We start from the raw sequence: 46,951 nt of genomic DNA, 5'->3' as shown, positions 1-46,951 counted from the left end.
GCTCTCTCATTTGATTTAAATATTACTAAAATTAAAATAATAGATAACAATCAACTTAATTCATTAAATTTTCAACGATAGCCAAGTTGAAATAAAAAAATGATTTAAAAATTGATTGTTGAACCTTAGGGACTAGGGGGATAGCACGGTAATTCTATACTCATTAGAGTATACAGCCCGTGAAGTAAGAATCCTCAACTTCCATAAGTTGAGGTAGTTCAATCAAACCGCTGAGAAAATTCGATGGTAAAGTAGGTGCAAAATGCATCTATATTTTTCCTATTTTTTTTAATTATTGTACAGATATTCTTTAATATTTATACCGCAGGAAGGACATTCCTCTTCGCCGATTTTAAGTCTATTTTTACATTTAGGGCAGAAGTTAAGCTGAACCTTGTATTCTTTGGTCTGATCAATAACAATGTTGACTTCAATTTTCTGGGTAATGTTGGTTTTCAGGACATTCATGTCCCAGTTGTTGTCCATTAGAAGTTTCTTATAATAGAATGCCTCAGTCATTGAATCGTAGTTTCCAATGATTTCATCACCCTTTTGAATATAAAATTTCTTGATTTTATGGTTGAATAGAATTTCACCTTCCCTTTCGGTTTTGTTAACTTTGGTCCCCTTGATTCTGCCTTTTGGTCTTTTTTCGGGAAATGGTGGCAATTCCATGGTTTCGTACTTGTTTTCAAGGTCACATTCAACAAGCAAATCATAATCGAAATTACAAAAAAACAGTGCATCCCTTTCATATAGTGCATCGGATAATTTTGAAAACTCTCCATAGTCTTTATTGTTATATTTAACTCTGTATACATTGCCGGTTTTAACGATATTCCTGTAAAAGTATCTTATTTCCTGAGAGTTAATATAAATCACCCTGATGGCTTTAAAAATTAAGTAACAGTTGACTCATGAGGTTAAAAGTTTCTATTTGAACCTATGGGTTTTACATTTATATTATTGATTTTTGAATTAAATAAAGTTAATCCAAAAATACTTTAACAACAAAAATTAGAGTTTACTTTAATGTTTACTATATCAAATGGGATTATTTTAAAAGGCCAAAATTTGACTCCGGTTCGTGAAAATATCGTTGTGGATGACGGCAAAATCATTGAGATTTCAAAGGATGCGAAAGAAGGAAAAATAATCGACATTGAAGGCGCTTATGTTTGTCCCTCTTTTATCAATGGCCATATTCACATTGGAGATTCAATAATCAAGGATGAGGGGTATGGTTTGACATTAAGTGAAATGGTCAAGCCCCCTAATGGTGTAAAGCATCGTGCATTGGCCAATGCTTGTGATGAGGATTTAATTGATGCAATGAAACAGTCCATGTGGGATATGGTAAACTCAGGTACAAGTCATTTTATTGATTATCGCGAAGGTGGAATAAAGGGAGTAAAACTTTTGAGAAAATCCTCAAAGGACATTCCAATCAAACCGGTTATTCTGGGTCGTGACGATAGTTTTTATGGAGACGATCCAGATTTGGCTAAGGTTAAAACCGCAATTAGAAAACTTCTTAAGGTTGCTGACGGTATTGCTCCAAGCGGTTTTGGTGAAATAACAACGGATGTTGCTAATTTGATAGTTGAAGAGTGCAATAGACAGGGCAAGATTTCATCAATCCATGTTGCGGAATCAGAATCCAATCAAATTGAGTCTTTAAATGAGAATAAGGTGACTGAAATTGCTAGGGGGGTAAAAACCAATTTCAATCAGCTGGTTCACTGTACCAATCCCAAAAACAATGACATCGACCTAATTGCAAACTCAAATCAGAATGTTGTTGTTTGTCCAAGAGCAAATGCGACATTAAACGTTGGTGTGGCGCCCTTAAATAAAATGCTCAATTTAGGTGTTAAGCCATTGCTTGGTACTGACAATGTTATGCTTAACTCCCCAAATATGCTTAGGGAATTGGAATTTTCATTAAAACTCATGTCTGTTTATTACAAGAGTTATATCAATCCTATTGAATTGGTTAAAATGGCAACAACCAATATTTGTGGATTTGACATCAACAAAATTGTTGAAAAATCGATGATTTTAGAGGATAATTTTGCGGAATTTTTCATTTTCAAATCTTTTTCTAAAAATCCTTACCTTAATATGTGTAATCGTCTAGAAACGAAAAATATATTATATATCATAAACAAAAGAGTTAATGTATAATATCATGGATATAAATCTATATATTATGGGAGATGTTAATGATGTATAAAAGAATATTGGTCCCTACTGATGGATCAGAATTTGCAAAAAAAGCTCAAAAACATGCTTTGTTTTTAGCAAAGGTTAGTGGAGCTGAAATAATCGCTGTGAGTGTCACAGAAAACAATTTTGTTAACGGACTTCCATTGGATGATGAAGTATACCAGTTAAATCAAATTCTAAAGGAAAGATCAGAAGAGAATCTCAAGGAATTTGATGAATTGAATGTTGATGATTTAAAGATTACTCATGTGATTAGAGAAGGTTCTCCGGCTAAAGTAATATTGGAAGTTGCTGGAGAGGAAGATGTCGATTTAATCGTTATGGGTAGTTCTGGTAAATCTGGCTTCGATAGATTTATTATGGGCAGTGTAGCAGACAAGGTTGTAAATTCAGCCAAATGTGCAGTGCTCGTTGTACATTAATTTACATTATATATTAAATTTATTAAAGGTGTTTTTTATGTTAGTTAAAAGAACAATGTCTAAAAATGTTGTAAGCGTTTCCGTTCCAGGTAATCGTGAAAAAGTTTTAGACTTAATGAGAAAAGAAAACAAAGCAGTTCTTCCTGTTGTTAAAGAAGATACTGACATTTTAGTAGGACTAGTAACTCGTTCTGATTTAATTAATAATCCTGATGAAGAGCAAATTGCAATGTTAATGAGCAGAGACTTAATCACAGTTAAACCTGGTGATGATGTAGTGGATGCTGCTCGTGTAATGATGGAAAATGATGTAAGAAGAGTTCCTGTTGTAAATGATGATGGCGAATTAGTGGGAATAATCACTTCATTTGACTTGGTATCAAAAGCTTTAACTAAAATTGAAATAAATGATGCTGTTGAAGATTATATGATTACTACTGTTCCAACTACATGGGAAAAAGCTCCATTAAACGTTGCATTTGAAACCATGAATCAATTCGGATTAAAATCCGTTTTGGCTTTAGATGATGAAGCAAAATTATCAGGTATTTTAACTGAAACTGATTTTATTTCAGAAATTGAAATCATCTCTGAAAGAAGTGAACACAGTTCTACTGTTGGAACTGAAGGAGATAAATGGTCATGGGACAGTACTTCCGTATTGTACATTGAGAAAAACAGTTTAAAGTTCACTGATAAAGTTGTAGCTGATGTGGCTGTTGGAAATGTGGAAGTTGCTAATTCCAAAACCAAAGTTTCAGACTGTGCTAAGAAAATGAAAACCTTAAACATTGAGCAGATTCCTGTAATTGGTGTTGAAGGTGACTTGGTCGGTCTTGTAAGAGCTTGTGATTTAATCAAAGCATTAGTTGAATAATGGGATAAAATGGCTGTTAGTCCAGTTTTACTTGTTAAAGCAGATGAAAGTACAGTTCGTGTTCGGGCAAGATTATATGATGATTTTTCTGAACATGATATTGTATTAAACTCTGTATTGACTTATTGGTGGGCTAATAACTTACCCCCTGCTTTAAAATTTTTAGAGCTTCTTGATTCTGCAATAAAAAGAACCATCAATGAGATAATGCCTCATAAAATATTGAATCTGAAATATGATATCAAGGCTAATGAGGTATTGGAAAAGGCGTCCGAAATCGAAATAGATTTGATTTCAGTTGTGGCAGATGATGTTGGCTTTAAATTAGAAAATTCCAAGATTTGTCTAAATGGCATTAGAAAAGTTGAGGATGATTTCGAACCGAAGGAATTTTCAACCAGTTTTGAGCATATTCTTGAAACACCAGATATTGTTTTGAAAAAGTATAGGGAAATGCAATCCCAACAATAATTTCTCATTAATTTAATTAACCTTTCACTATTTTTAATTAATTTTTTTAAAAAAAGTTTTCATTTAATGAATTGTAATTTCATTTAAATGAATTCAATACTTGAATTTTAAAGATTGTTTTCGTTGCGGATATATTCTTTAATGCAATTCAACAATTCTTTTGCATCCTGTTTTTTGATGTCCTCATTTTCACGAATGAAATTGATCAATTCACTTTTTTTATCATTGCTTAAGCCTGATTTGCTTAGGGTGTCGGCATAATTTCTTTTTGGATAAAAAGTGGATTTTGCAATGTCTGATAATTCATCCTTTTCGCTTTGGGTTAGGATATTTTCCGAAACCGCATTTTCAAAAACATAATTCATGCTGATTAGAGGAACTGACAGTGCTTCTAAGCTTTCACTATCCAGCATGACTGCAACATCATCATCGGAATCTATTGCTCCGCTTGCATACTGATTATAGCAATATCCAACACCGACCATGCCCAGACTATCCAATTCAGAAGCCCTTAAAGCTCCCATGCTTGAAGCTCCAAATACTTTTATACCAGCATTTATTGCTCCCAATATTTCTTTGTGGCCTACTGCGGAGTTTTGATGAAAAACACCATCAATTATTGCGATGATGTCAGGATTTTCCTTTAAATCTATGCCCAGGTCTCCTCTTTTGATGGGTCTTTTATATATTACTTCAACATCATCATCCGAATCAAGTATTTCCTTTGCTTCATCAAAAGGTAGGGATAGTCCAGTATAAATTATAATCTTTACCATATGATCAGACTCTTAAAAATCTATATCCTGCACGGCTTTGGTCGAGTGTATATAATTCCATTTCAGGAATAACGACACGAACGACGCTTACATCAAGTTCAGGGCGTGTCAAGTCATGATATAATACATGTTTTATTTCATTTGAGGTCAGTTCATTTTTGACAATTTCCAAATCCTCATTGATTGATGTTGTTGATTTGTTTTCAATGTCTGAAAGGCTGATTTGTTCCTCTTCTTGTTTAAAGTAATACTTGTTGATTCTTTTCATCCTTTCATAACCTGCTTCACGTGCAAAGTCTGCCCTGACCGTATCCTCACGGGCACCGTTGATTTGTGTTGCTCTGCTTTGGGCAACTTCTGTCAATGCCCTTAGGATTGCAACTTCGGGGTCAAGGTGGGTTCCTATGCCCAAGGTAAGTAATCCAGCATCACGTGTAACGGTATCGTCTGCGGAAGCAGCAATGGTTGGAACATCGATGTCTGCAGTGAAATCCATCAGTTTAATGTTTATTCCATTTGATGTGAATTTTTCAATGGTTTCATTGATAGTTTCACTTTCAATTGTGTCTAAATCAATCTGTGAATAGTTTTTATGGGTCAACTCGAAAATGCTCCATGCATCACGTTCTATAACTTCAAAAATACCATGCAAGATTGCCTCTTCCAGGATATTTCCTGATGCAAGTCCATTTGTATTTGACTTGAACAGACTTTCAACGTTGTTGTCATGTGTGTATGGGTGGTAAATCGCATTTGTTGGGATATAATAGTCCTTATCTGTAATTAAATCATGCGCCATGCTCCATTCCAATCTGATGTCTGAAATATCCTTTTTTTCAAATTCCTTTGGCAGGTTCAGGGATTTCGGATCGATGTAATTCCCCTTGGCAGATATTTCATTTACGCTAGAGAGTATTATCTCATCGCGGTCCTGTCTTTCTGCAGAGTATCTTTCAAATCCTTCCATCATGGCAGAGGCCTTTGCATGGTCTTTGGAAATTCCTTTTCCACCATAAACGCTAACTCCACCATATTCTGCGGTAGGTCTGATTGCAGTATAGACTGGAAGTCCTATGCGGTCCAAATCGGTAATGTCTGCAATACGGGTTATTCCGGCAGTCTTTAATTTGTCTTCATTAATTTCAATTGTTTTTTTAGGAGCTATTACTCTGTGAGTTCCCTTAAAATATGTTAATTCTTCTGACATGTTACATTCCCAAAATCATTCTAACTATATTTTCAACACCGATTGTCATTGAAGCGGCGGTCAATATTCCTGCGATAGCGATTGTAACAATCCAAATTCCGAAATTCCATGTAAGAACTTTAGATCCATCTAAGTTTCCAATTGGCAGTAAGTTAAACACAGCTAAAAAACTGTTAACTGAATATCCTGTCGCACAAATGATGAATATCAATAGTGAATTGCTTGATGTGAATGCGGATTGATATACTGAAGTTGCTAATGCTAAAAATACTAATGCAAGAATAATGTTGACAATTGGTCCGGCAATTGAGATTTTGCCGTTTATTTCATCAGTCATGTAGTTTGCATATGTATAAACCGCACCTGGTGCAGCGAATACGAACCCGAAAAATGATGTGACAAGTGCAAATATCAGTCCTTGAGGCCATAATTTAAATTCGGCCCAGTAACCGTATTTCATTGAAACAAATTTGTGTCCAAGCTCGTGTAGGATAAATCCTGCACCCACACCTACCATAACAATCGGAAGAATTGATAAAACTGCATTTGAATCTCTTCCACCATTCACTATTGCAAAACATAGTGAAATGACGAAAAATGCAATTAGTAAATCTCTTACTTCACTGGCTGTAAATTTAAACATAATTTTAAAATATCTAATTTTATATATAAAGATTTTTCTAATTATTACTATGGACTTGCATATAACCAATATAATAAATGATTTGAAAAATGATGATTTCGATGCTTATTTGCTAACACAATTTACCAATGTGGAATATATTTCTAATTATAAACCTACCAGTTTTGCATTTTGCATAATAAAGGAAAATCCTATCATCTATGCTTCTGGTATGGATATGGAATTGGCTAGGAATAATTCCTCAATTGAAGTTAAGGAATACGAATCCTATGATGTTATGATTAATGAGCTAAAAGATGATGGCATTAAAAGTTTGGCAATTGAGCCAACACTTCCATACAGTACTTATGTTAGATTCAGGGATGATTTTACAATCGATTCAAAGACATACATTGACAAACAACGCATGATCAAAACCCCTGCCGAGATTGAAAAGATTACCCGAGCTACAGAAATTGCCCAGAAGTCATTTCTGCAATTGGATATATTGAACAATAAAAGCACTGAAAAAGAAGTTGCCTTTGATTTGGTCCGCCACATGATTGAAAATGGAGCCTCTAAAGAATCATTTGACACAATCGTAACAAGCGGTGCGGAATCTAGCCTTCCTCATACAATACCTCAGGATAAAAAATTGACACAACCAATATTGATTGATTGGGGGGCGATTTATGAAGGGTACTGCTCTGACAATACCAGAACAATGGTTTATACTGAAAAACAGCAGGAAATATGGGACATTGTTGCCGAATCACATGATAAGGCCATTAAAGCAATCAAACCTAGAATGAAATGCTGTGAAGTTGACAAAGTTGCAAGGGATATAATTGCAGATTATGGCTATGGTGACAGGTTCATTCACTCAACAGGTCACAGTTTAGGTTTGGACATTCATGAAACTCCAGGATTTTCCATGCGCGATGAGACAATAATTGAAGAGGGCATGGTTATTACAGTGGAGCCTGGAATATATCTTGAGGGTGAATTTGGTGTACGTCTGGAAGATACTGTATATATCTCCCGCAAGGCCAATGTCATTGGCGATTTGCCTTTGAATATTGACTAAATCAGGTCATCGACTGAGTATTTGGTAAAATTTTTAACATCATATTTTGAGCAAATTGCGAGTTTGTAATCTTCAATGTCAAAAAGGTTAAACTTCAATTTGTTCTTATCATTTTTTAGGGATATTTCATCCTTTATGATGATTTCAAAGCTATCAAGTTCAAGGTTAAATCCCAAACCAGTATATTTCATATAGCTTTCCTTTAAAACCCAATAATTGAAAAATTCGTTTGAGGGATTGTCGGATTTAATGATGCTATCATATTCGCTGTTGTAAAAGTAATTTTTGGCAATGTCTAAATCAATGGTTGGGTCATTGTATTCCACATCGACTCCGACTTCCGTATCGGATATTGCACATGCAACCATGCTTCCTGAATGGCTTAAATTAAAGTGAATGTTTTCATAGTTGGAGATATAGGATTTGCCGTATTTTTCTGTTTTAAAAATAGGTTTTATGATGTCTTCTTCACTAAGTAATTTTTCTAAAAGCAGATATGCTCCGCTACTTAGCTTTTTGTCTTTAATGAATCTAAAATAGTCCACCTTTTCTTTCCTATTTTGTGGAAGTAGAGGATATGCTTTGGCTAAATCCAAGTTTTCAACATTACAATAGGCTAGCTTGATCATTTTTAATTTTTAAATATGGAAGGGTTTGAATAAATTGAATTTATTCAATGTTTAATATTTTATCGAAACCGGACATTCTGAAAATTTCATTGACAATATCGTTGACATTTTTTATGGCCATTGGTATGTCATCGTTTTTTAATTTTTTCTGAGTACTGATTAATACACGCAGTCCTGCACTTGAAATATATTCTAAATCGGTTAAATCTAATACTAATGAATCAAAATTGCCCATTTCATCATTTATTTCTTTTTCTAAGGTCTGTGAGGTAATTGTATCTACACGACCTATGATAAATAAAGTTAATTCATTTTCAGCATAATTTTTTTCAATATCCATTTTTATCACATTGAGGTAGGTTCATAATTTTAAATATTATAACTTATAATTTTGTATTTTAAGCGATATATATTTTCTATTATTGTATACTGCCTGTATAATGGTTCTTATTATTTGATGTGTCTTCAAGTAATTTTTTAATTTTTTCAAAACAGTTATATGTTTTTAAAGTTATAGGTTAATTGATGAGTGATGGGAAATCTTTTATTGCAAAAATTGAAGAATCAATTTTGAAATTTACAAAACCCGATTACATGGACAATCAGGGTAAAGTAATCGAGTTTTTATCAGATAAACAACAAAACACCGAACCTGTCAAAAGTATCTTTAAAAGCATAAATTTTAATGGCATGCAGGTTTTCGCATTTGGAAACAAAAATGCCAAAAACACAATTGTATACATACATGGCGGTGCCTATGTCAATGAAATCAACTATCAGCATTATTTATATTGCAGGCAGCTGTCACGAAAATTGGATGCCTATGTCCTGGCACCGGTTTACCCGCTTGCTCCTCATCACAAAGCGGCAGAAACTTTTGAGTTAGTTACTAAATTTTATGAAAGTTTACAGCAAACTCATTCCAATATCATTTTGATGGGGGATTCCGCCGGTGGAGGATTCATACATTCGTTCTGCCAATATCTAAAAACAATTAATCTCCCTCAGCCTAATCATATAATTACATTTTCTCCCTGGGTTGATGTTTCAATGAGTAATGTGCCATATGACAGTGAAAATGATCCGATTTTAGGTGAAATTGGTTTAAAGGAAATTGGAAAATCATGGGCTGGAGAGTGGGACACTAAAGATTATAAGGTAAGTCCGATTTATGGGGATAATGAGGGACTTCCTAAAACACTAATTTTTGCAGGAACAAATGAAATCTTTTACAATGACATTAAAAACTATGTTGAAAAACTTAAAAGGGACAATGTTGATGTAAAATTCATCACCGGTAACGGACTGTTCCATATCTATCCGATGTTTCCCATACCTGAGGCAAAAGAAGCTTTTAAAGAAATAAAAAAAGAGATAATGTAGATTATCTCATATATAAAATAAATTTACCAAATTTCGGGATTCTATAGATAATCGCAGCTGCAATGTAGCTTAAAACTATTAATAAAATCCAAAGAACTATGGCCTTTGCAGGTTCTGTCAGTGGCAGTTGGACGATAACCGGAAGCAATGGCAGTCTAAACAAGTTATGTATTAAAAATACTGCAAAGGAATATTTAGATAATATTGTAACAAATGGAAATGCCCTTACATGTTTTACCCTTGAACATAACTCGAACAATGCTAATGATCCAATTAAAATGAATGGGAACTCATACCATAAGAAGAAATCATATCCGCGAGTAAATGCATAGTACTGGAACAATACACAAATTAAAAATGACACGATTGCTAAAATACCAAAACTTCTTGAGGAATATTTCTTGTAGAAACCTTTTTTAACCAAATATCCCAAAATGATATAAATTCCGTAGACTCCTCCACTAAATCCTAAACTGAACTGTATGGAAACATTTTTAATGCCTTGCATGTCAAGTAAAAGTGTTATGAACGGAACTACAAACGCCAAAATTGAAAACAGAATCAAAGCACTGTTAATTGTTTTTGTGTTGTAGTTTTTAATGGCACTTGCGGCAAACGGCATTGAAAGATACATTCCAATAATCATCGGCATATACCACATATGGCTAAAGAATAAGTTTCCCCCTTCAGTAAAATTGACCTGGCTACTTCCGGTAACAACAAGCTGCAGGCTAAGTGCATAAATTACAGTCCAGATAACAGTAACCACTATCAGGCTTTTTACATTTTTTGACCAAAACTTATTCACACGTTCATCATCATAGGATCTGTCAAGCAACAGATAACCTGTTATCATTAAAAAGAATGGAACTCCTATACGTCCAATAAATAGTGATATGAATTGGAAAATTCTAGAATATACACCAAAATGCATCATGGAATCAGATGAGATGATATAAATTCCGTCGGTTGCATGGATGTATAGTACAGTTAGAATTGCAATTGCGCGCACAAGGTCTATCCATTCAACTCTAGTTTTTCCCATTAATTTCTCCTCGCATTATTTACATTTTAAATATTTGTTTATAATTAATTATATACTTTTTTTATATTTTTCTTTAAAAAATGAATGTTTTAAATATTATTAAGGCATAAAATATTAATAACTCATAATATGGGTTTTAAAAATTAAATTTAAAGGAGACTAAAAAAATGGAATTAGGTGAAATTATAACTGATGCTTTATCATACCCTTTACAGAACATTAAAGCATTAGTCATATATGTTATTTTAGGAATAATCTTAGGTATTGCTGTTGCAGGAACTCTGGCAGGAGTAATGGTAGGGGCTGCAGCTAGAAATGCATTTGCACTTGTAGGATCAGGAATAATTGGTCTTGTTATTGCATTAGTCATATCATTTGTTATTACAGGATATCAATTGGATATAACAAAATACGGTATTGACAGAAGAAACGATGCACCTGGAATTGACTTTGTAAGACAATTTGTCAATGGTGTAAAATATTTGGTTGTAAACGTTGTTTATTTAATTGTTCCAATCGTTATCTCAGCTATTTTGTCAGTAATCTTCCAACACTGGATAGTTATGGTTGTTTCTTTCATATTAGGTATTGTATTTTCATTAGCATTAATGATGGGTCAATGCAGATTGGCTAAAACTGAAGACTTAGGATTTGCTTTAGCAATTGGTGATGCTATTGGAGATATCTCAAGAATAGGTCTTGCAAAAGTATTAGCATTCATTATTCTTATTGCAGTTATTGCATTCATATTATTCTTCATTGCAGGAATTATTGTACAATGGAATGCCACTGTTGGAGGAATCATATTCGGTATTTTAGCTGTATATCTTGTATTCTTCAATGGTAGAGCAACCGGTTTATTATACTCTGATGTATAAATAAACCTAATATTTTTTTGGAGGTTCACATGTATAAAAAATTGTTTGCAATACTTATCATTGCAACTTTTTTAATAGTATCTGTGGGCGTTATTTCAGCGGCTGAGGATTCCATTCCAGTTAAAATCGTATGGGATGGTAACAGTAATGACAGACCTAGTAGTGTTACTGTAAATCTTATTGAAGATGGTGTTGTTGTTGACTCTGCTCAATTAAGTTCAGGCAATGGGTGGAAAACTACTTTTAAGGTGGATGATGATGGACACTATCAGGTTACTGTGGAAAGCGGGTCTGATTATTTATCAAGGGTTTATGGTAATGCTAAAAGCGGATTTGTAATTAAAAGTCACGTAATTAAGAGTGATGTTTTAAGTAATGATGATGACTCTTCTTCTGATAAAAGTACTTCATCTGATAGTGATTCTTCAAAAACAGGCACTCCTGCATCTGACAAAAGTCTTTCAGATTCAGATAATTCTGTATCTGATATTGGTACTCATATAAATGGATCAAGTCCTTTAACTGCTGATGATTCCAATGGTACTAAGGATGACAATTCTATTAGTGATGATACTAATGGAACAGATGATGCAAATTCTACTGATGATTCAACTGACAATTCAACAGATGACTCAAAGTCTAGTGATGATTCTAAAGATAAGTCAACTAAAAAAGATTCAAAAACAACAACCAAAACCACTAAAACTACTGAAACTACAAAAATTGCATCTTCTACAAAAATAATCAAACAGGATAAGAAAAAACCAGAAAATACAACAAAATCTAAAATGAACCATACAGGTTTTCCAATACTTGTTTTGATTATTGCAGTATTTGCAGCGATATTCATTCCATTAAATCGTAAAAGATAATTAAGTAGATGAAATCATCTACTTTTTTTATTATTTTTTTTTTAAATCGTTTTTAATTTTATACAATTTTTTTAAATAACTTCCATTATTTCTTATTTTCATGTAAAATATAATTTACTCAAACATTTATATGTCTCTTCGATTAATATTGTAATAGCATTAAAATGTAGGTTGTTAATATGAGGTATATTAATAAGAATGATGTTTTAATCATTATTAGGAATATGGGATTATTAATGATTGGAATCGGGTTAATGTGTCTTGTTCCAATTATCATTGATTTTGTATATCTCGAAGGTAATGCAATTTATTTTCTTATGCCTGCATTGATATCCATTTATCTGGGTTTGATTGTTAGATATAGTTTGAATAAACCTGGAATTAATAAAGTGCGTGTAAAACATGCTATGTTGATATCTTCCCTGTCATGGCTCTGGGCAGCTCTTGTTTGTGGCGTAATACTTTTTCTTGCAACAGATATCGGTATTGTGGATAGCCTTTTTGAAAGCATGTCTGCCCTGACTGGAAGTGGAATTACAATATATCCTGATGTTGAATCCTTGCCTAATAGTGTATTGTTTTTCAGAGGATTTCAACAATGGATTGGTGGTTTGGGGGTGGTTGTTATGATAATATCAATTTTTTCAAAACCGGGTTCCGTATCGTCAAAATTATACCAGTCCGAAGCTCGTGAGGATAGGCTCAGGCCATCAACCCAATCAACCCTAAAGGAATCTGTAAAAATCTATTTAATATATACAGTATTTGGAATCATACTGTATGTGCTTGCAGGAATGCCTCTTTTTGATTCTATATGTCATACATTCAGTGTCATTTCAACAGGGGGTATGAGTACAAAGAATGCAAACATTGGATTTTACCATGATGATATCATCTATTTCATCACGATGATTTTAATGATTTTGGGTGCAACAAGCTTTTTGGTTCACTTTAGAATTATTAAAACCCGTGGGAGGTCTTTAATTCATGATTTGCAATTTCAGGTAATGATTTGTTTGATAGCGGTTTCAACATTGCTTATATATTTCACCTCACAAATCACTCCAATGGATAATTTATTTGTTGTGGTTTCTGCGATTACAACCACTGGATCAAGTATTCAAAGTTCAACTGTTATGGGCGGATGGCCTCCATTTGCAATATTCATTATGATGGTATTGATGCTTATTGGGGGTTCCAACGGGTCTACTGTTGGTGCACTTAAATTGATGAGGGTTATTACATTTTTTAAGAGGTTATATAAAAGTTTGCGTGAGATATGGTCTCCTAAGGGTAGTGTTTTTACAATGAACATGTCCGGTGAAAAACTAAAGGATGATGTTGCAGCTCAAAGCGGGAACTATATCACTCTTTATTTAATGTGTATATTGATAACATGGTCGTTGTTATGCTTATATGGGCATGATGCTTTTGATTCCTTGTTTTTTTCAATGTCCATGCAGGGGAATGTCGGTTTGGAGATTGGGCAGATGTCACAAACAATTGAATGGCCATTAAAGATTGTGGGCATATTCAACATGTGGATGGGAAGGCTGGAAATTTACCCTGTATTGATTACATTAAGGGCATTTTTTGAAGTCTTCAAATGATTATTTTTTAAAATTAATATTGTTTTTGTATTGTAAAATTGATTTGAAAGACAACCAACACTTTATATAGTTCTAAATATAATTTTATTTTATGAAATTTAGAATAGTTAAAGATTTGGCATTAGTTGTTGACAATATTGTTCCAGACAAGTATTTGTCTAAATTGCAGGAATTTTTATTAACTGGTGCGATTTTTACAGATGCAAGCCAAGTTTTAGTTTTGCTTATGATTTTCATAGGTGTAAGTGAAATAGTACTTGGCATATCAATTGCTTATGCAAATTTGCCATTATCTGTTTTAATCGTTCCATTTTTTATTGTTCCGGGTCTTTTCACTTATGTTATCGTACAACAGGAGAGAAGAGCGCAGGAAATTGAGAGGACTGCTCCGGACTTTTTAAGACAGTTGACTTCAATGCTGCAGGTTGGACTCAGTTTCGAAAATGCAATGGAGGACATGTCACAGTATGGACAGGGGCCGATGTACGATGAAATGATACGATGGTGCTTCTCATTTCAGAAGGCTTTATATATTATAGGGTGCTAGATTTTTGAGTTGTAAAAAACTATCATTTTGTTATTATTTTTCTTATTTTCACATATATTTTTACTTTAATTCCTAGCCCACAATTTTTAAAATTGTTAAATAAAAAAACGGCACCAATTAGTAAATAAATTTAAATATAATGAGCAACAAATGGTTTATTAGTGATTTAACATGTTGCTAGGATTAAATTATACTAAAAGATGCCGTAAATTTAGATTGTTGGACAAAGTATTTATAAATATCGATGATAAAAAGAACAGACACATATTCAGTGAAAATGGGATAAAAAACATTAAAATGATGATTACATGCATAAAAATTGTTTTTTTAAGTAAATTCTACAATTATCCAGTTCTAGAGTAATTTATGAGATTAACATTGATAAAAGATTAAAAAGATTCCTTAAAATTGGGGACGAAGTTCCGAGTGAGGGACAGATTTATGAATACCTGGGTCGCTATTCTCCTGATCAATACAATAATATTAGCAACAGCTTCTTTAAATTGTTTTTAAAACTAAATAAAAACAATAAAAGGGAGTGGATAGTTGATGCAACCCCAGTAGCTTGCGATATTAATATTCTAAAGAAATACGTGAGTCCTGAACATCTTGAAAAATTAAATTTAGATATGGGTTTTTCAACCACCAAAGGTTATTATATTGGATTTAAAGCCACAGTCGTGTTAGAAAAAGATTCATTATGTCCTATTTCAATTATTATCCATTCTGGTGCGAAAAATGATAGTAAAATTTTTGACGAAGTTTTAGAAGAATTAAAAAGAAGACGCCTTCTTCAAAAAGGACAAGTAATATTATTTGATAAAGGATACTACTCCATGGAAAACTATATTAACGCAATTAACAAGTATAACGTTGTTGCAGTTATATTTCCAAAGCAATACTTCACGATTGAAAAATTAGATGCACGAATGTCCATCACATTGGACATCTTTCACGATGAAAATACATTAGAAAATGAAAAAAGCTTATTTTTAGAATTAACAGCAACATTATATGAAAAACTAGAAAATTGGGAAGAATTAAAACCAACAAGAGGATTAATTGAAGATTTCTTCAAAGTATGCAAAGATGCATTCGGTTTAGGAGAATTCCACTCATATACAGAAAGTTCAATGAGAAGAAACATCTATTTATGCATATTATTATCAACACTAGTCATACAACAAGGATTTGACACAAAAACAAAACTACAACAATTGGCCGAAGGTAGAATAGATTTAGAACCAATTAAACAAAGAAAATCTAAAAAATCAACAAAATCAGAAGAAACAAATGAAAATCAAGAAGTGGGCGAAAAAACTGAAGAACAAACAACACTAAAAATTAAAAAAGAAGAGCAATCAACACTGTTCCATTTGCATAAATCTAGCACCCTATTGTACATACATGGTGGTGCATACGTCAATGAATTGAATTATCAACATTTATTATATTGTCTGAAGCTGTCACGAAAACTGGATGCATATGTTCTACTGCCAGTTTACTCTCTCGCTCCGTTGCATAGCGCAAATGAAACTTATGATATGATTACTCTTTTGTATGAAAAATTAATTTCCAAAAATAATTTGACATTAATGGGCGATTCGGCAGGTGGAGGCTTTGTATTGTCATTCTGCCAATACTTAAAAACAATTGACTTGGCACAGCCAGATAAAATTATAGTATTTTCTCCATGGGTTGACATTTCAATGAGCAACACTCCATATGACAGTGAAAACGATCCGATTTTAGGAGAAGTTGGTCTAAAAGAAATTGGCAAATCATGGGCGGGAGACTTGGGCGCTAAAGACTATCGGGTAAGTCCGATTTATGGAGACAACACAGGACTTCCCAGAACATTAATTTTTGCAGGGACAAACGAAATCTTTTACAAGGACATTAAAAGATATGTTGAAATGCTTGAAAAAGAGAATGTTGATGTGAAATTAGTTGAAGGCGAAGGACTTTTCCATATATATCCTTTATTCCCAATGCCTGAAGCAAAAAAAGCTTTTAAAGAAATAAAAAAAGAGATAATTAAATAAATTATCTCATAATCTATTTTTTAACTTTTACACTTAGTTTAACAGTAGTTTTAAGGTAAGTTACTTGGTATTTGACCTTTTTACCTACTTTAAGTTTTTTCAGTGCAGATTTTTTAATGGTTATTTTTGCAATACCTTTCTTGTTGGTTTTAGCAGTATATTTTTTACCATTGAACTTGAAAGTCAGTTTTTTGTTTTTAATAGGAGATTTTCCTTTTAAGGTAGCTTTAATGACTAGCTTTTTAGCGGATTTTTTAACTTTCACTTTTGTGAGTTTTAAAACCTGTTTCACTTTAACAGTGTTTTTAATGCTTTGGCCTTGATAAGTTGCAGTTAAAGCGTAGGTTCCAGGTTTAACTGTGTTTGGTATATTCAATATTGCATGACCATTACTGTTTGTTTTAACTTTATAGGTTGCCTTGTTTAATTTAATGGTAACGATTTCATTTGCTTTCGCTGGGTTGCCATCATCATCGTATATACGTACTTTAAAGCTTGAACCGTCTGCATAGTACATGTTCACATTTGAGTTTCCGTTGAATCTTGAAACAACTTCTATTGTTGTAACACTTTCCTCTTCTGTTGCAGGATTTTTTAAGATTAATGTGTGTTTTCCAATACTTAAATCATATAAAACTAGGTCAAGTGTTCCATCAATCTCATAAATGGTTTCTGTGTAATTTTTACCGTCCAATATGACTGTTATGTCGCTGCCGAATAATTCAATACCGTCTTCGTCATAGAATGTGGCATAAATGGTTAATGGAGCATTATATCCGATTTTAACGCTGTTAATAACTTCGATGGTATTCATTATCTCAAATCCTTCAATAAAGTCTCCATAATCGATACAGTATGATCCTGGTTCTAGTGTGAAGTTGAATGATGCCTTGTTATCTTTAACAATTGCACTTCCTAATGTTTTACCGTCTTTTGCATTCACAATACTGATTGTTTTTCCATTAGCATTTGAATTAATGGTTATATTGTTATTTTTATAGTATTGTGAGTTGTTTGCACCCGGATTTTCATTTTTAATTGTATATGCTTTAATACATGCGGTTTTGCCGAATTTTCCTAAATCATCAATAGCTCCGTCGGTATAATATGCCATGGACTCTCCTAATTTAAAGTGAATTCTTGTGTCTTCACGCAATGGCAAATTCTTAGCTTGGAATTGGACTGAAAATTTATGGCCTGCATTCACTGCAATCTTTTTGTTTAATTTGATTGTCTCAAATCCTGAGTGGGTTGCAACTCCATCTTGGGAATATACTTCAGAATTGTCCACAAATATTTTTAAAGTGTATTTGTCTCCTGCATTTGCAAAGTATGTTCCAACTGCCGCTATCAATTCATTGTCATTTGCAGTATAAGTGTTGACAAATCTGATAGTTTCTCCTTTATCATTGAAAAATCCTGTGTATCCAATGTCATATTGATATACTGTAGTGTAGTTTTCAGTATTGTTAATTATGTATCCTACACTGTTAGATGTCATGGCAAATGTTTTGTCATAGTATGATACGTAGAAGTATCCGTCTTCACCCCAGTCGGTTCCCCAGCTGTTTTTACAAATCCAAGCGCCGTCACCAGGTGGAGTTATCTTGAAATTGTTTTTTGAATAAGTGTCATCCCATCCGACTAATGTTACAAAGTGATTTCCATAGCCTTCACCATTATAGTATTGTGAATGGGTTGTTGGATTGTAATAATTATTGTTTGCGGAAGCACCATAAAGGTGAACTGTTAAACCACCATATTTAACTAATGCGTCCTTCAATTTATCGTTATCCAATGCAGAAGTACGTGCAGGTATAATAATAGCATCTTGGATGTGATATGATTCGTTTCGAACAAATGCTGCAATGCTTACTTTACCTAGTTCGTCATAATTGTCATATTCAGTTGAAAGAACACTTAACCATCCTAAGAAAAGACCCATTCCGGAAACTGCAAATCCTCCTTCGTTTATAAATCCTGTACCGAATTCACTATAACGTGTTGCAGCACCTTGGATGTTGTTTTCAGATAAGTCAAGTAATATTCCAGTTGCTTTTAAAAATGCAGATTCAAGAGCTCCTGTAGCACCAAATGCCCAGCATGCTCCATTGTTTCCCTGGTCTTTAACAGTACCAGATAACTTATATCCGTTGACTACATAATTACGTAGGTCGAAACTTGAATCTTTTGCAGATGCATTTGTAACAGGGTTTGCAATTAAATTGATTTGCTTTCCTTCATAATTTACTATGGTATTGTAAGCTACTTGATTTCGCAATGTTGTTCCACCATTTAAATTGTTATTGACAAATGAGGAAGCTTGGTTTTCAAAGAAGCTTGCAATAGCGGGCTTATCACCTTTTGTAAAATCACAATTCTTAATGTTGTATTTGCTGTCACGTAAATAAATCGCATCACCATAAGAGCCTGCATAATTATTACTGAATTCATTTGTTGTTATGATACAATTGCTGTCGTCAATGTACAATGCACCACCATAATTGTAAGTAGCATTGTTTTTATTGAATTTGGAGTTACTGATTAATGTGGTTGTGTTTGACAGATACACTGCTCCTCCCATATATTCTGCAATATTATTTACAAAATTAGTTTTAGCTATGTTTAACTTTCCACCTAACTGGAGATAAGCTCCTCCAAAAGTGGAAGAACAATTTTCAAATAATGAATTTGATATTGTCATGGTATTTTCAGGATTGTATTTGACTCCATTAAGATCTGCATAAACTGCACCTGCATTTTTAGCTGATGTGACGTTGATAAAGCTACAACCATCAATTGTTACTGAATTAATTGCTTTAGCTCCAATAGCTCCTGCAGTAGCATTTGCTTTTAGATTAATGAATTTTGAATTTAAAACAGTTAACTTGCTTTTTATTGTGCTTTCTTCGCTGTAGATTGCAGTGGCATATCTTGAAGTCATGTTGGCAAAAATGCTGTCCCTAACGGTCATCATTGAATCATCACCATAAATTAGACTCCAATAGATTTTATTGCTGGTGAATGTTGAATTGTTGATGTCTACTATGCTTTTATATGCATAAATTGACGCGCCGTTTGCAGCATAATTGTTTATGAATTTGTCATGGCTGCTGTAGTAATTACTTTGACCGGCGGATATTGCTGCCCCTGCTATTGGAGCATTGTTGTTTTCAAAGGTTACATTATTTGTACGCAATTCACAATCATTCAGTATTATTGAAGAAGTGTTTGCATTACGCAATTTTAAATTGTTTATAATAAATGTGCCCTTATTTAATTTAAAAATACCTGCTTGATTTTTAGCATCAATCACATGGTTATTACCGTTGATTGTATATGTTCCATCGGGAGCAACATTTAATGTTATTCCATTTTTGAAGGCATCATCTGTCGCATTATTAAATTCGTAATCTGCGACGATATTTAATCCTTCATCGGGACTTTCCCCAATGGCTTTTCCTAAATCACTAAAAGATTTTGGTGAATCAGATATTACGTCGGAATCACTGATTTCTAAACTGTCATCAGTCTGATTAATATCTTCTGCACTAACTGCACTGATACCAATTATCAGAAATATCAATGCGATTATTAGAAATATTTTTCTATTCAAAATTTTTTTCCTCCTATATTTTAACACTAATAATTATATTGATAATTATTTTTAAAATTATGTAAAAATCCATAAAAATATGTATTTTGGCATAGTTTTTGAAAAAATAAGCAAAAAAAGTATAATGTGGGTGTTCAACCCACCTAAAATTTATTTAATCTATACGATTTTAGGGATTGTTTTGTATGTCCTTGCAGGAATGCCAGTTTTCGATTCTGTCTGCAATACATTCAGCATAATCTCAACAGGTGGAATGAGTGTTAAAAATGCCAATATGGGATTTTACAATGATGATTTGATTTACTTCATCACTATCGTCTTAATGATACTTGGCGCAACAAGCTTTCTGGTTCACTATAGGCTAATTAAAACAAGGGGGAAATCATTGGTTCATGATTCGCAATTTAAAGTGATGATTTCCATAATAGCAATTTCAACCTTATTGATTTTTTTTAACTTCGTATATTGTTCCGATGGATATTCTGTTTGTTGTTGTTTCGGCAATTACCACAACCGGTGCAAGCATCCAAAGCTCAACAGTTATGGGAGGATGGCCGCCGTTCACAATATTTATTATAATGGTGCTTATGCTTATAGGGGGTTCTACCGGGTCTACTGTAGGTGCAATTAAATTGATGAGAGTAATTGCATTTGTTAAAGGAATATGCAGGAATATGCGGGAGATATGGTCTCCTGAAGGTAGTGTAGTTCCGTTAGACAGGTCTAATAAAAGCATTACGGAAGATTTAGTGACACAAAGCGGAAACTATATTGCACTCTATTTCCTTTTCATAGTGGTCACATGGGCATTGCTGTGCTTATATGGTCATAATCCATTGGATTCATTGTTTTTCACTTTTTCCATGCAGGGTAATGTTGGCCTTGAAATCGGGCAAATGTCGCAAAACCTTGAATTTCCATTGAAAATCCTGGCGATATTTATCATGTGGGCTGGAAGACTGGAAATTTATCCTATTTTGATTACATTAAGAGCATTCTTTGAAATTTTTAAAAGAAGATGAAATAATCACTTAATATGTTAAAATTTTATTCATTATCATAAATATTGTTTTCATCTTGTAAAATTGATTTGAAAGATAACCAACACTTTATATGCTTTAAAGCATAATACTATTTTATGAAATTTAAAATAATAGATGATTTAGCAATATTATTAGACAATATCATTCCGGAAAAGCAATTATCTAAATTGCAGGAATTTTTACTGAGTGGTGCCATTTTTACAGATGCAAGTAAAGTTTTAGCTCTACTCATAATTTTCATTTTAGCAGGTGAAATTGTTTTGGCAGTAGCGTTGACAATGTTGAATCTGCCTGCATCACTTTTGATTCTCCCGCTTTTTATAGTTCCTGGGCTTTTCACATATATTGTCTACCAGCAGGAAAAACGAGCACAGGAAATAGAGCGAACGGCACCGGACTTTTTAAGACAGCTTTCAAGCATGCTTCAGGTAGGACTCAGCTTTGAAAATGCAATGGAAGACATGTCACAGTATGGAGAAGGTCCGATGTATGATGAAATCAGGCGTACAGTTATTGAAATTCGAATGGGTCGCAATTTTGATGATGCATGGAGGGCAATGAGTCAACGTTTGAAATCAAAGGAATTGGAGCGTGTATTTGGGATAATTCTTGATGGTAGGAGAAGTGGATCAAGCATATCCAATGTGCTGTCGGATGTGTCGGATGATTTGAGGGATTTGCTTGCACTTAAAAGGGAGAGAAAATCCACAGTGATGATGTCTGTCATGTTTCTGTTAATTTCAGCGGTTATTGCAACGCCGTTTTCCGTAGGGATGGTTAGTGTATACTCGGGGTTCATGCAAGGCTATGGTATGGAGTCACAGATTATTTTGACCGCACCGATAGCAGGGGAGTTATATTTGATAATACATTCGATTTTGGTGGCTTTTATCATCAGTATAATAATGTATGGTGAGTTTAAAAAGGGAATCAAGTTTTCCTTGCCTTTGGCGGTTTCATCTTGGGCAATTTTCTATTTCATATCAACTTTTGGCGGGTCATTGCTTATGGGAGGATTATGATGGATAATAAAGCTCAGGCATCAGCAGAATTTATTTTGCTCTTTGGAGGAATATTTGTAGTTGTTTTACTTGCGATTTTCATGTATAAAAACTATATGAATGACTTGACAGGGGAAATTTCATCAAAGGAGTTAAATGAATTCAACAGTCAATTAAATACCTTGGGAAGATATTTTAAATAATGATGGATAAAGTAATACTTATGAAAAGGATTTTTAAAGTTATAGAGAAATATTTTTTCATAATTGTCATATTGGCGGTTATAATTTCAATGATTGAACCTAAATTGTTCAATTGGGTTTTGAGTGAAGTAAACGGCATAAACATAATTAATTTGCTTTTGGGTGTCGTACTTTTCACAATGGGAACCACATTGAAAGTGGACAATTTTGTAAATGTCTTTAGAAATCCCAAGGCGGTTGCAGTTGGAGTTTCAGCCCAATACATTGTAATGCCGCTTATAGCATTTGTCCTTGCAAGCTTATTTTCACTGGATGCCGGTTTGACCGTAGGACTGATACTGGTCGGAACCGTTCCTGGAGGAACTGCATCCGATGTAATTACTTTCCTTGCAGGGGGTGATGTGGCACTATCCGTTTCGATGACTGCTGTATCAACTGTACTGTCTCCATTGTTAACTCCATTAATCACATTACTCTTAATTGGAAATCAGATTCATTTCGATCCGGTCGCCATGTTTATTTCAGTTTTCCAAATAGTAATCATTCCAATCGCAACAGGTTTGCTTTTAAACTATAAGTTCCCGACATTTTGTGAAAAGTTAGGGGATTATCTTCCGGGATTGTCTTCCCTTGTGGTTTGTATTATTGTTGCTGGAGTAATCGGAGCCAATAAACAGGCAATTTTAACTTCATTTGGAGTAATCATGGGTGTAATTGTTCTGCAATACTTTATTTCAATGGGACTTGGTTTTGTCGTAGGTCATTTTGCCGGTTTGAATAAAAAACAGATGATAACCGTTGCCATTGAACTTGCTTTTCAGAATTCAGGATTATCCACAAGCCTTGCAAAAACCCATTTTCCAAGCTTGACCCAGGCAACAGTTCCTGGAGCCATTTATTCGGCATGGCAGAATCTTGCAGGCTCCATTATTGCATACCTATATAAAAGATATTACAGTTGATTTCTTAATTTTGGAACTGTCCACATTGCAATGATTGGCAACAGACAGCAGATGATTATTGCAGGAGGATAAGCGAAATATCCGATAATCATTCCAACAATCACCAAAACAATGGTCATTGCAAATATGTAATCCTTTTCTAAAACCAGTTGCAGCGCAATGTTTGCGGGGTCTGATTCCTTCAGGAATTTTGAAATCAGTTTCGAAAGGATTGCAGTTACGATAAAACATAATCCGTAAAGGAATTGTGGGAAAAATATATAGAAATTCTCGGCAACGAATGTTGTCAGATAAGGGAGCAGAGAAAATACAAATAAGGTTATTCCCATTGTCCATATGACCTTCGGGTCAATTTTATTGACTATGCTGAATATGTTGTTGTTGTAGTTCCAAAAGTTAAAGCAGACCATGAAACTTATTGCATAGATTAAAAATTCGTATTTTATCTCAAATAGGGCCTCCCAGCTTCCATTTGAAGCAAGTGGAATTTCCAAAACAATTATTGTAATGATGATTGCTAAAATCGCATCAATCAGTGCTTCAAATCTTTCAGTTTCCATTTTCATCCCTCCTTACCACTCTGCCCAATATGATCCATAAAACAATGGAAAGCAAACAGCAGATATAGATTCCCGGAACATAAACTGTGTATGTCAATACAAAACCGAGGATTAAAACTATCACCGGCAAATTCAGGAGGTATGAGTCATTATTGAGGTCTTTCAATTTGCTGTTGTATGGATTGCTCTTGTAGATTGAATGGTTGGCCAATGTATTTAGAATATGGGTTATGATAAAAATCAGGCCAAACATGGTCTCTGCGGGAACGGACTGCACATTGTTTGCAAGCCAAATGGTAAAATAAGGTAGCAATGAGATTGTGAATGTCATTACTCCATAAATCCATACTGTGGTATTGTCAATATGTTCAACGACCTGAAACAGGTTGTGGTTTGCATACCATATATTGTATAAAATCAAAAAACTGATTAGGTAGGCAATATAAATTGTCTGTAATTCCAAAACGCCTTCCAATGTCGGAGTTGTAGGCTGAGGAATTTTTAAAACCAGAACAGTGATAATAATTGCAATGATTGCATCAAAAAATGTTTCAAACCTATTTGTTTCCATATAAGAATATTTATAATTTTTAATATAAAAATATTAATTAGGTGATAAGATGGACATGCTAATTGGAGGAGAATATATTTCATGCGATGACAGACAGGACGTAATCAACCCTTATAATGGGGAAGTTATTGATACAATTCCGATAGCTCATAGACAGACTGCACAGCTTGCGATTGATAAGGCCAATCAGGCCAAAGCTAGTTTGACTGAAATGTCTGCTTTTAAGGTTTCAAACAAACTGTTCAATGTTGTTTCAAAACTTCAGGACAAAAGAGAGGAATTTGCGGAACTGTTGAGTCTTGAGGTTGGAAAACCCATAAACGAGGCATTGGTGGAACTGGACAGGTCAATTGAAACACTTAAACTTGCAGCCGAAGAGGCAAAAAGAATCTATGGTGAAAGCGTGCCGTTGGATGCAGGATTAAACGGTAAAGGATTTTTCGCCTTTACCCAAAAGATTCCATTGGGAGTTGTGGCCGCTATCACACCGTTCAACTATCCCCTTAATCTGACAATCCATAAGATTGCACCTGCAATTGCATGTAAAAACACGGTTATTGTAAAACCTCCAACAGAAGCTCCTCTGACTGTAATGAAATTCTGTGAACTTTTGGATGAGGAATTTCCCGACGGAGTGGTGAATGTGGTGACCGGATACGGTTCTGAAATTGGAGATTATCTTGTATGCTCTCCTGAAATAGACAAGATCTCATTTACTGGCAGTGTAACAACAGGTTTGATGATATCACAAAAGGCAGGAATGAAAAAGGTCACATTGGAGTTGGGAGGTAACGACCCTGTGATAATCCTGAAAGATGCTGATATCGACAAGGCCGTAAAGGGAATAATCAATGGAGCATTCCTCAATGCGGGACAGGTCTGTATGGGAGTTAAAAGGATAATAGTTGAAGAGGACATTGCAGACGAATTTGGCCAAAAGCTGGTTGAAGCGACTGAAAAACTTGTCATGGGAAATCCTTTGGATGCAAAAACAACCCTTGGAACATTGATATCTGAAAAATCCGCAATACAGGTCGAGGAGACTGTCAACAATGCGGTTGAAAATGGTGCGAAAGTATTGACTGGCGGAGTTCGTGACGGGGCATTCTACAAGGCAACGGTAATTGACTATGTAACTCCGGATATGGATTTGGTGGTTCAGGAAACATTCGGTCCAATTGCGCCAATAATACGTGTCAAAAACCTTGATGAGGCAATTGAAGTTGCAAACGACACTGAATACGGTCTTCAGGCAGGGGTATTTACACAGGATTATTCCTCTGCAATGAGATGCGCCAATGAAATTGAAGCGGGTACCGTATTTGTAAACAAGCAATCCACATTCAGGACAGACAACATGCCATTTGGAGGATTCAAGAATAGTGGTGTTGGAAAAGAAGGAATAAAATACGCCATCGATGAGATGACAAAAACAAAATTGATTGGACTCAATCTAAGATAAAAAAAGAAAATAAGTGTTTAAACTTATTTTAAATAATTTTCAACGAGGTTACGGGTTTCATTTAAGGATTCCATTGGTATGCCTTTAGGCATTTGTCCAAGTTCTCCTTCAACCTCCTTGAGGATGCTTCCGTTCATTCCTAAAAACATTCCTTCACTTACGATGTCACTGAAGGATTGGGGTGGAAGCAGTGAAACTCCAACTTTATTGTCATCCTTGACATTCAAATCGTTTGTTACAACGGTTATTGCACGTTTTCCAAGGTTAACATTACACAGCATAAGGTTTTCATTTTTAGGATGTTGGGTAACGCTCATCACTTCTCCGACCTTAATGTCCACTCCCATAATCGGGTCCGGGATTTGTCCTAGAGCCAGCCTGTCCTTTAGGCCAAGTATTGTGTCAAGGAAGAATCTTACTTTGGCAATGTTTTCCTGTGTTTTTTCACGATCCTCTTTTGGTGCATTGCTCAGGAATTTCTTGTTCCAGTCTGGACCGCCCAAACATTCAATAATATTTTCTGCTTTATCCATAAGTGCAGCAACGTCTGGAGAATTTACAAGTTCGTCTCCTTCAAGGTAAGAATAAGTTAATGATTGAAAATCACTATTCATTTGTTTTCCTAAATCAATTGCCTGTTTTTTATTCCAACTTCCTCTGAATGAAGCGGTTGGAATGAGATTTAGATAATTTTCTCTTGCTTTGCTTGCTACTAAAATCCGATAATCTTTAGTTGTATCCCACATTTCAAGTCCTCTTTTAAGTCTAAACTATATTTTTATTTTAATTTTTAATAAATTTTTTGTAATAAAGGAAATTTAAATCTTTAAAAAAACATAAAGTATTTATATTAACAATTAAATAAAATAATACATATTTATTTAATTATTTATAGAATTACTTGGGTGTAAACATGGTAGAAGTTTCAAAATTACGCAGTTTAGATATTTATACCAACACAGGACATTATGTTGGTCGTGTAGAAGATGTTATATTAAATATTAGATTAGGAACCATTTCAAAATTACAAGTTAGGGCAATTGAACAACAACCAAAACCTGCAGGATTTGTAAATTCATTCTTAGGCAGTATCCGTGGAGAAATGCCTGAAGACAATAATATGAGATCTTTCCAAAATGATTTATTAACTGTAGATTTCGATAAAGTTCAAGCTATTGGGGACATTATGTTAATCAACCCTAGGGACATGAAAAAAATGACTCCTGAACCACAAATCCCTGAAGTAGCTCCTCAAACCCCTGAAAACCCTCAACCACATGGCGAAACTCAAAGCCAATTTGAACCTGAAAGATTATAAACAATCTTTCTACAATTCTTTTTTTTATAACTTTTTTTAATGTGATACTATGAAAGTAGGTATTATAGGCTGTGGAGCTATTGCTAACATTATAACTACCAGTATAGTTCCCGAAGAAAATGATATAGAGATTGCATACTTTTTTGATAAGGATATTGAAAGGGCAGAGAATTTGGCCAGTTTGGCTGGTGGAGTTGCAGTGCTTAACTTCGATGACATGTTGAATGATGTTGATTTGATTTTAGAATGTGCCGCTCCAGTTTCCGTTAAGGAATATGCTCCAACGGTATTGTCTCGTGGAATAGACATGATTGTAATGAGTATCGGTGCATTGATGGATAATGCATTTTATGATGAGTTGAAATCATTGGCTAAAGAGAACAATGCAAAAATACACTTGCCTTCAGGAGCAATTGTCGGATTGGATGGAATAAAGGCAGTTGCAAAATTTGGTCTTAAGGAAGTCAGTCTTGTAACTAGGAAATCTCCAAAATCTCTTGGAAAGGATATCGATACTGAAGAGGTATTGTTTGAGGGAAAAGCTTCTGATGCGGTAAAGGAATTCCCATTAAATATCAATGTTGCGGCAACAATCAGTATTGCATGCCAAAAGGATATTGATGTAAAGATTATTGTTGATCCTAATGTGGACAGAAATGTTCATGAAATCACTGCAAAAGGAGACTTTGGGGAGTTTAAGACAACAACCATGAACTGTCCTTGTGCAGCAAATCCAAAAACAAGTATGTTGGCTGCACTTTCAGCAATTAGGCTGCTTAAAAGTTTCAATGAGACAATAAGTGTGGGAATGTAGATGAAGGATTATGAAGTTTATTCGTCATTGAGAGTTCCAAAAAACTCCAAAATCATCATTCGATTGGATGGTAGAGCGTTTCATCAGTTAGCTCGTGATTTGGAATTGGAAAAGCCTTATGATGAGAACTTCTATAATGTTTTATCAAAAGTGTGTGAAGATTTGTTTAAGGAATTTTCACCGGTATTTGCATATGCATTCTCAGATGAGATCAGTTTGCTTTTTGATAAGGTCCCTTTTGATGGGCGACTTGAAAAAATAGATTCTGTTATAGCAAGTTTTGCGGCATCCTCTTTTGTTATTAATTATGGCTGTGAATTTAAAAAACCTCCTGCCTTTGATTCAAGGATTATTCCCGTTCAGGACGAAAACATTTTTGAATATTTCAAATGGAGGCAGGATGAGTCATGGAGAAACTGCATTAATTCACACGGGATATTCTACCTTAAAACTAAGTACTCAAATACTGAAGCAAACGATAAAATAAATGGCATGAAACAAAATGAAATACATGAATTATTGTTCCAAAATGGCATTAACTTGAATGATGTTGAAACTTATAAAAAACGCGGAATAGGAATATATAGGAAAAATAAAAAAATAGAAGGTTTTAATAAAAAGGAAAATAAATATCAAACATCATATAGAAGTTATGTTTACACAGATTGGGAACTTCCAATTTTTACACAAGATTTCTTTAAAAAGATAAAGGTGATAGGATGAGTTTTATTTCAAGATTGCTCGGAAATAAAGATGAGGAATTTAAAGAAGTAAGGGTTGACCGTGAAGTTTTGGAATCTGTATTATATTATTCTAAAAAAGCTTATCCTAACGAATTTTTAGCATTCTTTGACGGTGAAATAAAGGATAAAATACTTTATATAACAGGTTTGCTGTTTCTTCCGGGTGAAACCTGTGAAACCGGTGCTGTGGTTCACACTGAACTGATGCCGATGAACACCAAATATATGGGATCCGTACACTCCCACCCGGGACCAAGTGCGCAGCCGTCAGATGCAGACCTGGTGACATTTTCAAAGCATGGCTATTTTCACATGATTGTATGCCTTCCTTATTCATTTCAAACTTTCAAATCCTATGACAGGTATGGTCAGCCTGTAGATTATACCATTGGAGATTATAGTGATTTGGTTGAGGATAATACCACTGACTTCTTTGATGAAAGTGATGTTGTAACTGATAGTGATGAATTTAAACCTGGATTTTTTGATGAAAAGGATGATGAATTCTTCAAGACACTTGATGAAGAGAGAAAATATCATTATGACGATTTTGAACAGCAAAATCAGGTTCATATCATTTCCAATACTCAAATGCCAACCAATAATGTTATTAGGATTGAATTAAATCCGGATGGCACTGTTAAAAAAATTAGTAAAAAATAAAAATAAAAAACAATTATGGTGAAAAATTGTTTTTTATAATTCTAATCCAATAGCTTCATAGACATTGTCTAAAGCTTGGATTTCTTTGATAACTTCTTTTGGAATTTCTTTATCTAAAGTCAGAACCATGATGGCTCTTCCGCCTTTTTCATCTCTTCCAACTTGCATAATTCCAATGTTTACTCCATGTTCGCCTAATTTGGTACCAATTTTACCGATACTTCCAGGTACATCTTCATATTTTGCGATGAACATGTGTCCTTCAGGAATGACGTCCACCCAGTAACCGTTAACTTTTAAAATTCTTGCTTCGTGCAGGTGTGTACCTTCAGCTGAGAATACATCTGTTGCACTTTTTGCAATAACTTTGATTAATGATTCGTATCCTTTTGCATTGTCTTTTCTGCCTTCAGTGATGCTTATTCCTCTGTCTTTAGCGACAAGGGAAGCATTGACTGCATTTACAGGTGAACTTAAGAATGGATTTACTGCACCTTGGATAACAGTTCTGGATAATATTTCAAGATTGTCGATTTCAGCTAATTCCCCACTGTATATGATTTCAATTTCTTGGATTTTACCGTTTACAGCTTGTGAGATGAAACTACCTAATTTTTCACATAATTCCATATATGGAGCTAACTCTTGGTAAGTGTTATTGTCGATACGTGGCATGTTTAATACATTTTTAGGATTGTTTCCTTTAGCCAGTTCAATGATTTCATCAGCTACAATAATAGCTGCGTCTCTTTGTGCTTCTTTTGTTGAAGCAGCAATGTGAGGGGTTAATACGATATTGTCAAGTTCGAATAATTTTGATTCTTCTGGTGGCTCTTCTTCGTATACGTCTAATGCAGCTCCACCAATCTTATTATTTGCCAATGCATCATATAAAGCGTCTTCATCTATGATTCCACCACGGGCACAGTTTACGATGTATGCTGTGTCTTTCATCAATTCAAATTGTTCAGTTGAAATTGAATGTTCGGTTTCAGGGGTTAATGGAACGTGGATTGTAATAAAATCAGAGTTTTTAAGCACGGTATTCAAATCTGTTAATTCTACACCCATCTGTTTTGCAACTTCTTCAGGTAAGTATGGATCATAAGCCATTGCATCCATTTCGAATGCTTTGCATCTGTTAACCACTTGTGAACCGATTCTTCCCATACCGATAACACCAAGAGTTTTGTTTCTGAGTTCAACGCCCATGAACTTTTTCTTTTCCCATTTGCCTTCTTTTACAGATTTGTCTGCAATGGAGATTTTACGGGCCATGCTCAAGATTAATCCCATGGTATGTTCTGCAACGGTTACGGAAGTTGATTCAGGTGAGTTTACAACCATAATACCTTTTTCGGTTGCAGCATCAAGGTCGATGTTGTCCACTCCAACACCTGCTCTTGCAATGATTTGCAGATTGTCAGCTTTTTTAATGATGTCTGCAGTTAATTTTGTCCGGCTTCTTACAATAATTCCATTGTATTCATGGATGGTATCTGCTAATTCTTCAGGAGTAATTTCAGTGTCAACAACAACTTCAGCTACTTCCTTTAAATTTTCAATACCTTTTTCGTTAATAGCATCAGCAATTAATACTTTCATATTTTCACCATAATTTCTAAAATATTTAATAATAAATATTAATTAAATCTATGTGTTTTATTATATTTAAAAGATATTACAAATTATAAAATATTCGCATTCCAATTGTTTTTTAAAAATATATAAAATTGTTCCTAAGATGCATAAGTAAAATTTAATTCCCATTAATTATTTAACAAAAAATTAATAAATTATTTACATTGCATGGGGAGGAACAGTAAATGCTCAATAAAAAAATCATTTTTTTATCCATATTCATAATTTTTTCATGCTTTGACAAAAACTGTTAAAATTAAAGTTAAATAGAAAAAATTCCTCAAGTGAGACCAATAATTTTAAATATTTAACATTGAATATTAAAAAAGTAAGTTAAAATCATTGAGTTACTCGGGTCAAAGTTCAGACCCCGAAATATTCTTAATAGGTGATAATATGGTATCAGTAGATGAATATGTAATTTCAACAGCAAATGACGTACCGGGTTACAGAATTGTAGAAACAAAAGGTTTTATATATGGTTTGACCGTTAGAAGCAGAGGTGCCGGTGGACAAATCGGTGCAGGAATCAAATCTCTTTTTGGTGGGGAAATCAGGCAATATGTAACCATGATGGAAGAGTCCCGTGAAGAAGCGTTGCAAAGAGCAATTGATCATGCAAAGGAATTGGGCGCAAATGGAATTGTTGCAATCAGATTCGATTCAAATGAAATTTCTGATGTAATGCAGGAAATTCTGGTATATGGAACAGCAGTAGTTGTCGAAAAGGAATAGATATTCATGTTTTTTGAGGATTTGGAGTATAAGCAAAAAGTTATTCCACAGACAATTTTAGGTTATGGTCCATTCATGGCCGAGCTGTATTATGGCCACAGGTCACGACTTTACCTTGATGACTTATATAATGATCCTCAAAATGCCTCTGAGGTCATCATTGAATCATATAATCAGGGTGTCAGGGCAATAAACCTTGTCAATGATGATAATTTATTGAAAGCATATGACCTGGCCGTTGATGCGGGCTGTAAGATGAAGGTTATTGCAACAATCGGAAAAAGTGATGTTGACTATTTGAATCCTAATTATGAGGTTGCAAAGGAAGTTGATTGGGACGAGGACATTGAGCTGTTTTCCACTTATGACTGTCCTTTGATGCTTGTTGATGAGTTCATAACTGATGCATATGACTGGAGACTGACCTCAAGAATACTGAACAGAATAAATGATGCAGGTTCTCTTTCAGGATTGGTGACAGCATTTCCATCAAGAACAAGCGACCTGATTGCCGATAATCTGGATATGGACCTGTTTGATTTTTACATGATTCCCTATAACAGCTTATCATATATGATGGACATCAGTGCATTCAATGCCTCCCAGAGACAGGAATTCATTGATAAAATTAAAAGCTTAAACAAAAAAATAATCGCCACAAGAATCCTTGCGGCAGGGGTATTGAAACCAAAAGAAGCATTCACCTTTTATAGTAATGTCGATTTTGTCGATGCTATTTGTATGGGTGTCGCTAAGGTAAGTGAAGCTAAAGAAGACTTTGAACTGTTAAAACAGTTCTAAAGTTTAACAATTTCATATTCTTCAAAAGGAACGTGACCATCATCTTCAAGGGATTGGTTTAAATCAGCCAGTCCATTTATTAAATCTTTTATGTTTTTGTTGGATGGTTTTTTGCCTGTAATCTGCAGATATTGCCTTGGTGAGATTTCACACAGTTCACATTCAAAATTGCAGCATCTGTCCTTTTCTTCACAACCGTATCCTTCCTGTTCTTCATCGGTTCCAATGACAATATCGTCGAGAATTCTTGAAACACGTTCATCTGAAGCAAACATTGCTATTTTTTGTGTTTTTCCACAGATTCCAATGGCTCTTTGGCCCTTAAAGTTGCAAACCCATTTTATCGGATAGTTTTCCATATCAGTTATCTGTAAGTCTTCCATATTATCACGCTAATTTTCCTTTCTTTCCTTAATCATCTTCAACAGTTCCTTTGAATTTTCAAATTCTTTCAATTCCCATGATTTTATTACTGGAACTGTGCCGATTGATTCCTTAATTTTGTCATTGTTTATTATGAATACTGGTTCTGAGGTTGTAACCATTGACAAGTCCTTAAGTGGGATTGCCATTCTTTTCAATGTTTTTTCACTCCTGTTCTTTTCGACATTTGTCATTAATGGGGAGTGTTTGTCTGAACTTTTCATCTTGGCCACGGCATCAAATGGTCCCTTGTTTGTGGCTAATACGCCATATCCAAGTTTTGACAAGTCATTGACATCATCACTATACTTGATGTTGTCTTTTTGCGGTTGCTGCAGTAAATCTATGTCCAATGTCACCTTGGTGTTTAGGATCTCTTCAAGTATCATTGCAGTTTCGGTATTCGCCCTTACAATTCCGTTTTCGTATTTATACATTGTTGCACGGGATACGTGGGCCAGGTTTGCCAAATCCTTAAGTGACATTGAGTATTCTTCACGGTATTGTTTGATGACATTTCCGTCAATCTTTACAAAGTATCCTCCACGGTCCGCAAGAATTTCAGGGTATTCTCCATACACTATCATATTCTTTAATGTTTCAAAGCCAATGGTTGGAATTTCATACCTTTCGTATATTACTCCCTCTTCCAACAGTCCATTTCTTGATTTCTCCCCGATAATTATGGGAGATGCCAGGAATATGTTTGCCAGCTGCTTCATTTCGTGTGCATTCTGTTCATTGATACTGTCGATGTTGAGAAAGGTTTTTAAGAGTAATATCTGCAGATTTTTTCTTGCTACAATATCAAATGAACCCTGATCATAAATATCTGAGGTTTTAAAACCCTGTGAGGTCAATAAGTTTTCAATATTGTGTAATAGTTGGCTTCGTGTTAACATCTAAATACCTCTGTTAAACTATATATGATTTTAACTTTAAATATATTTTAGTAGGTGATTTTGATTAAGTATTTATATATTGGAATTGATGATACGGATTCTCCGGATGGTATGTGCACAACATTTCTTGCAAGCCAAATCATCAACGAATTTAAAGACAATGGAATAGATTTGGTTGACTATCCTCGATTGATTAGATTAAATCCGTTTGCCCGTTTTAAAACCCGTGGAAATGGGGGTGTGGCTTTAAAGATATTGAATGATTCAAAGGCTAATTTGGCAAAGGAAATCGTTCTTAAAAAAGTCGAAAAGCTGTCAATGTTTGATTGTGACAATACAAATCCTGGGGTCATCTTTTATGATGGGGAAATTACAAAGAAAATGCAGGATTATGCATTCAGAGCAATATATGAATTCATTACAATTGATGAGGCTGAAAAGTTTGGAAAATCCATTGGATGTGAAATTCACAAGTTTAAAAAGGGAAGAGGAATAATCGGCTCTATTGCAGCAATCGGTCTTCCTCTTAGTGATTATACTTTTGAACTTCTGGCCTACCGGGCGTCTGAAAATTATGGTACCAAAAGACAAATCGATCATGAATCTGTTTATGAGATGGACAGGCAGACATTTCCGGACACTTTTGAAAATATTGACTATTCTGAAGATTACATTGCAATTGAACCCAAAACACCGTGTCCTGTCTTATATGGAATCAGATCAAACAATGTCGAGGCACTGAAATTGGCCAAAGATATAGTTAAAGTTTCAGAACCTATTGTTGACTGGTGCATTTTCAAGACAAACCAGCATACAGATATGCATATTCAAAAGGCATCTAAAATTTCCGATATGAAACAGTTCGGGTGTTATGAGGTAACCGGAAAAGTAAAAAACAAGCCCACAATCATTGATGGTGGACACATGTTCTTTTACATTGCTGATGAGTCCGGAGAGATTGAATGTGGTGCTTATGAACCTACAAAAAATTTCAGAAAAACTGTATCCTATTTGCACCCTGGAGATATAATCAAGGTTTATGGGGGAATAGGTGAGCAGAATACATTCAACATTGAAAAATTTCAGGTAATTGAACTGAACGATGTTGAATATGAAAATCCTGTGTGCGAGTGCGGAAAAAGAATGACTTCCGCAGGAAAGAACAAGGGTTTCAAATGCAGAAAATGTGGAAATAGAATTGAGTCAAATGAAAAAGTTCCTATTAAAATTCATCGTAATTTGGATAATGCTCAATTTTATGAAACACCAGTTTCTGCAAGGCGTCATTTGTCAAAACCTATTTGCAGAATGAATTTAGGTTGAATAAGTATTCATAATCTCTATTTTTAATTTTTGCCTATTTTTTAGGATTTAATTAAATTCACATTTTGTGAATTAAATTTTAAATTTTTCCCAATTTTTTTCATATTTTAAGAACTTTTTCAATTTGAATCCTATTAATTTAAATACTACAATTTTGAGAGTATAAAATAGATAGCATATTTTATCTCATATATGGGGGAGATACAATTCCTGATCAAGATTCTTCAACGAATGAAATTCAACATTTATATCGTCAAAAAACTGATAAACGTATTTTAAAGAAAAATCCTTGGCGAGATTATGGTTTGCATATAACTGTACTTGTTTTAGTGATAATTGCAGAGTTGATAGGTCCGATTAAAATACCTCTTACAAAAGGTGTTGAAGTTTCAATAATGCCTCTGCTATATACAATGGTTTTAGGTTTGGTATTCTATTTGGCAAAACCAATCAAATGGATTGAAAGAAAACAGTCCCGTGTTGCTGAAGGGGCAATGATGCTTTTTATAGGTATTTTGATTGCAAAACTGGCTGTTTCCAGTGGACAATCAATGCATCTTCTCTTTGAAATGGGTCCTGCATTACTGTTCCAGGAACTTGGGCATTTGGCAACTATTTTCATTGCACTTCCTGTTGCTTTACTTTTAGGATTTAAACGGGAAACAATTGGTATGACCAACTCCATAGGGAGGGAACCTGAAGTTGCAGTTGTTGTAGATAAATATGGATTTAATTCACCTGAATCAAGGGGAATTTTTGCATTGTTTATTGTGGGAACAATTATTGGTACTGTTTTCATAAGTTTCTTGACAAGTATATGTGTATCTATTTTGCCGTTGCATCCATATGCATTTGCTATGGCTTCTGGTGTGGGAAGTGCAAGTATGAATGCAGCATCACTGGGTCCGACTCTGGCGGCATTTCCGGGATTGGAAACTCAAATTGAGGCATTTGCAGGATTCAGTAATCTCCTGTCATTTTCAATTGGAATCTATATTGTAATATTTATTGCAATTCCATTGACTGAGAAATTATATGCATTTTTAGAGCCAAAAATTGGCAGAAAAGCTATTGTTCCGGAGGATGAATAATGCCTGATTTAATTGATGGTACTGAAAATGTTTCAGTTCAGGGAATCTTAAATTGGATTTTACTTTTAGCAATATTTTCAGTAATTACTGTGATTGGTAATTATGTAGGTTACAAACATCCTATTCAGGATTCATTGATTGGTATGGGCATTCTTTCCCTGATAACTCTTTTAGGTGTATGGATGGAAAGGGAACTTCCGTTGAACATCTCTTCCATTATTTACATAAGTGTAATGGGAATTATTTTAGCATTTCCTGGAATGCCTACAGCAGAACTTGTTTCATATTATGTTTCAAAAATTGAACTTTTATCTATTGTTACCGTATTTCTGGCATATGTAGGTATTGGGATGGGTAAAAGCTGGAATGAATTTAAGGCGCTTGGTTTGCGTGCTATAATTGTTACAGTTTTAGTTATCGCTTCAACCTATCTTGGATCTGCTGTTGTAGCTCATGTTATTCTGGTTCTAAGTGGTGTTCCGGCATAACTTCTTTTCCTTTTTAGTGAAATTCACCATTTTTCTTTTTTCTTATTTAGTGTACTTTTTTTGTTTCGATGCTATTAATTTATATAATATGCTTGAATTAAAGTATAATAGATATTACAAATTTTGATATATCTCAATTTTTAGGGGTGGATTAGAATTCCTAATAGGGGTAAAGATGGGCAGGTAGAACATATTTATAGGGAAAAAACTGATAAACGTATCCTTAAGAAAAATCCATGGAGGGATTATCGCCTACATGGTACTGTGCTTATTTTAGTTATTATTGCCGAGCTAATCGGAACTATAGAAATTCCAATCACTAAAGATGTTGCAATTACAATAATGCCTTTGATATATACGATTATTTTAGGTCTTATCTTTTACCTTGCAAAACCTATCAAATGGATTCAAAGAAAACAGGCACGTATTGCTGAAGGGTCAATGATGCTTTTCATTGGCGTCTTGATTGCAAAGCTGGCTGTTTCAAGCGGACAGTCAATAGGTTTAATTTTTCAAATGGGGTCTGCTTTGATATTGCAGGAGGTAGGTCACTTGGCTACAATATTGGTTCTTCCGATTGCATTGCTTTTAGGATTTAAGGAAGAGGCAATAGGTATGACCAATTCAATTGGTAGGGAACCGAATGTTGCGGTTGTTGTGGACAAATATGGATTCAACTCTCCTGAATCAAGAGGAGTATTTGCAATATTCATTATAGGGACTGTTATCGGAACAATTTTCATAAGCTTTTTAGTGACATTTTCACTGTCGTTCCTTCCTTTGCATCCATATGCATTTGCGATGGCAAGTGGTGTGGGTAGCGCAAGTATGAATGCAGCTGCAATCGGTCCGACTCTGGCGGCATTTCCAGGATTGGAAACTCAAATTGAGGCGTTTGCAGGGTTCAGCAATCTCCTGTCATTTTGTGTAGGAATTTACATTGTAATATTTATTGCAATTCCATTAACCGAAAAAATGTATCGTTGGCTTGAGCCAAAAATAGGAAGGGATTCCATCACACCTGATGAGGAGGATAAATAATGACTGATCTGATTGATGGGTCTGAAAATGTATCAGTTCATGGTATTATAAATTGGATAGTCCTGCTGATTCTATTTTCAATTATCACTGTCATTGGTAATTTTTTAGGTTATAAACATCCTATTGAAGGTTCCCTAATCGGAATGGGGATATTATCAGTAATCACACTTGCAGGGGTGTGGCTTGAAAGATACCTTCCTTTTAACGTGTCATCAATTTTGTATATAAGTATAATCGGTATTATTCTGGCCTTTCCGGGCATGCCCACTTCAAAATTCGTTCTTCATTATGTCTCACAGATTGAGCTTTTGGCAATAGTTACAGTATTTTTGGCCTATGTTGGTATTGGGATGGGTAAAAGCTGGAATGAATTCAAGGCATTAGGTTGGAAAGCAATTTTAATAACCGTTCTAGTTATTGCAGCAACTTATTATGGTGCGGCTATTGTGGCACATATCATCCTTGTTTTAAGCGGTGTTCCAGCAGCATAATAGTGCTACTTCAAAAATTTGTTCTGATTAGTAACTGAACTATTTTAATACTACCTATTACAAATATTACTTTGATGTTTTATGTTTTTACAAAATATTTCTAAATTTATTTCAAACTATCGCTATGAACAGGCAACTGTAGAATCTATAACTACAGTAAAAGCTGCATTTCTAGATTATTTTGGAGTTACCTACAGAGGAGTAAGGGAAGATGCTCCAAGTATAGCTTGTAATACTGTTGGGGAAATATTTCATGGAAACTCAGATTCAAATTTAAAATCATCTGTAATAGGAACCAATTTTAAGGCAGACGTTTTGCATGCGGGCCTCATCAATGGGATATCTGCACATGTGCTGGAACTTGATGACGGCCACAGGAAAGCCCAACTCCATTTGGGTTCTGTTATTTTTTCAACCGCACTTGCTATCTCAGAAGCCTATGACTTGTCCGGTAGGGAATTTATTGAAGGTGTAATGACTGGTTATGAAGTTGGAATTCTTTTAGGACAAATTGTCAATCCCGAACACAGAAACAGAGGGTTTCATACTACTGGAACAGTTGGAACATTTGTAGCGGGGGTTGTGGCATCCAAATTATTGAAATTGGATGAAAAACAGATTTTAAATGCATTGGGTTTATGCGGAACTCAGGCTGCAGGACTGTTGGAATCCGACCATGGAGGATCCATGGGAAAATCATTGCATGTTGGAAAGGCAGTTTATAATGGAATATTGTCTGCTTACCTTGCAAGAAATGGTTTTACAGGATCAAGTACAATATTTGAAGGTAATGAAGGATTTTTAAAAACCATGGTTGTTGATGATGAAGATTACAAATTTGATGATTTCTCACTTGAAGACGCACTTAAAGACATTGGAAAGGTAAGGGTGAGAGACATCTACTTTAAAAAATATCCTTTCTGCAGACACCTGCACTCTTCAATCGACACCGCACTCAAGCTTAAGGCAAGTATTGGGGATGAATATGATCATATACAGAATTTGGCAATCAAGACATATTCCGTTGCTGCAGAACATAACAATTTCAATCCAAAAAATATAGAGGAGTTAAGGCAAAGCCTTCCGTATGCCGTTGCCATTTCATTGGTTGTGGGAGAAGTCAGCGTTGATGATATAAATCAGTTGATTGAGTTCGGCCTTTTGGAAAACTATTCGACAGTGGATACGGTTAACAGCATCAAGAATCTTGTAAATAACATGATTATAGTTGTTGATGATAAGTTAAATGAACTGTATCCGGAAAAAAGACCGTCCAATGTCATTATCAAACTGGATGACAGTTTTAGAAATGGAGTATTTCAAAACATCACTTTCCTTCCAAAGGGAGACTTTGAAAATCCATTCCAGTTAAGGGAGCTGATTGACAAGTTCAAGGCTTTAAATCCTCAGTATGACATTAAAAATTTGACTGTTATCGATTCATTAGAAGAATATACAATGAAATATGTTGTTCGCAAACTGAACAGGTAGATAAAATGGATAAAACTAAAAAATTCCTTAAAAAGATAGGTATTGATGAAGTTTCAAATGAATATGTTTCATCCAAACGATTTGGTGATGGTGGACAGTTCCGTTTTGAGGTTCCGGGAATTCAGTCACCCAAAACAATGAAAGCACTTCTTGATGAAGCTTTAAAAAGCAATATTTTCATTCATCGTGTGACTCAAACCAAGGGAATAATGATGCTTGCTGATGAGGAGATTGAAGAAATGGTTTCTCTGGCTAAAGATTACGGATGTGAACTGTTCCTGTCAGTTGGTCCGAGGGCGACATATGATACCTCTGCCACAGTTCATACAAAGGAAGGCAGCAGAATCGGCTATCGATTAAGGGGTTATGATAATCTTGTTTATGCGATAGAGGATGTTAAAAGGGCATGCAGGTTAGGTGTTCGCGGAATTCTGCTTTACGATGAAGGTCTTTTGTGGGTATTGAATCAGATGCGAAGGGATGGTGAAATTCCTGAGAGTGTCCATTTCAAACTGTCTGCACATGCGGGACATTCAAATGCCGCATCTGCAAAACTGCTTGAAGAAAATGGGCTCAATTCTCTAAATCCTGTTCGTGACCTGCAGATTCCGATGATTGCATCTATTAGAAATGCAACAGATATGGCTTTGGATTTGCACACTGAAAATCCCAAATCAACAGGGGGATTTATTAGGCATTATGAAGTGCCAAACTTCATTAAAGTTGCCTCACCTGTTTATTTAAAGACCGGAGGCTCTGTTGCAGCCAACCATAATTGGGACACTACAGAAAAAGAAGCCATCGCTCGTATAAAACAAGTGAGACTTGTTAAAAGAATGATTGATGAGTATTGTCCGGATGCTGTTGCTTCACCAGACAAATCCGCTGATTTGGCAGTTCCTGAGTGATTTTATGGATCTTGTAAAAGACATTTCAGACACCATAATAAAAGCCTCAACCACACTTTCAGATGATAAATCTGATGCTTTAAAAAGGGCAATAGATATGGAAGAAAACGACAATGCCCGTTGGGCATTATCACAGATTTTGGAAAATTATGAGGTTGCCCAGAAAACCAAGTTTCCATTGTGTGACGATACCGGAATTCCTCATGTGATAATTGAGATTGGTGAGGACAGGCAGATATCTGGAGAGCTATTAAATCAGATTCATGAAGGAATTTCTTCAGGCTTAAATAATCTTCCGGCAAGGCCCATGGCGGTTAAAGGCAATTCTGTGGAACGTATTGAACAGAGTGAAGGGTTATATGATGAGCCTGGAAAGCTCGCACCGGCATCTATCCTAATTGACAGCACTAATGACGAGTCAACATATAAAAGGGATATTGAACCCGATACATTGAACATTCATTTTTTGCTTGAAGGGGGAGGTCCTGAAATCAGGGCGAAAACATACAGGGTTTACCATAAACGTTCCTTTGAAAATGTAATCGGCACCGCATGTGAATGGCTGGAATCCTCCCTAAAAATGTTGGGATGCACTCCGTCAATTCCCTCAATCGGAATTGGAAGGACACATTTTGAAGCTACATCACTTTTAATCAAATCCATTGCATATGGCAGTTTGGATAAACAGAATGACTATGAGAATCAGATTACTGAAAGACTAAACCGTACCGGAATTGGTCCAATGGGTTTAGGTGGAAAGACTACAGTTCTTGGATGCTATTTGAATATAGGAAATCAAAGGGCGAGTGGTGTTAGAATAGTCTCAATCAGGCCGTCATGTTTTGTAGAACCTCGTGTAGCAACATTAAAATTGTAAAGGTTTATATATGCTTAATTTAAATTATTAATTAATCAAAATAAAGGTTTAGAAAAATGCAAGAGAATAATTTTAGAGTCAATCCCAAATCTTTAAGGACTGCGGTTTCCCGTGTTGAAAAGGATAAAATCGTAACTCGCGGATACAATCAAAAAGATTTGATTGAGAAAATCAGATTTGGGGATATGGTTTTCCTGCTTTTGAAAGGAAGACTTCCTTCACTTAAGGAAAGCAAAATTTTCAATCATGTTTTGGTGTCATTTTGTGATCATGGCGTTACTCCGCCAAGCACTCAAACCGCAAGACTGATAACCTCTTCAGGCTCACCGATGAACTCTGCTATTGGGGGTGCTTTATTGTCATTTGGAAATAAGCATGCGGGAGCCATTGAAAAGGCTATGGAACTATACCAATCACGAATCAGCTCTGTTCATCTGATTGATGATCCGACCATTGACAACAAGCAGATTGCAAGTCTTGCCATTGATATTTACAATGATTATATAGTTAAGGATAAAAAGATACCCGGTTTTGGCCATAGGTATCATGACGTTGACCCTAGGGCTGAAAAATTGATGGAAATTGCTGTTGATAAGGGTTATATCGGACCTCACATTAAGCTGGCTTTGGCACTGCAGGATTTGGTATACACTAAAAAGCATATCAAATTGAATGTTGATGGTGCAAATGCGGCAATATTGTCAGATTTAGGATTTTCACCTGAATTGGGTTTGGGCATTTTCATGATTGGAAGACTTCCAGGATTAATTGCACACAGTTACGAGGAAAAAATGGATGAAGATGAATTCAGAAGGTTTTGTGACCTTGACGATATAGAATATATGGGATGATAATATGGAATTTATTGACGTAATAACAGAAAGATACAGTGTAAGAGGATACTTGGATAAGGAAGTAGAACCAGAAAAACTGGAATATGTACTAAAAGCAGCAACAATAGCACCAACCGGTGTAAATGCACAGCCATTTAAAGTCTATGTTATTGATACCAAAAAATATAAGGATGAACTTTCCGAAATATATGCTGCAAAATGGTTTGTTGAAGCTCCTTTGGTATTGTGTGTAGTGGGAGTTAAAAATGAGGCATGGACAAGACCTTGGGACCAAAAGAATATTGCAGACATTGATGCAACTATTGTAATGGATCATATGATACTTGCCGCAGCTGATGTGGGTCTTGGAACCTGTTACATCGGCGCATTTAAAAAATATAAGGCTCATGAATTCTTAGGCCTAAAAGAAAACGAGGAAGCTGTACTATTCACTCCATTAGGATATGGAAACGCCGAGCCTAGAGACACTCCAAGAAAAGAACTGGATGAATTTGTAGTATATAAAGATTAGAATGAGTTTATTTATATTGAGTGCAGACAATTCCTCCCAAATGGATAAACTTTCCAAGGATTTGTCTCAAAACAAATTTAAGGTCATTGAAAAGCAGGACAATTACATCCTGATGAAAAAGAAAAGATACGGCAATCCACTGATACATGTGGTATGTCTAATCATAGCCCTGTCTTTTATAGGACCTGTAATTTTCATTAATGTAGTGTATTTTGCTTATTCCTTCCTGTGGGCGTCACCAAATGTCTTAATCACTACCGAGAAGGTGGGCGATGACGGTGAGCCGTTGGAATTCAGCAATATGGATGAAATCCTAAAGCAGGCTACCCGTCTTGTATGATTTCATCAACACTATATTCTTCTATTTTTCTTATAATCAATGGATTTTTTGCATTGACATATTCTGATTCCTCACCGATTTTGGCATTTATGAATACTTCATCAGCGCCATGTTCTGAAAACAATGTCAGTATGTCTGATGTAAACTCCTCATAGTCATTTTGAATGCTTTCACTGCTGAAACCGAGACGCGGAAGCTCATTGGTCCAGATATCATTTCCGGGAGAAAATTTTTTATCAGTCACTTTTCCGTCAACTATTTCAGCATCCAAAGTCAATGAAAAATTTTTGTTTAATATTATCCAAACCGCTCTTTCCATATATTAAGTTTTGACAAAATGATATAAATATTATGAAGTTAATACTTAAAATAAGTGTTATTATGGCTAACGTTAAAATGTTTAAATTATTAGGTGTAATGTTGGCAGTGATGCTTATTGTTTGGGCGGTCGCTCCATTTTTAAGACATCAGCCGATAACAAATGATGTTATTGCCACTGCAATTATACTGATTTTAATTGCTGTAGCTTACCTTATAATATTGTTCAATCCTGGCTGGACCAAGGCAGTGTTTTTCTTTGAAGGTATTGTCATAGGTGTCAGCGGGTATATGCTACTGGCATTTCCGTACAATATAGGGTTCGCTATTTTGGGTGTAATCATTGTTATCATAGCAATTCTTGCTTATTTACAAAAATTACCGCCTAGTATATTGAAATGGTTTTATAGATAATCTATTTATCTTTTATTCTTTTTTTTATCAAATTTTTTCATGTTATTATAATATTTTAAATACTTTTTTTTATTCAAAATTCAATTTTACGAAGTCTAATCAAAATTGAATAGTAAAAGATATATATATTGCACAACAAAAATAAGTTCACCATGGTGATTAATTATGGCAGAGATATCAGACGCAATCGCAATGATAAAAAAAGCTGAATCCGATGCTGAACAACTTATTGTCGATTCAGAAGCACAATCAAAAGATTTGATTGCTGAATCACAAGTAAAAGCTGAGGAAATTATTTCCCAAGCTAAATTGCAAGCAGAAGACGATGCAAAAGATACTGTTTTTGATGCAGAAGATAAAGCTAAAAAAGAAGCACAAACAATTGCTGAGCAATCCAAAGTGGAAGTTAAATCCATAAAGGACAAAGCTATGGCAAATGTTGACGATGCGGCTTCAATTATTGTCAAAAATATTTTGTAGTGTGAGATTATATGTTCAAGACAGCTAGAATGCGTAAAATTAGAATTGTTACACTTGATAAGTATGTAGCTCCTACAGTGGATGCTCTCCACGAATCAGGGCTTATACAAATCAGTGATATTTCTGACAGCATTCAGCAAGATCCTGAATTAGCGGAATTAGTTACTCCTGCTAAAGCCACTCCATACACTGGTAAGATATCTTCTCTTCTTATGAAAACAAACGGTATATCTGAACTTTTAGGAAATTCTTTATCAGAAGGCCATGGGTTAAAAGACTTAGCTATGTCTTTTATTAGTCCGGATGTACCTGTTCAAAAAGAAGTAGAAAAATTAGATACTGAAGCTTTCATTGAAAAAGCTGAAGACACTCTATCCCAGGTGGAAGCTAAAACAAGTGTTATAGAAGGAAAACTTTCCGCACTCGACGCTGAAACAAGTGAACTACAGTCTAATAAAAGTTTGGCTAATCGCTTATCTAATTTTGACATGAATTTAGCTGACTTAAAAGATTCAAAGTACACTTCTACTACTGTTGGAAGGATTAATGCTGGATCTGCTTCAGAAATCAAAAATGAATTAAGTAACTTGACAGATGAATTAGATATTTTTACTGTTCCTGCCGATGATAATGATTATTCTATTGTCGTTGTAGTAACATTAAAAGAATATAGTGATGAAGTTTATTCAACACTTCGTAAATTTGACTTTGAGAAAATTGAAGTGGGTAATGTTGACGGAACACCTCAACAAATTATTTCAAACGCTGATGCAAGATTATTGACCATTGAATCAGAACGTGCCTCTGTTAAAACAGAATTAAGGGCAGTTGCAGAACAATGGGACGATGACATATTAGCTCTCAAAGAACAATTAGAAAATGAAAAAGAAAAGAACGAAATTCTTTCTTCATTTGTTCAAACCAAAGATGCTTACGTTCTTGAAGCATGGGTACCTGTAAAGGATACTGAAAAGGTTGAACAACTTGTTGAAAAAAGTTCTGATGGACATTGTGCCTTTGAAACAATAGAGGTTGAAGGTACAGATGATGAGAATGTTCCAGTCCTACAACAAAATGGATGGTATGCAAAACCTTTCGAATACCTTGTTGATATGTACTCTCCAGTACGTTACAATTCAATGGACCCAACAATCTTTGTTGCAATCACATTCCCATTATTCTTCGGTTTCTGTTTAACCGATGCAGTTTATGGTTTAGTTGTAGCACTCATTGGTGTAGTCCTCCTTAAAGGTATGGGTAAAGTTAAAGAATCCATGCATTCATTTGGTTGGATTTTAATCTGGTCCGGTCTGTGGGCCGTTATACTGGGTCTGATTACCAACGGTTTCATTGGGGACTTCCCGGAAAGAATAGCTGGTTTCCGTTTACCAACAGTTATTCCTGCTGTTGAAGCATTTGTACATCCGGATACTATTTTGATAATAGCTATCTTAATTGGTCTTGTTTACACCAACATCGGATTTATTTTAGGTGCTATCAACAACTTGAGATACGGAAACGTCAAAGAGGCTATCGGTTCTCAAATTTGTTGGTTTGTATTTGAAGCTGGTATTATCCTCTTAGCATTAGGTTTCATGATGCCTGCAATAGGTATGATTGGAATGATTTTAGGAGGAATATTAATAGTTGCAACTATTGGAATGTTAGTATGGGCTAACGGTGCATACGGTGTAATGGATATTTTCGGTTACATGGGTGATGTATTATCATATGCACGTCTTTTAGCATTATGTTTAGCTACCGGTGGTATTGCTATGACAGTAAACATCTTAGCTCAAATGTTAAATAATATGGTTCCTGTAGTGGGTATTGTTGTTGCAATCATCGTATTTGTCGGTGGTCATATAGCAAACTTCGCTTTCCAAGTATTAGGTGCATTTATTAACGCTTTACGTCTTAACTATGTAGAGTTCTTCTCTCAATTCTTCATGGAAAGTAAAGGAAAATTCGAAGCTTTCAAAGCAAATAGAACATTTACTAAAATTAAATAAATTAAAAATTTTTCATTTATATCTTAAATAAAATTAAAAAAATCAATATTATTTCAAAGGTGAATTAAATATGGTAGAAATTGCTTTAGGTACTGCTTTAGCAGCTATTGGTGCTGGAGTAGCAATTGGTTTTGCTGGATTAGGTTCCGGTTTA

51 protein-coding genes and 1 pseudogene are annotated in these 46,951 nt (G+C 34.8%); 37 read left to right on the top strand and 15 right to left on the bottom strand.

The window, feature by feature from the left end:
• Window positions 1–288: 288 nt before the first annotated feature.
• Window positions 289–882, bottom strand: a complete 594-nt coding sequence (locus tag QZV03_RS05915) for a zinc ribbon domain-containing protein (RefSeq protein WP_296874780.1) — start codon at window positions 880–882, stop codon at window positions 289–291.
• Window positions 883–1,032: 150 nt separating this feature from the next.
• Between QZV03_RS05915 and QZV03_RS05910 the strand changes: the two genes are divergently transcribed.
• From QZV03_RS05910 to QZV03_RS05895, 4 genes are read left to right on the top strand one after another with little or no spacing between them, the layout of a single operon-like run.
• Window positions 1,033–2,187: an amidohydrolase family protein gene (locus QZV03_RS05910; RefSeq protein WP_296874779.1), complete on the top strand. Its 1,155-nt coding sequence runs from the start codon at window positions 1,033–1,035 to the stop codon at window positions 2,185–2,187.
• A gap of 41 nt (window positions 2,188–2,228) precedes the next feature.
• Window positions 2,229–2,651, top strand: a complete 423-nt coding sequence (locus tag QZV03_RS05905) for a universal stress protein (RefSeq protein WP_296874785.1) — start codon at window positions 2,229–2,231, stop codon at window positions 2,649–2,651.
• 37 nt (window positions 2,652–2,688) lie between these two features.
• Window positions 2,689–3,528: a CBS domain-containing protein gene (locus QZV03_RS05900; RefSeq protein WP_296874778.1), complete on the top strand. Its 840-nt coding sequence runs from the start codon at window positions 2,689–2,691 to the stop codon at window positions 3,526–3,528.
• Window positions 3,529–3,537: 9 nt separating this feature from the next.
• Window positions 3,538–3,999 carry a hypothetical protein gene (locus QZV03_RS05895; protein ID WP_296874777.1) on the top strand — a complete coding sequence of 154 codons (462 nt, stop codon included), beginning with the start codon at window positions 3,538–3,540 and terminating at the stop codon, window positions 3,997–3,999.
• A gap of 107 nt (window positions 4,000–4,106) precedes the next feature.
• Here the strand turns inward: QZV03_RS05895 and QZV03_RS05890 are convergent, their stop codons facing one another.
• Genes QZV03_RS05890 through QZV03_RS05880 form a run of 3 tightly spaced genes read right to left on the bottom strand, consistent with a single transcriptional unit; the run spans window position 4,107 to window position 6,625 of the window.
• A complete protein-coding gene (locus QZV03_RS05890; protein WP_296874776.1) occupies window positions 4,107–4,775 on the bottom strand; it encodes a TfuA-related McrA-glycine thioamidation protein in 669 nt (222 codons plus the stop codon).
• A gap of 4 nt (window positions 4,776–4,779) precedes the next feature.
• Window positions 4,780–5,982 (bottom strand): YcaO-related McrA-glycine thioamidation protein, encoded by a 1,203-nt coding sequence (locus tag QZV03_RS05885; RefSeq protein ID WP_296874775.1) that lies wholly within the window; start codon window positions 5,980–5,982, stop codon window positions 4,780–4,782.
• A gap of 1 nt (window position 5,983) precedes the next feature.
• Entirely contained in the window at window positions 5,984–6,625 is a 642-nt protein-coding gene (locus tag QZV03_RS05880) for a site-2 protease family protein (RefSeq protein ID WP_296874774.1), read from the bottom strand.
• A 49-nt stretch (window positions 6,626–6,674) separates the two neighbouring features.
• Between QZV03_RS05880 and QZV03_RS05875 the strand changes: the two genes are divergently transcribed.
• Entirely contained in the window at window positions 6,675–7,691 is a 1,017-nt protein-coding gene (locus QZV03_RS05875; protein WP_394350676.1) for a M24 family metallopeptidase, read from the top strand.
• Here the strand turns inward: QZV03_RS05875 and QZV03_RS05870 are convergent.
• Together QZV03_RS05870 and QZV03_RS05865 are read right to left on the bottom strand one after the other, a co-directional pair.
• On the bottom strand, window positions 7,688–8,320 hold the full coding sequence (locus QZV03_RS05870) for a 4'-phosphopantetheinyl transferase superfamily protein (protein ID WP_296874773.1): 633 nt from the start codon (window positions 8,318–8,320) through the stop codon (window positions 7,688–7,690). The two genes, QZV03_RS05875 and QZV03_RS05870, sit on opposite strands and share 4 nt — an antisense overlap.
• A gap of 40 nt (window positions 8,321–8,360) precedes the next feature.
• Window positions 8,361–8,660, bottom strand: a complete 300-nt coding sequence (locus QZV03_RS05865) for an STAS domain-containing protein (protein WP_296874772.1) — start codon at window positions 8,658–8,660, stop codon at window positions 8,361–8,363.
• Between the two features lie 185 nt (window positions 8,661–8,845).
• On the opposite strand from QZV03_RS05865, the gene QZV03_RS05860 reads away from it, so the two are divergent.
• Window positions 8,846–9,703 carry an alpha/beta hydrolase fold domain-containing protein gene (locus QZV03_RS05860; protein ID WP_296874771.1) on the top strand — a complete coding sequence of 286 codons (858 nt, stop codon included), beginning with the start codon at window positions 8,846–8,848 and terminating at the stop codon, window positions 9,701–9,703.
• Between the two features lies 1 nt (window position 9,704).
• Here the strand turns inward: QZV03_RS05860 and QZV03_RS05855 are convergent, their stop codons facing one another.
• Window positions 9,705–10,748, bottom strand: coding sequence for an acyltransferase (locus QZV03_RS05855; RefSeq protein WP_296874770.1), 1,044 nt, complete (start codon window positions 10,746–10,748; stop codon window positions 9,705–9,707).
• Window positions 10,749–10,915: 167 nt separating this feature from the next.
• Here QZV03_RS05855 and QZV03_RS05850 point away from each other — a divergent pair, with 167 nt between their 5' ends.
• The 5 genes from QZV03_RS05850 to QZV03_RS05830 all read left to right on the top strand — a co-directional run bounded on the left by QZV03_RS05850 (window position 10,916) and on the right by QZV03_RS05830 (window position 16,700).
• Complete coding sequence (locus QZV03_RS05850; protein ID WP_296874769.1) at window positions 10,916–11,626, top strand: DUF4013 domain-containing protein; 711 nt, start codon at window positions 10,916–10,918, stop codon at window positions 11,624–11,626.
• A 29-nt stretch (window positions 11,627–11,655) separates the two neighbouring features.
• Entirely contained in the window at window positions 11,656–12,498 is an 843-nt protein-coding gene (locus QZV03_RS05845) for a Cna B-type domain-containing protein (protein WP_296874768.1), read from the top strand.
• A 179-nt stretch (window positions 12,499–12,677) separates the two neighbouring features.
• Window positions 12,678–14,108, top strand: a complete 1,431-nt coding sequence (locus QZV03_RS05840; RefSeq protein WP_296874767.1) for a TrkH family potassium uptake protein — start codon at window positions 12,678–12,680, stop codon at window positions 14,106–14,108.
• 91 nt (window positions 14,109–14,199) lie between these two features.
• Window positions 14,200–14,655 carry a type II secretion system F family protein gene (locus QZV03_RS05835; protein ID WP_296874766.1) on the top strand — a complete coding sequence of 152 codons (456 nt, stop codon included), beginning with the start codon at window positions 14,200–14,202 and terminating at the stop codon, window positions 14,653–14,655.
• Between the two features lie 503 nt (window positions 14,656–15,158).
• On the top strand, window positions 15,159–16,700 hold the full coding sequence (locus tag QZV03_RS05830) for an alpha/beta hydrolase fold domain-containing protein (protein WP_296874765.1): 1,542 nt from the start codon (window positions 15,159–15,161) through the stop codon (window positions 16,698–16,700).
• A gap of 13 nt (window positions 16,701–16,713) precedes the next feature.
• On the opposite strand, the gene QZV03_RS05825 is transcribed toward QZV03_RS05830, so the two are convergent.
• Window positions 16,714–20,316 (bottom strand): C1 family peptidase, encoded by a 3,603-nt coding sequence (locus QZV03_RS05825; protein ID WP_296874764.1) that lies wholly within the window; start codon window positions 20,314–20,316, stop codon window positions 16,714–16,716.
• 79 nt (window positions 20,317–20,395) lie between these two features.
• Here QZV03_RS05825 and QZV03_RS11275 point away from each other — a divergent pair.
• From QZV03_RS11275 to QZV03_RS05805, 5 genes and pseudogenes are all read left to right on the top strand, one after another.
• Window positions 20,396–20,728 (top strand): annotated as a pseudogene (locus QZV03_RS11275) (potassium transporter TrkG); the annotation flags it as partial.
• Between the two features lie 61 nt (window positions 20,729–20,789).
• Window positions 20,790–21,338 (top strand): potassium transporter TrkG, encoded by a 549-nt coding sequence (locus tag QZV03_RS05820; protein ID WP_296874763.1) that lies wholly within the window; start codon window positions 20,790–20,792, stop codon window positions 21,336–21,338.
• Between the two features lie 116 nt (window positions 21,339–21,454).
• Window positions 21,455–22,381, top strand: coding sequence for a type II secretion system F family protein (locus tag QZV03_RS05815; protein WP_296874762.1), 927 nt, complete (start codon window positions 21,455–21,457; stop codon window positions 22,379–22,381).
• Window positions 22,381–22,563: a class III signal peptide-containing protein gene (locus QZV03_RS05810; protein WP_296874761.1), complete on the top strand. Its 183-nt coding sequence runs from the start codon at window positions 22,381–22,383 to the stop codon at window positions 22,561–22,563. The genes QZV03_RS05815 and QZV03_RS05810 overlap by 1 nt, the downstream gene beginning before the upstream one ends.
• On the top strand, window positions 22,563–23,525 hold the full coding sequence (locus tag QZV03_RS05805) for a bile acid:sodium symporter family protein (RefSeq protein ID WP_342764226.1): 963 nt from the start codon (window positions 22,563–22,565) through the stop codon (window positions 23,523–23,525). The genes QZV03_RS05810 and QZV03_RS05805 overlap by 1 nt, the downstream gene beginning before the upstream one ends.
• Here QZV03_RS05805 and QZV03_RS05800 read toward each other — a convergent pair.
• Both QZV03_RS05800 and QZV03_RS05795 read right to left on the bottom strand, forming a co-directional pair.
• Window positions 23,516–24,085, bottom strand: coding sequence for a TMEM175 family protein (locus QZV03_RS05800; protein WP_296874759.1), 570 nt, complete (start codon window positions 24,083–24,085; stop codon window positions 23,516–23,518). The two genes, QZV03_RS05805 and QZV03_RS05800, sit on opposite strands and share 10 nt — an antisense overlap.
• Window positions 24,075–24,656, bottom strand: coding sequence for a TMEM175 family protein (locus QZV03_RS05795; protein ID WP_296874758.1), 582 nt, complete (start codon window positions 24,654–24,656; stop codon window positions 24,075–24,077). Before QZV03_RS05795 ends, QZV03_RS05800 begins: the two co-directional genes overlap by 11 nt.
• A 49-nt stretch (window positions 24,657–24,705) precedes the next feature.
• On the opposite strand from QZV03_RS05795, the gene QZV03_RS05790 reads away from it, so the two are divergent.
• On the top strand, window positions 24,706–26,118 hold the full coding sequence (locus QZV03_RS05790) for a lactaldehyde dehydrogenase (protein ID WP_296874757.1): 1,413 nt from the start codon (window positions 24,706–24,708) through the stop codon (window positions 26,116–26,118).
• A gap of 23 nt (window positions 26,119–26,141) precedes the next feature.
• Here QZV03_RS05790 and QZV03_RS05785 read toward each other — a convergent pair whose 3' ends face one another.
• Entirely contained in the window at window positions 26,142–26,864 is a 723-nt protein-coding gene (locus tag QZV03_RS05785) for a tRNA-binding protein (protein WP_296874756.1), read from the bottom strand.
• Window positions 26,865–27,031: 167 nt separating this feature from the next.
• Here QZV03_RS05785 and QZV03_RS05780 point away from each other — a divergent pair, with 167 nt between their 5' ends.
• Genes QZV03_RS05780 through QZV03_RS05765 form a run of 4 tightly spaced genes read left to right on the top strand, consistent with a single transcriptional unit; the run spans window position 27,032 to window position 29,656 of the window.
• Window positions 27,032–27,436: a PRC-barrel domain-containing protein gene (locus QZV03_RS05780; RefSeq protein WP_296874755.1), complete on the top strand. Its 405-nt coding sequence runs from the start codon at window positions 27,032–27,034 to the stop codon at window positions 27,434–27,436.
• Window positions 27,437–27,485: 49 nt separating this feature from the next.
• Window positions 27,486–28,250 (top strand): aspartate dehydrogenase, encoded by a 765-nt coding sequence (locus tag QZV03_RS05775; RefSeq protein ID WP_296874754.1) that lies wholly within the window; start codon window positions 27,486–27,488, stop codon window positions 28,248–28,250.
• On the top strand, window positions 28,251–28,973 hold the full coding sequence (locus QZV03_RS05770) for a tRNA(His) guanylyltransferase Thg1 family protein (protein ID WP_296874753.1): 723 nt from the start codon (window positions 28,251–28,253) through the stop codon (window positions 28,971–28,973). It begins immediately after the preceding gene.
• Window positions 28,970–29,656 carry a Mov34/MPN/PAD-1 family protein gene (locus tag QZV03_RS05765; RefSeq protein WP_296874752.1) on the top strand — a complete coding sequence of 229 codons (687 nt, stop codon included), beginning with the start codon at window positions 28,970–28,972 and terminating at the stop codon, window positions 29,654–29,656. Before QZV03_RS05770 ends, QZV03_RS05765 begins: the two co-directional genes overlap by 4 nt.
• A gap of 33 nt (window positions 29,657–29,689) precedes the next feature.
• On the opposite strand, the gene serA is transcribed toward QZV03_RS05765, so the two are convergent.
• Window positions 29,690–31,261, bottom strand: coding sequence for a phosphoglycerate dehydrogenase (gene serA, locus QZV03_RS05760; protein WP_296874751.1), 1,572 nt, complete (start codon window positions 31,259–31,261; stop codon window positions 29,690–29,692).
• A gap of 432 nt (window positions 31,262–31,693) precedes the next feature.
• Between serA and QZV03_RS05755 the strand changes: the two genes are divergently transcribed.
• Window positions 31,694–32,032: a heavy metal-binding domain-containing protein gene (locus QZV03_RS05755; RefSeq protein WP_296874750.1), complete on the top strand. Its 339-nt coding sequence runs from the start codon at window positions 31,694–31,696 to the stop codon at window positions 32,030–32,032.
• A 6-nt stretch (window positions 32,033–32,038) separates the two neighbouring features.
• Window positions 32,039–32,833, top strand: coding sequence for a hypothetical protein (locus QZV03_RS05750; protein WP_296874749.1), 795 nt, complete (start codon window positions 32,039–32,041; stop codon window positions 32,831–32,833).
• Here QZV03_RS05750 and QZV03_RS05745 read toward each other — a convergent pair.
• Entirely contained in the window at window positions 32,830–33,216 is a 387-nt protein-coding gene (locus QZV03_RS05745) for a hypothetical protein (RefSeq protein WP_296874748.1), read from the bottom strand. The genes QZV03_RS05750 and QZV03_RS05745 overlap by 4 nt on opposite strands.
• Before the next feature lie 9 nt (window positions 33,217–33,225).
• Window positions 33,226–34,158, bottom strand: a complete 933-nt coding sequence (locus tag QZV03_RS05740; protein ID WP_296874747.1) for a transcriptional regulator — start codon at window positions 34,156–34,158, stop codon at window positions 33,226–33,228.
• A gap of 54 nt (window positions 34,159–34,212) precedes the next feature.
• Here QZV03_RS05740 and QZV03_RS05735 point away from each other — a divergent pair, with 54 nt between their 5' ends.
• The 11 genes from QZV03_RS05735 to QZV03_RS05685 all read left to right on the top strand — a co-directional run bounded on the left by QZV03_RS05735 (window position 34,213) and on the right by QZV03_RS05685 (window position 43,573).
• On the top strand, window positions 34,213–35,481 hold the full coding sequence (locus tag QZV03_RS05735) for a tRNA(Ile)(2)-agmatinylcytidine synthase (protein WP_296874746.1): 1,269 nt from the start codon (window positions 34,213–34,215) through the stop codon (window positions 35,479–35,481).
• A gap of 206 nt (window positions 35,482–35,687) precedes the next feature.
• Window positions 35,688–36,572, top strand: coding sequence for a DUF3100 domain-containing protein (locus QZV03_RS05730; RefSeq protein WP_342764228.1), 885 nt, complete (start codon window positions 35,688–35,690; stop codon window positions 36,570–36,572).
• Window positions 36,572–37,060, top strand: coding sequence for a hypothetical protein (locus QZV03_RS05725; RefSeq protein ID WP_296874744.1), 489 nt, complete (start codon window positions 36,572–36,574; stop codon window positions 37,058–37,060). The genes QZV03_RS05730 and QZV03_RS05725 overlap by 1 nt, the downstream gene beginning before the upstream one ends.
• Before the next feature lie 150 nt (window positions 37,061–37,210).
• Window positions 37,211–38,101: a DUF3100 domain-containing protein gene (locus QZV03_RS05720; RefSeq protein ID WP_342764227.1), complete on the top strand. Its 891-nt coding sequence runs from the start codon at window positions 37,211–37,213 to the stop codon at window positions 38,099–38,101.
• Window positions 38,101–38,592, top strand: coding sequence for a hypothetical protein (locus QZV03_RS05715; RefSeq protein ID WP_296874742.1), 492 nt, complete (start codon window positions 38,101–38,103; stop codon window positions 38,590–38,592). The genes QZV03_RS05720 and QZV03_RS05715 overlap by 1 nt, the downstream gene beginning before the upstream one ends.
• Before the next feature lie 81 nt (window positions 38,593–38,673).
• Window positions 38,674–40,083, top strand: coding sequence for an MmgE/PrpD family protein (locus tag QZV03_RS05710; protein ID WP_296874741.1), 1,410 nt, complete (start codon window positions 38,674–38,676; stop codon window positions 40,081–40,083).
• Window positions 40,084–40,088: 5 nt separating this feature from the next.
• Window positions 40,089–40,991, top strand: a complete 903-nt coding sequence (locus QZV03_RS05705) for a peptidase (RefSeq protein WP_296874740.1) — start codon at window positions 40,089–40,091, stop codon at window positions 40,989–40,991.
• Window positions 40,992–40,995: 4 nt separating this feature from the next.
• Window positions 40,996–41,868 (top strand): fumarate hydratase, encoded by an 873-nt coding sequence (locus tag QZV03_RS05700; RefSeq protein ID WP_296874781.1) that lies wholly within the window; start codon window positions 40,996–40,998, stop codon window positions 41,866–41,868.
• A gap of 56 nt (window positions 41,869–41,924) precedes the next feature.
• Window positions 41,925–42,719 carry a citryl-CoA lyase gene (locus tag QZV03_RS05695; protein WP_296874739.1) on the top strand — a complete coding sequence of 265 codons (795 nt, stop codon included), beginning with the start codon at window positions 41,925–41,927 and terminating at the stop codon, window positions 42,717–42,719.
• Window positions 42,720–42,723: 4 nt separating this feature from the next.
• The gene (locus tag QZV03_RS05690) at window positions 42,724–43,233 is read left to right on the top strand and encodes a nitroreductase family protein (protein WP_296874738.1); all 510 of its coding nucleotides are present in this window, start codon (window positions 42,724–42,726) and stop codon (window positions 43,231–43,233) included.
• A gap of 1 nt (window position 43,234) precedes the next feature.
• The gene (locus tag QZV03_RS05685) at window positions 43,235–43,573 is read left to right on the top strand and encodes a hypothetical protein (protein ID WP_296874737.1); all 339 of its coding nucleotides are present in this window, start codon (window positions 43,235–43,237) and stop codon (window positions 43,571–43,573) included.
• On the opposite strand, the gene QZV03_RS05680 is transcribed toward QZV03_RS05685, so the two are convergent.
• The gene (locus tag QZV03_RS05680) at window positions 43,557–43,892 is read right to left on the bottom strand and encodes a hypothetical protein (RefSeq protein WP_296874736.1); all 336 of its coding nucleotides are present in this window, start codon (window positions 43,890–43,892) and stop codon (window positions 43,557–43,559) included. The two genes, QZV03_RS05685 and QZV03_RS05680, sit on opposite strands and share 17 nt — an antisense overlap.
• 62 nt (window positions 43,893–43,954) lie before the next feature.
• Here QZV03_RS05680 and QZV03_RS05675 point away from each other — a divergent pair, with 62 nt between their 5' ends.
• The 3 genes from QZV03_RS05675 to QZV03_RS05665 all read left to right on the top strand — a co-directional run bounded on the left by QZV03_RS05675 (window position 43,955) and on the right by QZV03_RS05665 (window position 46,797).
• Window positions 43,955–44,305, top strand: a complete 351-nt coding sequence (locus QZV03_RS05675; RefSeq protein ID WP_296874735.1) for a hypothetical protein — start codon at window positions 43,955–43,957, stop codon at window positions 44,303–44,305.
• A 165-nt stretch (window positions 44,306–44,470) separates the two neighbouring features.
• On the top strand, window positions 44,471–44,785 hold the full coding sequence (locus tag QZV03_RS05670; RefSeq protein ID WP_296874734.1) for an HrpE/YscL family type III secretion apparatus protein: 315 nt from the start codon (window positions 44,471–44,473) through the stop codon (window positions 44,783–44,785).
• An 11-nt stretch (window positions 44,786–44,796) separates the two neighbouring features.
• Window positions 44,797–46,797: a V-type ATP synthase subunit I gene (locus QZV03_RS05665; protein WP_296874733.1), complete on the top strand. Its 2,001-nt coding sequence runs from the start codon at window positions 44,797–44,799 to the stop codon at window positions 46,795–46,797.
• Window positions 46,798–46,951: the final 154 nt, after the last annotated feature.

The sequence above is a fragment of the uncultured Methanobrevibacter sp. genome, from assembly GCF_902788255.1.
Taxonomy (GTDB): domain Archaea; phylum Methanobacteriota; class Methanobacteria; order Methanobacteriales; family Methanobacteriaceae; genus Methanocatella.
Note: the sequence above shows the minus strand (reverse complement) of the source record. Positions and strands in the feature narration are given on the sequence as shown.

Coding starts and splice junctions, on each gene's coding strand:
- QZV03_RS05870 (WP_296874773.1), bottom strand. CDS start 8,320: ATGATCAAGCTAGCCTATTGTAATGTTGAAAACTTGGATTTAGCCAAA.
- QZV03_RS05800 (WP_296874759.1), bottom strand. CDS start 24,085: ATGGAAACTGAAAGATTTGAAGCACTGATTGATGCGATTTTAGCAATC.
- QZV03_RS05805 (WP_342764226.1), top strand. CDS start 22,563: ATGATGGATAAAGTAATACTTATGAAAAGGATTTTTAAAGTTATAGAG.
- QZV03_RS05695 (WP_296874739.1), top strand. CDS start 41,925: ATGCAAGAGAATAATTTTAGAGTCAATCCCAAATCTTTAAGGACTGCG.
- QZV03_RS05715 (WP_296874742.1), top strand. CDS start 38,101: ATGACTGATCTGATTGATGGGTCTGAAAATGTATCAGTTCATGGTATT.
- QZV03_RS05810 (WP_296874761.1), top strand. CDS start 22,381: ATGGATAATAAAGCTCAGGCATCAGCAGAATTTATTTTGCTCTTTGGA.
- QZV03_RS05845 (WP_296874768.1), top strand. CDS start 11,656: ATGTATAAAAAATTGTTTGCAATACTTATCATTGCAACTTTTTTAATA.
- QZV03_RS05755 (WP_296874750.1), top strand. CDS start 31,694: ATGGTATCAGTAGATGAATATGTAATTTCAACAGCAAATGACGTACCG.
- QZV03_RS05700 (WP_296874781.1), top strand. CDS start 40,996: ATGGATCTTGTAAAAGACATTTCAGACACCATAATAAAAGCCTCAACC.
- QZV03_RS05860 (WP_296874771.1), top strand. CDS start 8,846: ATGAGTGATGGGAAATCTTTTATTGCAAAAATTGAAGAATCAATTTTG.
- QZV03_RS05770 (WP_296874753.1), top strand. CDS start 28,251: ATGAAGGATTATGAAGTTTATTCGTCATTGAGAGTTCCAAAAAACTCC.
- QZV03_RS05835 (WP_296874766.1), top strand. CDS start 14,200: ATGAAATTTAGAATAGTTAAAGATTTGGCATTAGTTGTTGACAATATT.
- QZV03_RS05675 (WP_296874735.1), top strand. CDS start 43,955: ATGGCTAACGTTAAAATGTTTAAATTATTAGGTGTAATGTTGGCAGTG.
- QZV03_RS05690 (WP_296874738.1), top strand. CDS start 42,724: ATGGAATTTATTGACGTAATAACAGAAAGATACAGTGTAAGAGGATAC.
- QZV03_RS05885 (WP_296874775.1), bottom strand. CDS start 5,982: ATGTCAGAAGAATTAACATATTTTAAGGGAACTCACAGAGTAATAGCT.
- QZV03_RS05685 (WP_296874737.1), top strand. CDS start 43,235: ATGAGTTTATTTATATTGAGTGCAGACAATTCCTCCCAAATGGATAAA.
- QZV03_RS05765 (WP_296874752.1), top strand. CDS start 28,970: ATGAGTTTTATTTCAAGATTGCTCGGAAATAAAGATGAGGAATTTAAA.
- QZV03_RS05780 (WP_296874755.1), top strand. CDS start 27,032: ATGGTAGAAGTTTCAAAATTACGCAGTTTAGATATTTATACCAACACA.
- QZV03_RS05895 (WP_296874777.1), top strand. CDS start 3,538: ATGGCTGTTAGTCCAGTTTTACTTGTTAAAGCAGATGAAAGTACAGTT.
- QZV03_RS05775 (WP_296874754.1), top strand. CDS start 27,486: ATGAAAGTAGGTATTATAGGCTGTGGAGCTATTGCTAACATTATAACT.
- QZV03_RS05815 (WP_296874762.1), top strand. CDS start 21,455: ATGAAATTTAAAATAATAGATGATTTAGCAATATTATTAGACAATATC.
- QZV03_RS05740 (WP_296874747.1), bottom strand. CDS start 34,158: ATGTTAACACGAAGCCAACTATTACACAATATTGAAAACTTATTGACC.
- QZV03_RS05725 (WP_296874744.1), top strand. CDS start 36,572: ATGCCTGATTTAATTGATGGTACTGAAAATGTTTCAGTTCAGGGAATC.
- QZV03_RS05850 (WP_296874769.1), top strand. CDS start 10,916: ATGGAATTAGGTGAAATTATAACTGATGCTTTATCATACCCTTTACAG.
- QZV03_RS05710 (WP_296874741.1), top strand. CDS start 38,674: ATGTTTTTACAAAATATTTCTAAATTTATTTCAAACTATCGCTATGAA.
- QZV03_RS05880 (WP_296874774.1), bottom strand. CDS start 6,625: ATGTTTAAATTTACAGCCAGTGAAGTAAGAGATTTACTAATTGCATTT.
- QZV03_RS05840 (WP_296874767.1), top strand. CDS start 12,678: ATGAGGTATATTAATAAGAATGATGTTTTAATCATTATTAGGAATATG.
- QZV03_RS05790 (WP_296874757.1), top strand. CDS start 24,706: ATGGACATGCTAATTGGAGGAGAATATATTTCATGCGATGACAGACAG.
- QZV03_RS05785 (WP_296874756.1), bottom strand. CDS start 26,864: ATGTGGGATACAACTAAAGATTATCGGATTTTAGTAGCAAGCAAAGCA.
- QZV03_RS05875 (WP_394350676.1), top strand. CDS start 6,675: ATGGACTTGCATATAACCAATATAATAAATGATTTGAAAAATGATGAT.
- QZV03_RS05910 (WP_296874779.1), top strand. CDS start 1,033: ATGTTTACTATATCAAATGGGATTATTTTAAAAGGCCAAAATTTGACT.
- QZV03_RS05750 (WP_296874749.1), top strand. CDS start 32,039: ATGTTTTTTGAGGATTTGGAGTATAAGCAAAAAGTTATTCCACAGACA.
- QZV03_RS05795 (WP_296874758.1), bottom strand. CDS start 24,656: ATGGAAACAAATAGGTTTGAAACATTTTTTGATGCAATCATTGCAATT.
- QZV03_RS05900 (WP_296874778.1), top strand. CDS start 2,689: ATGTTAGTTAAAAGAACAATGTCTAAAAATGTTGTAAGCGTTTCCGTT.
- QZV03_RS05670 (WP_296874734.1), top strand. CDS start 44,471: ATGGCAGAGATATCAGACGCAATCGCAATGATAAAAAAAGCTGAATCC.
- QZV03_RS05745 (WP_296874748.1), bottom strand. CDS start 33,216: ATGGAAGACTTACAGATAACTGATATGGAAAACTATCCGATAAAATGG.
- QZV03_RS05665 (WP_296874733.1), top strand. CDS start 44,797: ATGTTCAAGACAGCTAGAATGCGTAAAATTAGAATTGTTACACTTGAT.
- QZV03_RS05680 (WP_296874736.1), bottom strand. CDS start 43,892: ATGGAAAGAGCGGTTTGGATAATATTAAACAAAAATTTTTCATTGACT.
- serA (WP_296874751.1), bottom strand. CDS start 31,261: ATGAAAGTATTAATTGCTGATGCTATTAACGAAAAAGGTATTGAAAAT.
- QZV03_RS05820 (WP_296874763.1), top strand. CDS start 20,790: ATGGATATTCTGTTTGTTGTTGTTTCGGCAATTACCACAACCGGTGCA.
- QZV03_RS05905 (WP_296874785.1), top strand. CDS start 2,229: ATGTATAAAAGAATATTGGTCCCTACTGATGGATCAGAATTTGCAAAA.
- QZV03_RS05705 (WP_296874740.1), top strand. CDS start 40,089: ATGGATAAAACTAAAAAATTCCTTAAAAAGATAGGTATTGATGAAGTT.
- QZV03_RS05855 (WP_296874770.1), bottom strand. CDS start 10,748: ATGGGAAAAACTAGAGTTGAATGGATAGACCTTGTGCGCGCAATTGCA.
- QZV03_RS05865 (WP_296874772.1), bottom strand. CDS start 8,660: ATGGATATTGAAAAAAATTATGCTGAAAATGAATTAACTTTATTTATC.
- QZV03_RS05890 (WP_296874776.1), bottom strand. CDS start 4,775: ATGGTAAAGATTATAATTTATACTGGACTATCCCTACCTTTTGATGAA.